Genomic DNA, 57,671 nt, shown 5'->3' on the forward strand with positions numbered 1-57,671 from the left:
GGGCAGAGCCGTCGACCCCGATGCCCCGGCTTCACCCTGCGTGGTGGGCTTGACGTTGGAGCGGGCCTTGTCGTCGCCCTGGAACCGCGGGGTGTAGAAGGCCGCGCTGTCTTTGTCCTTGCCCAGGGTGTACAACCACTGGAAGGCGTCGCCCCCGTCCCATTTGACCCATGAGGAGATGGTCGTCGAGGTCAGTCCCTGGAAGAGTCCCGCGGGCACCGTGATGTAGGGCGAGGTGGTCGAACCGGCCGCGCCGCCCGAGAGGTGGAGGGCTTTTCCGCCCGATGGGCCGGCGACCAGTTGCGCCGACCCCGGGTTGGTCAGCAGACCATCGCGTCCCTTGCCCGACTCGTCCTTCACCGTCGCGGTGACGGATGCCGCGCCGTCGAAGTCGTAGTCGAGGATCAGGTGGCTGCCGGCGTCGGCGCCTGCTGCCGCCTCGGCCTGCGGGGGGTGTGCGGGGGAGCCGATGGCGAGGGCGGCGACGGCCAGCCCTGCGGTGACGGTGGCGATGGGCGCGCGTGCGGCACGCCGTCGTGTCGACCTCATGGAACTCTTCTCTCATCGTCGAGGGGGGAAGCCGGTTCGATTCATCGAACCGGTTCGACACACAATAGACGGGTGAACCGCGGAAGGTCAACGGGTGATTTCGGGGACGCAGGGTTGGGCGCAGGTCGTCCCGTCTCTCATCCGCGATGCACCCATCCCGCGTCCGTTCCACGGGAGAGGGGCCCGGATGCCATGGCATCCGGGCCCCTCTCTTCACCTTCTGCCGGCTACGACACCGCGCGACGCGGTCGACGCGTCGCCCAGACCGCCGCTCCCGCGACCAACAGGAACGCCGCGAGCAGCGCTCCCCCGAGGGGACCCTGGGCGCCGGTCGCGGCGAGTTGCCCCTTCGGCACGACCGTGATCGGCACGCGCTGGACGATCGAGCCGTCCGCCGCGAAGACGACGATCGTGTGCGCGCCCGCTTCGAGGTCCGCCGGGATGCGGACGTCGAAGACGACCCGACCTGCCGCATCGGCGACGGGGATGCCGGCGATGCGGATCGGCGTGCTGCGCAGTTCGGCGGTGACCTGCTCACCGGCCTTCAGGCCGGTCACGGTCACCCGTACCGTGCCACCGCGCTCGACGGTCGTCGTCGACACCGAGGCCGAGGGGGCCACCGGAGACGCCGTCGGCTGCACCGTGGGCTGACCCGTCGGGGCGACGGTCGGCGTCGGGCTCGCGCTGGGCGAGTCGCTCGGCGAAGGCGACGGGCTCCCGGTCGGGGAACCGCTGGGTGACGGCGACGGGCTCGGCTCCGGGTTCGTCCCGGTGGGGACCTCGCGCGGGGCGACGCTGGTGAGCGTCGGAGTCACGGTTTGGAAGAGGCCGTCGGCCCCGATCCGGACCCGATCGATCGTCGTCTCCCGGTTGGTCCCGCCGCCGCCGGGGATGGCGAAGCGATGGTAGGCGATGTACCACTCGTCGGTTCCGGGCACGTTGACGATCGAGCTGTGCGCCGGTCCGAGGATGCCCTGCGAAGGATCCTTCTGCAGCAGGATGCCGCGGTAGGTCCACGGTCCGTCGATGCTCGTCGACGTGGCATAACCGACGCGGTAGTCGGGAGATCCGGTGTCGTCGATCGAATACGTCAGATGGTACGTCCCGTCTCGGAAGTTCATGAAGAGCCCCTCACGGAAGTCCGGCAGACCGGTGATCGGTTTGATCGTGCCCGCCGTGATGCTCTTCATGTCGTCGGACAGCTCGCCGTAGACCGGCTTGCCGTTCCCCCAGAACAGGTAGTACTTGCCGGTCTGGGGATCCCGGAACGCGGCCGGATCGATCGCCTGCCCGCTGTTGACGCTCTCACCGTTGGTGATCATCGGCTGCGCCTCGGCGGTGAACGGACCTTCGGGGCTGCTTGCGACGGCCACACCGATCATCTTGCGGTTGGCGTTCGGCTCGTGCCCGCTGAAGTAGAAGTAGTACTTCCCGCCCTTCTCGATGATCGTCGGAGCCCAGGCGTTGCCGGTGGCCCAGGGGACGTTGCCTTTCGCACCGTCGAGCGTGAGGAACGGCTTGTCCGACCGCGTCCAGTCCACGAGGTTCTTGGACTTCCAGACGTAGAAGGTGTTGCCGCCCCAGCCGGGGGTGCCGTCGGTGGTGGCGTAGATGTAGTACGTGTCGCCGAACACCGCGATGTTCGGGTCGGCGTACAGCCCCGGCAGGACCGGACTCTTCATCTCCACGGCCCGGAGCGTCCACACCGTGTCATTTTGGCCCGGCGTCTTCAGCGTGACGGTCACCGGAGCGCTGAGGTCGCGCAGTGTGCCCGACGGCGGGGTGGCCGTCGTGCCCGTTGCGGTGGTGAAGGTCGGCCGCAGCTTCGTCAGGTCGGTACCCGGCCTGACCGGGAAGGTCACCGTGCGAGAGGCGGCGTCGACCATGGGGGCGACTTTCAAAGCACTCGCATCCTGCAGGCTCACCGATCCGAGGATCGACCCGTTGCCCGATTGCGCGACGATCTCGGCGCTCGAGAGCGCGCGGTTGTAGAGGGCGAACTCGCGCACCTGGCCACGGAGCAGATTGTCGGCGTTGTAGACCGACTTGCCGATGTAATTCGCGAGCGTTCGCCCGCCGCCGATATCGCCCGGGCGCACCGTGACGTTCGTGTTCTCGGCGACCTGTTGGCCGTCGAGGTACAGCCGTGCCGTGGATCCGCTGAGGGTGTATGTGACGTTCACCCAGCGATCGCGCGGCAACGCCGACGCGGACTGCGCGTTCTGCTCCCCCGACCAGTTGCCCGTCGTGAGCGCTCCGCGCAGCTGATTGTTCCCCGTCGCGAAGAGGTAGCCGTTGCCGGTGCCGTCCTGCGCGGTGTTTCCGAACGCGTACAGGAAGTACGGGTTCTTCTGAGCCGCGTCGACGCGCATCTCGGCCTGGACCGTGATGTCGGTCGTCCCCGCCAGCACGTTGTCGGGCAGATCGACGTAGTCGTCGGTGCCATCGAAGGTCAGGGCGTTGTCACCCCAGGCGGCGTTTCCCTTGATCTGCGCGTCACGCCCCGCACCGGAGCGGTCGTGCAGGGTCGACCCGGACCCATCGGTGAAGTCGTACCGCAGGAGCTCGCCCTTCTCGTTCGCGGCGAGCGGCTGCGGGAGGTTCGCGCGCAGCGCCGTGAGCTCCGCCTGCGTGACGGGCATGACCGTTCCATGACGGGGGCTGCCGGGCAGACGGTACGAGGCCGGGACCTTCCAGTCCGGGTTGGCGATGTCGGTGGTCGCGAGCGGGATGTAGCCGCGTCCGCCGTACTCGTCGACGAACAGGTAGTACTTGTCGCCGTTGACGTCACCCGGGTTGGACTTGAAGATACTCGGCCCCTCGACCGCCTGCGTCCCGGCGTTCTTGCCGATGCACGAGGTGACGAGCTTCCACTGGTCGAGCGGGGCGGTCAGCACGGGCGAGCTCTCCTGGATGATGTCACTGCACCCGGTGGTGCCGGCGCCCTCGTCCTTGGTGAAGCGCTGATAGACGCCGTTCGCCTTGATCACGGTGGAGTCGATGCGCGACATGCCGCCCTGCCAGACCTTGGTGTCGCTGAAGGTGACGAAGTCGCGCGTGGTGGCGTACAGCATGCTGTTGGCGACGTTCGAGGTGTGGTTCGGGTCGTTCTCGGGGTAGATCTTCGACGCCCAGAACACGACGTACTCGCCCAGCGACTCGTCCCAGTACGCCTCCGGGGCCCAGGTGTTGCCCGCCGTGTCGGGCGAGACCTTCACATGGCGCTGCGCGCTCCAGGTGACGAGGTCGTGCGACTCCCACACCTCGAGGTACTTCGAACCGGTGCGCTGCGAGCGGTCCCAGTTGCCGTCGCGTCCGATCGAGAGGTCGGTGGCGATCAGGTAGAACGTGTCACCCTCGGGGGAACGGATGAGGAAAGGGTCTCGCAGCCCCTTCTCGCCGAACGTCGAGGTGAGCGTGGGCTGTCCGTTGTTCAGCTCCGTCCACGACAGGGCGTTGTTGCCGTTGCTCGCGGCGAAGTAGATGTTCTCGCCCGCGACGGAGTTACCGGTGAAGTAGGCGAAGGTGTAGCCCTCGAAGGGGCCGATCTGCGCCGCCTTGCGGACCGTCGCGGAGAAGTCGCGCGTCTGCGTGACGGCGTTCTTGGTGACGGATGCCGTGAGGGTCACGGTCGCGTCGGCCGACGGCCGCGTGACGACTCCGTCGGCGGTCACGATCTTCGCGTCCGAGGTCGTCCAGGTGACCGGGAGCCCCTGCGACGAACCGGGGAGGGTCAGGTTGCCGCGGACGTCGTCGACGTTCGTCACCGTCAACGCGCCGAGAGCCGACTGCACGGCTGCACCGTCTTCGGGCGTCTTCACGAGGGCTTTGACCTCGGTGGCCGAGAGGGCGCGGTCGTAGATGCGGAAGTCGCGCAGGCTTCCGGCCAGGCGCTTGTCGGGGGTGTAGTTGGAGCGACCGAGGTAGTTCGCGGTCGTGGTCCCGCCGCCGATCATGCGGGGGAGCGTGGTGGTGTCTGTGTTCTCGGCGATCTGGACGCCGTCGATGTACATGCGCGACGTCTTCGACCCGGCGTCGAGCGTGTAGGTCAGCTTCTTCCACACCCCGCGCTCGAGGGCGGCAGTGCCCTCGGCCTTCTGCTCGGTGCTCCAGTTACCGAGGGCGATGCCGGTGCGCGCCGGGTTGCCCGTCGCGAAGAGGTAGCCGTTGCCGTACCAATCCGTGGTGTTGCCCAGACCCCAGATGAAGTAGTTGCCGCTCTGCTCGGGGCGCACGATCACGTCGGTACTGACCGTGATGGAATCGAGCCCCTTCAAGATGTCGTTCGGCAGCTTGATGTCGTCGTCGACGCCGTCGAGACGGACGCCGTCCGCGCCCGCGAGCGTCGGCCCGCCCTCGAGCGTCGCGTTACGACCGTTGCCGGAGGTGTCGCGCGCGACGGTTCCGGAGGTCTCGTCGAGCGGGTAGGCGGCGACGAGACCCGCGTCCGCGGCGACGGCGCCGGCGATCACGGGCGCGGTGAGGGGCGCCGCGACGAGGGCGGCGATGACAGGGACGGCGAGCGTCCAGCGGGAACGGCGGCGCGGGGGCGCCGATCGGTCGTCAGGGGTCACGGGGGTGGGGTCCTCTCGTGGGTGCGTCATTGCAGGAACCGTCGTCATCGACGGTCCCCTGCATGTTAGCGCTCACACACCACGATGACCAGGATGGTTACGTCAACAGCTCCTCCGCCGACCGTGGGAGCGGTGTCATCACATCGCGTTTCGCGGCCGGGCGCCGCCCCCGACCGACAGGAAGGCGAGACGACCGTACCGGTGGCCTCAGCGGGAGCGCCGCGAACCGGTGGGCCGCTCGGCGGGCGCCGAGTCACGAACGACGAGACGCGTCGGGAGAGGGGTGCTCTCGCTCACCGTGTCGGGCTCCTCGACCGCGAGCAGCACCTTCTGCATGAGGATCTCCCCGAGCGCCGCGAAGTCCTGACGGACGGTCGTCAGCGACGGGTAGAGGAAAGCCGCCTCCGGGACGTCGTCGATCCCGACGACCCCGACGTCTTCGGGGACCCGCAGTCCGCGCTCGCGCAGGGCCGAGAGCACACCGATCGCCATGTGATCGTTGGCGACGAAGATGCCCTCCCCCGGGGCGATGTCCGCCTCGCTCGCGATGCGGTACCCGCTTTCCGCCGACCAGTCCCCGTGCACGAGCGCGGTCGACTCGCTGCGCGAGGAAGCGAGCTCCTCGCGCCATCCGCGGATGCGCTCGACGGCGTCGGGATTGCGGGCGGGGCCGGCGATGTGACGGATCGGACCGTACCCGGCCTCGCGCAGGTGCCGCACGGCGCTGCGGGCCGCGCGGTACTGGTCGATCGCCACGAGCCGCGGGTGGGGACGGCTCGTCGTCGCCGACGCGACGATGGGGATGTCGAGATCGAGCGCCTGGACGGATGCCAGCACCTCGGTGTCGACGACGATGAGCACGATGGCATCCACTCGCTGCTTCAACAGCCCGTCGATGGCCGCGCGCACCGCCACGGCGTCGCCCTGCGGAGAGCTGATGGCGTCGACGTTGTACCGGGCCGCGCGGGCGGCGAAGTTGAAGTTCATCGCGATCGACGAGGGGCCGTAGTCGACGCTGCCCGGGGTGACGAGGCCGATGGTGCGGGTACGGCGCGTGACGAGGGCCCGGGCGGCCGGCGACGGGCTGTACCGCAGCTGTGCGATCGCCTGCTCCACCCGTGCGCGGGTGGCCGGGCGCACGTTGGGCATGTTGTTGAGCACGCGCGAGACCGTCTGATGCGAGACGCCGGCCAGGCGGGCCACATCGAAGATGTTCGCCGTACGCGCCGCTTTGTCGTCAGCCATGGGCCGCCTCACCGGGACTCTCGGGCTTGGCCACGAGAGCCAGGAGGGCGTCGGGGGTGAGGTCGACGGCGGGGACGATCTGTGCGAGGACTCCATCGCGCATCACCGCCACCAGGTGCGCCACGCGCAGTACTTCGTCGAGCTCGGCCGAGATGTAGATGATCGAGAGCCCGTTGTCGGACAGTTCGCCGACGAGGCGCTGGATCTCGGCCTTGGCACCGACGTCGATCCCCCGCGTCGGTTCGTCGAGGACGATCACGCGGGGGGAGAGGGCGAGCAGGCGCGCGAGGAGCACCTTCTGCTGGTTGCCGCCCGACAGCGTCGAGACGGGGCGGTCGATGTCGGCGGGTCGGATGTGCAGAGCCTCCACCCAGCTGGTCGCGAGCTCGCGGCGCCGCGCCGTACTCATGCGACGCAGGACGCCGCGCTGGGCCTGCAGAGCGAGGCTGATGTTGTCGAGCACGCTGAGGTCGCCGATGACGCCCTCTGTCCGTCGGTTCTCGGACGAATAGGCGATACGGCGGCTCATGGCCTCGCGCGGCGAACCGAACCGCACGGGGTCACCGTCGACGAACACCTCCCCCGAGCCCGGCCGGTCGACGCCGGTCAAGGCCCGGGCGAGCTCGCTGCGTCCGGAGCCGAGGAGGCCGGCGACCCCGATCACCTCACCCTCGGCGAGGTCGAGATCGGCGTCGCGCAGACGCGGACCGGCGGTCAGGCCACGCGCGCTGACGACGGCGGGGCCCTCGCTCTCATCGACGGTCCGCTGGCCGAGAGGGGCGAGAACGCCCGCAGCGGCGCCGAGCATCTTCTCGACGAGATCGATGCGCAGCAGTTCCTGGGTCGCGTACTCGCCGACGAGGAAGCCACCGCGCAGGACCGTGACGCGATCGCAGATCTCGTAGACCTGGTCGAGGAAGTGCGACACGAACACCACCGCGATACCGGTCTCCTTCAGCTCGCGGATCACCCGGAAGAGTTCCGCGACCTCGTCGGCGTCGAGGCTCGAGGTCGGCTCGTCGAGGACGAGCACCTTGACGTCGACCGAGACCGCGCGAGCGATCGCGACGAGTTGCTGGATCGCCAGCGGATGCGACGACAGGATCGAGGCCGGATCCACCTCGACACCCAGAGACGCCAGGGCGGAGGTGGCCCGACGACGCATCTCGGCGTGGTCGATCATGCCCCACTTGCGGGGCTCGCGGCCGAGGGAGATGTTCTCGGCCACCGTGAGGTTGGGGAGGAGATCGATCTCCTGGTACACCGTCGAGATGCCGGCCGCCTGCGCCTCGGCGGGGGACGACAGCCGGACGGGCGTGCCCTCGACGAGGATCTCGCCGCTGTCGAGACGGAGGGCTCCGGTGATCGCCTTGATCAGCGTGGACTTGCCGGCACCGTTCTCGCCCATGAGCGAGTGGACCTCGCCGGCCTGCAGCCGGAAGTCGACGCCCGAGAGCGCCGACTCGACGCCGAAACGCACCGACGCCCCGCGCACCTCGAGGAGGGGCGGGGCGACGGCGGCGGGCATGGGGTCCATCATGCCCGCGTCGGAGCGAGAGCGCTAACACCGCGCGGCAGTGTGTTTCCGCGCAGCCCGCGGCCGAATGTCAGCGACTGAGCGCGGAGCGCGACACGATGACCCGCTGCACGACCACGAACAGCAGCAGCAGGGCACCGACGGTGATGCGCGTCCAGGACTGCTCGGCTCCCGAGAAGGAGATGATCGTGCGGATGAGGCCGTAGACGAAGACGCCGATCATCGAGCCAATGACGAAGCCGCTGCCTCCGGTCAGGAGGGTGCCGCCGATGACGACCGCGGCGATGGTGTCGAGCTCGGTACCCACACCGTTCAGCGGGTAGCCGGCGCCGGAATACGCGGTCAGGACGATACCGGCGAGACCCGCGCACACTCCGCTGATGACGTAGACCGACAGCTTCGCGCGGACGACGGGCAGGCCCATCAGGCGAGCCGACTGCTCGTTGCCGCCGACCGCGTAGACCGTGCGGCCGAAGCGCGTGTAACGGAGGACGAAGGCGGCCAGCGCCACCGTCAGGAGCGCGATGATGCCCGTCGGGGTGATGTACCAGCCGGCGAACGAGAATCGCGTCGACTGCAGCCACAGCAACCCCTCGTTGTCGACCTTGATCGACTCGAGGCTGACGACGAAGGCCAGGCCGCGGGCGAGGAACATGCCGATGAGCGAGGCGATGAACGGCTGCACGTCGAAGAACTGCACCAGCACACCGATCAGCAGTCCGATCGCCGCACCGATGAGCACCATCGCGGGGATGGCCACGGCCACCGGGACCCCGTCGCCGAGCATCTTCGCGCACAGGATGCCGGTGAACGCCATCACGGCCCCGACCGAGAGGTCGATCCCCCCGGTGAGGATGACGAAGGTCATTCCCACCGCGAGCACGAGCAGGTACGCGTTGTCGAGCAGGATCGACGACATGATGCGGTTCAGCTGGAAGTTCGGGAAGTACCACATGGCCCCGGCGATCATCACGACCAGGATGATGACCGCGGCGAAGACGGGCACCCACGAGATGTGACGGCTGAGGAAACGGCGGTACGAGACCGCGGACGACGACGTCGAGCGTCGTTCTTCGGTGAGAGTGGCCATCAGGACAGCACCTTTGCGTCAGGACGTCGGGTGATCGGACGAAGCGCACTGCGCCCCGCCGTGTGGAAGTACGCGCGGAAGCGTCGCGACTGCAGGAGCACCACGATCAGCACGGCCGCGGCCATGAACACGGGGCTGACCGCGGGCGGAACACCCAGGAAGGTGATGGTGCTCTTCAGCGTCTGGATGGTGAAGACACCCACGACGGTTCCGGCGAGGCTGAACTTTCCCCCCGCGAGCGAGGTACCGCCCAGAACGACCGCGAGGATGGCATCCAGCTCGATGTAGAGACCGGCGGCGTTGGCGTCGGCGGCCATGATGTTCGAGCTGTAGAGGATGCCGGCGATACCCGCGAGGGCGCCGCTGGCGATGTAGGCGCCCCAGATGATGCCGCGCGAGCGGACACCCGCCAGGCGGCTGGCCTCGGGGTTGATACCCACGGCCTCGGTGAGCATGCCGAGGGCCGTTCGACGCTCGAGGATACCGACGACGATCACCGCGAAGATCGCGACGAAGAACGCGAAGGGGAGCCCCAGGACGTACCCGCCGGCGATGAACTTGTAGGGATCGCTGTTGATCGTGGTGATGAAGCCGCCCGTGATCAGCAGCGCCACACCGCGGCCGGCGAGCATGAGCACCAGCGTGGCGATGATCGGTTGGATGCCGAGGACAGAGACGAGGAACCCGTTCCAGACCCCGAGGAGCAGGGCGACGCCGACGGCCGCGGCGATCGCGGTGAAGACCACCCCGAGGTTGCCGGGGTCGGGCGACGCCTCGATGACGGTGAGGGCGACAGCCCCCGAGACGGCCATGATCGCGCCGACCGAGAGGTCGATCCCTCGGGTGGCGATGACCAGGGTCATGCCGAGGGCGACGAGCATGAGCGGCGCGCTGTTGCGCAGGATGTCGATCAGCGACCCGTAGAACTGACCGTTCTGCATCGTGATGCTGAGGAAGGACGGTCGCGAGATCGTGTTGATGGCGATGAGCGCGAGCAGCGCCGCGATCGGCCACACGAGGCGGTGGGTGAGGAATTTCTTCATGCGATCTTCTCCCGATCGGACGACAGTGTCTCGGGTGCGGTGTGCGGCGGTGCGGCGGATGCCGACTCGGATTGCCCCTCGGCGATGTAGGCCACGAGAGCGTCGAGGTCGACGTCGCGGGTGGCCAGTTCGCCGATCTTACGACGGTCGCGCAGGACCGCCACGCGCTGGGCGAGGCGCAGCACCTCTTCGAGTTCGGACGAGATGAAGATGACCGCGAGGCCCTTCTCGGCGAGCTCGGCGACCTTGCGCTGGATATCGGCCTTGGCACCGACGTCGATGCCACGGGTGGGCTCGTCGAGGATGAGCAGCTCGGGCGCGGTGGCCAGCCACCGTGCCAGCAGGACCTTCTGCTGGTTCCCGCCCGACAGGTTGCGGATCAGGGCGTTCGGATCGGCGGGGCGCACACCGAGCGCCGTGATGTACTCCTCGACGACGGCCTGCTTCTCTGCGGCGCTGATCTTGCGCAGGGCGCCGCGGCGGGCCTGGATGCCCAGCACGATGTTCTCGGCGACGGTCAGGTCGCCGACGATGCCCTCGGCGCGGCGGTCCTCCGACGAGAACGCGATGCCCCGGTCGAGAGCGTGGCGGGGCGACCCGGTGCGAGCGCCCGAGCCGGACACGTGCACGGTGCCGTCGTCGGGCCGATCGGCGCCGGCGATCAGGCGAGCGAGTTCGGTGCGGCCGGAACCGAGGAGTCCGGCCAGTCCCACGACCTCGCCCGGGTAGACGTCGAGGTCGACCGGCTCGAGGGCGTTCTTGCGCCCCAGCGAGAGCGCGCGCAGCACCGGGGTGCCGCTGCGGTCGATCGGGCGCTCGGCGCTGGCGGAGATGGCATCCAGCTCGCCCAGCTCGCGTCCGATCATCTTCGCCACCAGCTGCTCACGGCCGAGCTCGGTGACGGGGTACTCCCCCACGAGGGTGCCGTTGCGAAGCACCGTGAGTCGGTCGGAGATCTCGTAGATCTGGTCGAGGAAGTGCGAGACGAAGAGGATCGCCACGCCGCGGTCGCGGAGATCGCGGACGACGCCGAAGAGCTGCTCGACCTCGCCGCGGTCGAGGCTCGAGGTGGGCTCGTCGAGCACGAGCACCTTGGTGTCGACGACCATCGCGCGGCTGATGGCGACAAGCTGCTGAAGGGCGATCGAGTGGCTGGCGAGGATCGATCGCGTGTCGATGTGCACGCCCAGCTCTGCGAGGTAGGTGGCGGCCGCGGCGTGCGTGGCCTTCCAATCGACCATGCCGGCTCGACGGATCTCGTTGCCGAGCATGACGTTCTCACCGACGGTGAGGTTCTGGCAGAGGTTGACCTCTTGATAGACGGTGGCGATGCCCGCGGCCTGGGCGTCGGCGGTGGCACGGAACTGACGCTCGGCCCCCTCGACGCGGATGACGCCTTCGTCGATGCCGTAGACGCCGGTCAGGGCCTTGATCAGGGTGGACTTGCCGGCGCCGTTCTCTCCCATGAGGGAGTGCACCTCACCGGCGTAGAGGGTGAAGTCCACGCCGTCGAGCGCCTTCACCCCGGGGAACTGGATGCTGATGCCGCGCATCTCCACCACGGCTGACCGTTCGGATGGCTTCACGGCGACCCGTTCAGATGTCATTGTCGATCGCTTTCTCGGATCGGGAGCGTGCGGGGCCGGTGGGTACCGACCCCGCACGCCGGGGAGGATGGTCCGTCGATGCCGGGGCGATCGGACGGGGTGCCGTCGAGGGGAGTCGACGACGGATCCGTGCGGATCAGTAGGGACGGCTGTCCAGGACCTTCTTGGCCTGCTCCTGGTCGAACGCCTGGTCCTCGACGATGTAGCTCTTGTCGACGGACTCGCCGGCCACGACCTTCTTGACGACCTCGGCGGTCTTCTCACCGAGGAGCGGGTTGCACTCGACGATGTAGTTGAACTCGCCGTTCGAGAGGGCGGTCATGCCGTCCTTCACCGCGTCGATCGTGACGATCTTGATGTCGGTGCCGGGCTTGAGGCCCGCCGCCTTGATCGCCTCGAGAGCGCCGAGGCCCATGTCGTCGTTGTGGGCGAAGAGCAGGTTGATCTGCGAGCCGTACTTCTGCAGGAAGCCCTCCATGACGGTCTTGCCGTCGGCGCGGGTGAAGTTACCGGTCTGCGAGTCGAGGACCTTGATGTCGGTGCCCTTGATCGCGTCGTTGAAGCCGGTGGCGCGGTCGGTCGCGGCGGACGAACCCGTGGTGCCCTCGAGAACGACGAGGTTGGTGGGCGTCTTGCCGAAGTTGTCGGCGACCCATGTGCCCGCGGTCTCGCCCTCCTTCTTGAAGTCGAGGCCGATCCAGCTGGCGTAGAGGTCCTTGGATGCCGAGACCGTGCGGTCTTCGAGGATGACGGGGATGTTGGCGTCCTTGGCTTCCTTGAGGACGTCGTCCCAGCCGTCGCTCACGATGGGGGCGAGCACGATGGCGTCGACACCCTGGTTGATGAAGCTGCGGACCGCGGCGATCTGCGCCTCGGGCTTGTTGTCGGCCGCGTTGAAGACGAGGTTGAAGCCGTTGGCCTCGCTGAACGCCTCTTTCATCGACTCGGTGTTGGCGCTGCGCCATCCGCTCTCGGAGCCGGTCTGGGCGAAGCCGACCGTGATCTTGTCGCCGCTGCCGCCACCGGCGTTTCCGCCGCCGCCCGCACCGGCGCAGCCGGTGGCCGTGAACGCGATCGCTCCGACGAGCGCGATGCCCGCGATGATCTTGTTCGCCTTCATGATGAAACCTCCTCGTTTCGCCGGCTCCGATGCCGGTCATGTGATGCAGCCCCTCGGGTGAGCCGTGTGTGAATGTTAGCGCTCACAGAACGTCTTGTGTCAAGGAATTCGGCGTTACGGATGATCACGGATTGATAAATGTGAAGCCTCACACGGCAGCCGGGGTCGATCGCGTGATCGCCGGGAGCGTTTCGCCGTGTTGCGTCCGGAGGGCCTATCCCCCGCGGGAGCGCCTACGGTCGTAGTCATGACTTCGCTTCCGCACAGCGCCCCCGAGGGCACTCCCGCCATCGGCACCTCGGTCTCGGCGGACGACTTCAAGAGAGCCTTCCGCGGCCACCCCGGCGGCATCGCCGTCATCACCGCGTACGGAGAGAACGGCCCCGTCGCGCTCACCGCCTCGTCGGTGTCGTCGGTGAGCGCCGACCCGCCTCTGCTGATCTTCTCGGTGTCGGCCCTGTCGTCGGCGACGCCGACGATCATCGCCGCCGATACGATCGTGGTGCACCTGCTCGACGCCGAAGACATCTCGCTCGCCCGCGCCGGAGCCACCAGCGGACTCGACCGCTTCGCCGACACCACCACCTGGTCGCGCCTGTCCACCGGGGAGCCCGTCTACCACGGCGTGCGCGCGTGGCTGCGGTGCAAGGTCGTCAGCCGCATGGATGCCGGCGGCTCCACCGTCATCGCCGCTCAGGCCCTGCAGGTCGACGTCGAGCGCGACCTCGAACCCGGGGAATCCGGCGCCGCGCTGGTGTACCACAACCGTGCGTGGCACCGCCTCGGCGAGCACTCGCGCCTCGACGACTGACGCCCGCCGGCGCGTACGGCGCCGGGAAGGGAACTCAAGGCCGAACCGGGCGAGAGCTGCTCCACCGCCCGTGGGTGAGCGTCAGTGCGCGGCTGCGCCGCGTCGCGTCAGTCGCGAAATACCGGTCACGACGCCCACGATGAGGAGCCCCAGGATCAGCCCGAAGACGGCCGACATCGCGGTCTCGACGATCCAGACCACCACCGGGCCTGCGGCCTCGATCGCGTGCGTGACGAGATGGACCACGTCGTAGGGCCCCGACCACAGCGTCTCGGCGAGGTTCTGCAGCACGAGGTGCCCACCGACCCACAACATCGCGACGGTGCCGATCACGCTGATCACGCGGAAGACCGCGGGCATGGATGCCACGACCCGGGCGCCGAAGCGGCGGACGCCTCGCGACTCGCTCTTCATGAACCGCAGGCCGATGTCGTCGATCTTCACCAGCAGCGCGACCGCACCGTAGACGACCACCGTCATGGCCAGGCCGATGACGAGCAGGGCCCCCAGCGTCATCCAGATGCCGAAGTCGGGGTCGAGGCTCGACAGGGCGATGAGCATGATCTCGGTGCTGAGGATGAGGTCGGTGCGGACGGCCCCGAGGACGAGCTTCTTCTCGTCGCGCGGCTCGTCGGCGTCGTGCTCGCCGTGACTCACGCCGAACCACTCGAGCACCTTCTCGGCGCCCTCGAAGCAGAGGAACCCGCCGCCGATGATGAGCAGATACGGCAGCACCCACGGCGCGAAAGCCGTGAGCAGGAGCGCGATCGGGATGATGATCACGTACTTGTTGATGATGCTGCCGAGCGCGATCTTCCAGACCACGGGCAGCTCTCGCGCGGGGGTGAGCCCCTGCACGTACTGCGGAGTCACGGCGGCGTCGTCGATCACGACGCCGGCCGTCTTCGCGCTCGCGCGCATGGCGGCGCTGAGGATGTCATCGACGACGGCGAGCAGACCGACCGACATGCGCTTCTCCCGAGGGTGCGAGGGGCACGGCGCATGCGCACCGCAGGCACGACCCTATCGGGCCGGGGCGCCGCCTCGACGGGGGTGGCATGGCGGCGCGCACGGTCACTTCGCGCGCGGAGGAGAACGTGCGCTCGGAGGACATTCCACGGCGCCAGGTCCTCCCCTCGCCGATTCTCCTCCCGTCCAGGCGCTGTGTTCCGCGCACGCCCGAAGTTAGGGTGAGGCCAACACGAGCAGCAGGGGGTCGTATGTCGTTCATCACGCGAGGGTTCTCGGGCCGGCGACGGGAGCGCGATCCGCGGCTCCCGCCCGGGCAGACGCTCGTCGGCGACTGGCCTGTGCTCTCGGCCGGCCCGACCCCCGTCGTCGCCGACGAGACGTGGGAGTTCGCAATCGGCACCGAGAACGGCGTGCATCGCTGGACACGAGCCGAACTCGAGGCGCTCGGGGTAGAGGACGTCACCGTCGACATCCACTGCGTCACGCACTGGACCAAGCTCGACATGCCGTGGCGTGGGGTCTCGCTCGACCGTCTCTTCGCCGAGGTCGAGACCTCGCACCGCTACGCGATGGTGCATTCCTTCGGCGGCTACACGACGAACATCGCGCTCGACGACCTGCGCGGCGGCAAGAGCTGGATCGCCTTCGAAGCCGACGGGGCACCCCTCACCCCCGAGCACGGGGGACCCGCGCGGTTGCTCGTGCCCCACCTGTATTTCTGGAAGAGCGCGAAGTGGGTGCAGGGGCTCGTCACCATGCCGAGCGACAAACCCGGATTCTGGGAGCAGAACGGGTATCACCCGCACGGCGACCCGTGGCGGGAAGAGCGTTACGGGTGACCCGCCGCTCCCCCGCCTGGCACGTCGCAACCGTCGTCGAGTCGCGCCCCGAGACCACGACGGCGCGCCGCATCGAGCTCGAGGTGCCCACCTGGCCCGGCAATGACGCGGGCGCTCACGTCGATGTCCGCCTCACGGCGCCAGACGGCTATCAGGCGTCGCGGTCGTACTCGCTCGCCTCGTCGGGCGCGGGCACGCGGCTCGTGCTCGCCGTCGACGAGGTGCCCGAGGGAGAAGTGTCGCCCTTCCTCGTGCACGACCTCCGCGCGGGAGACCAGATCGAGGTTCACGGACCCCTCGGAGCGTTCTTCATCTGGCATCCCTCCGACGATCCCTCGCCCGTGCAACTGATCGCCGGAGGCTCGGGCGTCGTGCCCCTCTTCGCCATGGCGTCGGCTCACGCCGCGAGCGATGACCCCGCGCCGTTCCGCCTGCTGTACTCGGTTCGCTCTCCGCAGGATGTCTTCTTCGCCGACGAGGTGTCCGCCCTCGCCGACGATCGCTTCCGTCTCGACACCGTCTACACCCGCCGCACCCCGCCCGCGTGGCCAGAGCCGCCCGGTCGCTTGACCCCTGAACGCCTGCGGAACGCCGTGTTCTCGCCGCTCGAGCGCCCGCGCATCTACGTGTGCGGCCCCACCCCCTTCGTCGAGGCCGTTGCGGGATGGCTCGTCGACGCCGGGCACGACCCCGTCCGTGTGAGGACTGAGCGGTTCGGCGGCGCTTGACGACTCCGCGCGACGGCGATGCCCCGAGCGGTCCGTTCGTCGAGCTTTCTTGGGGTGGGATGCCACGGCATCCCACGTCTCATGCTCCCGACGCGGGCCCGCGGAAGGCGTGGCCGCGGTCGTCGTGTTCGCGAGCCCGAGGAGACCGGCAGCAGCCCGGGCATCAGAAAAGCCCCGGCGAACCGGGGCTTTTTCTGCGGAGACGGAGGGATTTGAACCCTCGGTCCCCTTACGGGGACTCCACCTTAGCAGGGTGGTGCACTAGGCCTGACTATGCGACGTCTCCAGGTGATCGACGCCCTGCGGCGCGAACACACCGGTCCATACTAACCGGATGCCGCCCGGCATTCGAACCACGTTCGGTATGCCGGGCGGCGAAGCTCAGCCGCGGACGTTTCCATTCGAGCAGGTCGCTTGCGCGGCGGTCTGCCCGGCGATGCCGCTCGGCAGCTGGATCGCGTCCGACGTGGGCGCGGGCGAGGCCTGAGCGGTCTCGGTCGGCGCCGGGCTGGCGGTGTTGACCGGGGCGGGCGTCTGGGTGGGAGCGGGCGTCGCGTTCGCATCGACGACCACACCGTTCCCGTCGCTGAGGTTGCCCGACAGCTCGAGGGGCTGGTTCGCCGCGAGGGCGGCCCACAGCGTGTCGGCGTCAGTGCGGTCGGGCACGACGCGGTTGGGGTTGGAGGGGTCGGTGTAGGTCGGGTACTGGATGAAGACGATCTCGTTGAACGGCACGTCCTTGACCGCGGACGCGATCTGCACGAGCGTCAGCGGGTTCGTCAGCGACGTCGAGGGGTCGACGTTGCGCAGCGCCGTCGAGGCGAGCTTGTAGAGCGTCGCCGGGTTCGACAGCACGTCCTGGCTCTTCAGCTTGTTCGCCAGTCGCGACATGTACTGCTGCTGGTTGGAGATGCGACCCAGGTCGCCGCCGTCGCCGACACCGTGACGGGTTCGGAGGAACTGCAGGGCGTCCAGACCCTGTACCGTGCGCATGCCGGCGGGCCAGTCGATGCCGGTGTAGCGATCCTTGATTCCGTTGGCGATGCAGACGTCGACGCCGCCGATCGCGTCGGTGATGTTGATGACGCCGCCGAAGCTGACCTTCGCGGCGAAGGGGATCTCGAGGCCGCTCAGCTCCGAGATGGTCTGCACGACGCACGAGAGGCCGCCGTACGAGAATGACGAGTTGATCTGCTGCTTGCTCATCGCGGAGGTCTCGTTGCCGTCCTTGTCGGTGCACGACGGGATCGGCACCATGAGGTCGCGCGGGAACGAGATGACGGTGACCCGGCGAGGAGCGTCGGAGATGTGCACCAACATGTTGACGTCGTTGAGGCTGCCCTCGGAGTCGGCGCCCGTGCAGCGATCGCCGAAGAGCTGGGCGAAGCTCGGCTCGCACTCGTCGGTGCCGACGAGGAGCATGTTCACGCCGCCCTTGAGCTCACCGAGGTCGGGCGGGACGGCCGGCTGACCCTTCAGCTCGACGGCGTCGGCGGTGAAGCTCTGGGTGAGATCGACCGCCGCGTAGGCCAGGACAGCACCGCCCGAGACCAGGAGGACGGCGAGAGTGATCGCAACGCCGCGGAACAACTGCGCGAGGGGGCCCGGCGAGGTGAGTCGCCCGTGGCGCGCGACGGTTCGCTGACCGCGCGGGGTGGAGGTCTTGCTCACTCGTGTCCTTTCGAGACGGATGCTACCGGCCCGGCAGCACGTCGACCTCGACGAATCGGCGAGAGGTCGGGGTAATACTAGGGACCGCGATCTGTGAATGCCGTGAGGATCGGGCGTTTCGCGGGCGTTCGTCGGCGGGGCGGGCACAGCGACGGGGCACGGATGCTCCGCTCGCATCCTCGGATGTCCCCCAAAGTGCCGACAGAAATGACGCACAGCTCGTCGATAGGTTCATGAATGCAGCTGCGCTTTCACGCCTTCCGCTTGCGGGGTCATGTCCGTGGGGGGAGGGCCTACTCGTCAATGAGAAAAGGTGAAGACGCATGCGTCGAACAGTCCGAGGGAGAGCCGCCGCATTTGCGATGGCAATAATGGTGGCTGCGGCCGGGGTGGTGACGCACGTCGCAAGCGCTCCGCCCGCACATGCCGAGTACGGTGCGATGATCTACCCCGTTTCGGGAACCGTGACAGGGCTCGTCGGGGACAGGTGCGAGGGGACACCGTCTAGCCATCAGGGCGTCGACATTGCGGGGAACGGCGGCACTCCTATTGTCGCGGCGTACGACGGCACGGTGACCACCCGGGTCGTCAACTACGGCAGCACGAGCTATGGAAACTACGTCGTCGTCACTCACGCAAGCGGGTACACCACCCTCTACGCACACATGAGGGACGCCCCTGCGGTGACTCAGGGACAAACGGTTTCTCGGGGGCAGCAGATCGGGGTCGTCGGCAACACCGGAAACTCCTTCGGCGCCCATCTGCATTTCGAACTGAAGCGCAACGGCGCGAACGTCACCAACGATGCCTTCTCGTGCGGCAGGAACGTCTCACGGGGGTCCGCCATGAGCATGGACTTCCCCGGACTGGGGAGCAACTCCACCCCGTCGACACCGCCCCCGCCGGATCGCGATGGAGATGGCGTTCCGGACAGCTTCGACGTCTGCCCCGACTACCCCGGATTCGCGCTCTACGCGGGCTGTGGCCTGCCGAGGTCCGCGAATTCGACGGACTTCGACGGCAACGGAAAGGCGGATGTCTTCTACGGCAACCCCAACGGCCAGTGGTGGGCCTCCGACGGAGGCTCCGCCCCCTGGCGAATCCTGAACACCGCCAACATCGATACGAAGCTGTTCCAGTTCGCCGACTTCAATGGCGACGGCAAAGACGATGTCTTCGCTCCGCAACCGAACGGCAACTGGCTCGTCTCGTATGGCGGCACCAGCGGCTGGGCGGTGGTGAACAGCGCTCCGAGCCTCGGCGGCCAGGAGTTGCAGTTGGGCGATTTCAACGGGGATGGAAAGGCTGACGTGTTCTACGCCAACCCCACCAACTCCGAATGGTGGGTCTCGTATGGCGGGAACACCGGATGGCAGGTTCTGAACACGGGCGTTCCGGCGAACGACGTGCGAATCGCGGACTTCAACGGAGATGGCAAGAGCGACGTGTTCTACGCGCACCCGAACGGCGACTGGTGGGTCTCGTACGGTGGGAACACCGGGTGGCAGGTCCTCAACTCGGCCAATGTGCCCGGCGCGGAACTCAAATTCGGCGACCTCAACGGTGACGGCAAGGACGACGTCTTCTGGGCCAACGGGCGCGACGGACAGTGGTGGGTGTCGTATGGCGGGAACAGCGCATGGACGATCACCAACACCGCGAACGTGCCGCTGCAGGACCTGCAGATCGCAGACCTCACCGGAAACGGCAAGGCGGATGTGTTCTTCCAGAACACGGGGGCGGGAGCGTGGTGGATCAGCGAGTCGGGTACGAGCGCGTGGACATCCATCAGCGGCACAAGCGTCGACCCCCGACTGCTTGTCGTGAGCTGACCCGGCGCATCTCTCGGCCGGGCCGACAGGTTCGGCCGAGAGATGTCTCCCCGGCGGCACAGAACATCACAATCCTGATGCGAGAGGCTCGGAGATGGCCGGCCTCGTGCCAATCGGCCAGTGGAAGAAAGAAGGCGGGCCCCCGCGGGCCCGCCTTCGTCGTTGCGGAGGGTGTGGGATTCGAACCCACGGGACATTGCTGCCCACTGGTTTTCAAGACCAGGTCCATCGGCCGCTCGGACAACCCTCCTGAACGCACCGAGTCTACCGAGCCGCGAACGCGGCGCCGCACGGTGAGGAGAGGCCGCAGCGACGACCCCGGGCGAATCGCACCCGGGGCCGCCGTGCGAGCTCACCCCAGCGGGCCGTACAGGGCGGGCGTCGTGCGGGCGTGGGTGGCCTGCTCGAAGCCGTAGGCAAGGCCCAGGAGCGGGCCCTCCGCGAAGTCGCGGCCGAGGAACTCGAGGTTCACTCCCCCGGTCGAAGCCTCGGTCGACAGCCCCTGGCCCATGGGCACCGTGACGGCCGGCAGACCCGTGTTGGGGCTCAGGCGCATGTTGGTTCCGATGGTGCCGTAGGGGTTGCCGGTCGGGTAGACCACGGCATCCAGCTTCTGGTCGTCCATGAAGGCCGTCATGATCTGCTTGCCCTTGGCGAGCTGCAGGGTGTGCGATCCCTGTGGACCGGCCCAGGCCTGGTAAGCCGACTCGGTGATGGCGGCGCGCTGGCCGTAGGGGTTGTTCGCGCGGCCGGGGACGATGTTCGGCGACTGCGAGATCGCGAGCAGGCTCCGTGCGCTCACCGACGGGTTCAGGTAGGCGTTGATGTAGTTCTGCAGGTCGTGGTTGAACTCCGGCCCGCTGCCGCTGCCCTCGCCCACGATGGCCGAGAAGCCGTCGGGCGGCGTGAGCGCGACGACCGTCGCGCCCTGCGCCTCCATCGCGGCCTTCGCGTCGGCGAAGAGACGCTGCGTGATCGGGTTCGAGCCGAGCATCGTCGTCAGATAGCCGATCCTCTTGCCCTTCAGCGACCCGCTGTCGAGGTACGAAGTGTACGTCTCCGGCACCTTGCCGGCCTGACGCGCGGTGACGGGGTCACCCGCGTCTTCGCCGACGACGGCGTCGAGGGCGATCGCGGCATCCTGAACAGAACGGGCGATCGGACCACCGGCGTCCTGCGAGAGCGCGAGCGGCACGATGCCGTCGCGGCTGGCGAGGCCGACCGTCGGACGCACACCCACGAGCTGGTTGTACGTCGAGGGGATGCGGATCGACCCACCGGTGTCGGTGCCGAATCCGATGCCGGCGAGGTTGGCAGCGATCGCGGCTCCCGTTCCCCCGCTCGAGCCGCCGGAGGTCTGGGTGGTGTCGTAGGGGCTCGACACGGTCAGCGCCGTGCCGTTGGGCTGGAAGGCCGACCACTGCGACGACAGGTTGATGGCGAACTCGTCCATCGATGCCTTGGCGACGATGACCGCTCCGTCGGCGCGCAGACCCTTCACCATCGTGGCGTCGGTCGACGTCTGGTTGCCGGCCCAGCAGCCGCAGCCGGCGGTGGTGGGCATGTCGACGGTGTTGTAGTTGTCCTTGAGCGCAACAGGGATCCCGAGCAGCATGCTCGTCATGCCCTTCTCGGCGCGGATCGCGTCGGCGGCCGCGGCGGCCTTCAGCGCGACCTCGCTCGTCGAGATGATCGAGTTGAGCGGGCGCACACCCGCGGGACGCACGACCTTGTCGTAGGCCGCGATGCGGTCGAGGTACTGCTGCGTCAGCGACACCGAGGTGATGACCCCGGCGTTCATCGCCGCCTGCATCGCCACCGCGTCGGCCTCGACGATCTGGAAGGGGCCGTCGTCGTAGATGATGCGCTCCGACAGCAGGGCCAGATCGGATGCCGTCACGGCACCGTCGTCGTCGAGGTCGAACCGCGCGGCATCCGCCCATCCGGCATCGCTCGCGGTCGTTCCCAGGTACGGGGCCAGGGCCTCGAGGTCGGCCGTGGTCACCTGCGCATCGCCCGTGACGTCGAGCTCGGTGTAGTACGGCGCGAGGAAGGGAGCTGCCGCAGGAGACGGCGCGGGGGCGGCGAGGGCGGCGGCCGGGGCGACAACGGCCCCGGCGACGACGACACCGAGCGAAGCGGACACGGCCAGAACACGGCGGGCCAGGGGGGTCATGACGGATCCTTCGCGAAACGGGACGGACGAGCGGGACGCGGTCATTCGCGCACCGCCTGACGACGGCGAAGCACGAGCAACGTGCCTCCGGCGAGGAGGGCGACACCGAGGGCGCCGGAGACGAACCACGGGGTCGCGTCGACGCCCGTCGTCGCGAGGTCGTTCGGGCCCTGGGCTGCGGGCGCCGGGGTGGCCGTGGCCGACGCGGACACCGAGGGCGACGGCGACGACGGGTCGGACGGCTGCGGCTCGGGAACGGGGACGGCCGCGATGACGACGGTTCCGGATGCCACGTCGTTGGCCGTCACGACCTCTCCGGTCGACGACACCAGACGCACTGACGACAGCTGGACGAGGGCCGACCCTGCCGCGAGCGAACGGAGGGGGATGGATGCCAGGACGACATCGCTCGTGCCCGACAGCCCGGGCGAGGTGCCGAGGCGCGTGTGCGAGACGGTCAGCGTGCCGGGCCCCGTGACGGTCGAGGTGAAGCCGCCCGCGGGACCGGTGGGCGCGTCGGTGGCGGGCTCGACGAGAGCGGGGTCGTAGCTGAGCTCCAGGTCGTAGGAGTAGAGGTCGCTCACCGCCGCACCCGTGACGGTCACGACGAACGGGTCACCCGCGGTGACCTCGGCCGGGTCGATCTCGAGCGAGAGGGTCGCGGTGGGAGGGGCGGCATGCGCCGCGGACGCGGCGGCCAGCGGCCCGAAAAGGGCGAGGGCCGCCACGAGGGCGGCGCCGAGACGGCGTGCCGATCTCGGGCGTGAGGCGGGGCTGTGGGCAGTCATGCGTGGGTCAAGCTCCTCGGGTGATGGAACGAGCACGACCGGGATCCGCGTGGGCCTCTCGGCGTCCGTCGGTCGTGGGGGGCGGCCCGACCCTGCCAGAGCGGCATGTCGGACAAGTTGCGGCACATTTCCATCGCATATCCATAAGCGAATGAGAGGCCGTTTTCAGCCGCCCGAGGTCGTCGTCCAGCCCCGGGCTCCGGCACAGTACGCCGGATAGCGTCGGAGCATGGCCTTGACGACCCGCAGCCCCCTGGCATCCTTCTTCCTCCGACTCGGCAGGCAGGTGTGGGTGCGCGCGGCGCTGTTCACCGTCATCGGGGTGATCGTCGCCCTCGCAGCGGGTCTGCTCGGACCACTGCTGCCGTTCGAGTTCGGTCTGGAGCTGGGCCAGGATGCCGTGGGCTCGCTGCTGCAGATCATCGCGACCGCGATGCTCACCGTGAGCACCTTCTCGGTGACGGCGATGGTCACGGCGTTCTCGTCGGCGACGACCACCGCGACGCCCCGGTCGACACCCCTGCTGATCGCGGACACGACCTCGCAGAACGCCGTGTCGACCTTCGTCGGCGCCTTCACCTTCTCGCTCGTCGGGATCGTCGCCCTGTCGACGGGTTACTACCACCCGCAAGGGCGGGCGATCCTCTTCGTCAGCACACTGGTCATCATCGGATTCGTCGTGTTCACCCTGCTGCGATGGATCTCGCACCTCTCGACCTTCGGCCGGATGGCCGACGTCATCGATCGTGTGGAGAAAGCGGCCACGGCCTCTCTGGAATGGCACGCGGAGCGGCCGACGTTGGGGGCTCGCGCCTCGACCGCGCCGCCCTCGGGGGCCGTCGCCGTGCACGCCGACGAGGTGGGCTACGTCACTCATGTCGACGTCGCGGGACTCGACCGCATCGCCCGCCAGCACGACCTCGAGGTGCACGTGCACGCCACGCCGGGACGCATCGCCGATGCGCGCGTGCCCGTCGCCTTCGTCGTCGGCCGAGTCGACGGCGCCGTCGAGACGGCGGTGCGCCGGGCGTTCCGCATCGAACACCACCGGACGTTCGAGCAGGATCCGCGATTCGGCGTCATCGCCCTCACCGAGATCGGCAGCCGCGCGCTGTCGGCCGCCACGAACGATCCGGGGACGGCGATCGAGGTGATCGCAGCGCTGCAGCGGGTGTTCTCCCGAGCATTCGCCGTCGAGACCGATCCGTCCGTGGACTTCGAGCGGGTGTTCCTCCCCGCACCGCGCCTCGCCGACCTGGTTGACGACGCCTTCCGGCCGTTGGCGCGTGACGGTGCGGCCGACGTCGAGGTGCAGGTGCGGCTGCAGAAGTGCCTCGCCTCGCTCGCGGCATCCGCTCCCGACCGGGCGGAGGTCTTCCGGGATGCCGCCCGCGCGGCCCTCGAGCGCAGTCGGCGCGCCTTGGACCGCACCGACGCGCGCACCCTGCGTGCCGCCACCCGAGGGGCGTGGAGTCCCCGCGGTCTCTGAGTGCGGGATACGCCGCGGCTATGGAGTTGCTGCGTTCGCGGGCGAAAACGTTGAACCGCTCCGGTGACCGGCGTAGACCGAGAACATCACCCCACGACCCGCCGGGCCGTTCGAGTTGAGGAGGTCATCATGCTCGTCACCACGCTGTCAGCGCAGGTCGTTCTCGCCGTCTTCGCGCTCGTCTACGCGGCATCCGTCTTCGCCGCCATCGTCGCCCTGCGCGACCCGCAGGCGTCTGCCGGACTCAAGGCCGCCTGGGCGACCGCCCTGCTGCTGCTGCCGCCGGTCGGTCTCGTCGCGTGGGAGGCGGCGCGCGTCGTCGACCACCGGGCGGCGCACCGACCCGTGACCGTCGTCGACCGCACCGCCTATCTCGCCGACCGCGCCGCACACGTCGCCAGCGGCTCCGCGCGAGTCTGACCCCCACGCCGGGCGTGAGCCCGCGCGGGTCCGGTCACGCCGGGCCCGCGGGCCGCCCGCACGGCGTCAGAGCGCGCGAAGAATCGCGGCGACACCGCCCTCGGTGACCGAGAGGCCGACCTCGCCCGCCGCGGCGTGCACCTCGGGCGGACCCTGGTGCATCGCGACCGCGCGGCCGCCGTTGCGGACCGCCCACTGCATCATCTCGATGTCGTTGCGGCCGTCGCCCATCACCAGTACGTTCTCGGGCGCGATGTCGAGCCAGCCGCGCACGAGCTCGAGGGCGGTCGACTTGTCCACCCCCTGCGGGGCGATGTCGAGCCACGCGGTCCATCCGATCGCGTACGACACCTGATTGAGGCCGATGCGCTCGACCAGCTCGAGGAAGTCCTGGTCGGTCTGCTCGGGCGCCACCACGACCACCCGGCAGACCGGCTGCAGCGAGAGCTCGGCGAACGACACCTTGTTCGCTCCCTGGAGATTCCAGTCGTCGAGGTAATCGGTGAACAGTCGTGAGCCGTCGGGCAGTTCGACGAGGAAGTGCGCATCGGGCAGGTGCTCGCCGAGCAGCGTCAGCACCTCTGTGGGGTCGAACGTCTCGACGTGAGCACGCTCGTACACGGCGGCGTCGGCGTCTCCGACCCGGCGCATGACGATCGCCCCGTTCGAGCAGACCGCGTACTCGGGACGGATGCCGAGGCGATCCATGATCGGGTGGGTGCTGGCCCAGCTGCGACCGGTGGCGAGCATCACCTCGTGACCGGCGTGCTGCGCGCGCACCGCCGCCTCGGCGACGCCCGGGCTGAGCGAGTCGTCCTCGAGCAGAACCGTACCGTCGATGTCGAGCGCGATGAGCATGCGCTCCGCGGGTTTCTCGTCGGCGAGGTCGGCGACCAGATCGGCCGCCTCCTGCTTCGGCGCGCTCTCGACGGCACCGGTCTGGGGAAAGGCGGCCTCGTCGGTCACGCGATCGGCTCCATGACCTCGAGCCCGCCGAGGTACGGACGCAGAACCTCGGGCACCGTCACCGACCCGTCGGCGCGCTGATGCGTCTCGAGCAGGGCCACGATCCACCGGGTCGTGGCGAGAGTGCCGTTGAGGGTGGCGACCGGCTGGGTCTTGCCGCCGTCCGGACGGAAACGGGTATCGAGGCGACGAGCCTGGTACGTGGTGCAGTTCGAGGTGCTGGTGAGCTCGCGGTAGGCGCCCTGCGTGGGCACCCACGCCTCGATGTCGAACTTGCGCGCGGCACTCGAGCCGAGGTCGCCGGCGGCGACGTCGATCAGGCGGTAGGCGAGACCGAGGTCCTGCAGCATGCTCTCCTGCATCGCGACGAGGCGCTCGTGCTCGGCCTCGGCGTCGGCGGGATCGGTGTAGACGAACATCTCCAGCTTGTTGAACTGGTGCACCCGGATGATGCCGCGGGTGTCCTTGCCATACGAGCCCGCCTCGCTGCGGTAACAGGTGGACCACCCGGCGTAGCGCTTCGCACCGCGTTCCAGATCGAGGATCTCGTCCATGTGGTACCCGGCGAGGGGGACCTCGCTCGTTCCCACGAGGTAGAGGTCCTCTTTGTCGAGGTGGTACACCTCGTCGGCGTGCTGGCCGAGGAACCCGGTGCCGCGCATGACCTCGGGACGCACGAGCGTCGGGGGGATCATCGGGGTGAAGCCCGCCTGCAGCGCCCGGTCGAGGGCGAGGGTCATGAGCGCGAGCTCGAGTCGCGCACCGATGCCGGTGAGGAAGTAGAAGCGACTGCCCGAGACCTTCGTGCCGCGCTCCATGTCGATCGCGCCGAGCTTCTCGCCGAGGGCGAGGTGGTCGAGCGGCTCGAAGTCGTAGGACGGGATCTCGCCGTGGGTGCGGAGTGTGACGAAGTTCTCTTCGCCACCCGAGGGCACTCCCTCGAGGACGATGTTCTCGATCTTGCCGAGGGCGGCGTCGGCGGCGGCCTCGGCCTCGGCGACGGCGTGTTGAGCGGTCTTGACGCGCTCGCTGAGCTCTTTCGCCTCGGCCACGAGCGCGGCCTTCTCGTCTTTGGGCGCCTGGGCGACGCGCTTGCCGTGCGCGTTCTGCGCGGCACGCAACTCTTCGAAGGCGGTGATGGCGGCGCGGCGGTCGCGGTCGGCGGCGAGGGCCTCGTCCACCGAAGCCGGCGACTCCCCGCGGGCGATCTGGGAGCGCTTCACGAGCTCGGGATCTTCACGCAGCAGAGTCAGGTCGATCACGCGTCCATCCTATGGTCGCCGCCGGGGCCGATCCTGCGCCGCCACGACCCCGCGTGGTGAGCACCGGACCGCGGAACGACGGGCTCATTCTCGGGGCGCATGGGTCTTCGGCATCCCCCGTCAAGCCCGCCTCTGCCGCGCGTATCGGGATCCACCGCGGTCCTATGGTGGAGCCATGGCCGCCCCTGACGAGCCGCGTGACGACGCGGACGCTCCCGAAACAGTCTCCGCCGATGCCCCCGCCGAGGTGAAGGCGGATGCCGCCGCAGCCGAGGGCTCCGACGACCACTTCCACGCCGCACGCCTGGGCGACGACGTCGGCGACCGCCCGCGCAAGGACGTGCCCGACCCGAAAGACGCGGCCGAGCCCGACGACGTCATCCACCAGCCCGAGGACGTCGCCCCCGACACCTCGGAAGAGACGCCGGGCAAGACCCAGCGCGTCGACGCCGAGGGCGACGAGGCACCCATGGATGCCGAGCCGACCCAGAACAAGCGCGCCGCCCTCGTCTACAACCCCACCAAGGTCGAGCCCGAGACGCTGCGCGCCCGCGTGGCCGAGCTCGCGGCCGCCGCCGAGTGGGCCGAGCCCCTGTTCTACGAGACGACGGTCGACGACCTCGGCGACGACGCGACCCGCGCTGCTCTCGACGAGAAGGTGGACGCCGTGCTCGTGGCCGGCGGCGACGGCACGGTGCGCGCGGTGGCCGAGGCTCTGACCTCGACGGGCGTCCCGCTGACGATCATCCCGAGCGGCACAGGGAACCTGCTCGCCCGCAATCTCAACCTTCCGCTCACCGACACCGACGCGATGATCCGCGCGACGTTCGAGGGCGACATCCTCTCCATCGACACCGGCATCGCCCGCATCCGACGCGTCGACGGCGAGGTCGAAGAGCACGGGTTCTCGGTCATGGCCGGCATCGGCCTGGACGCCGCGATGATCCAGAACACGCGTGACGATCTGAAGAAGCAGGTCGGCTGGGTCGCCTACGTCGACGGAGCGGCACGCTCGCTCGTCTCGGCGAAGCCGTTCCGCGTCATGTACCAGCTGGACGGACACCGCCTGCACTCGGCGAAGGTGCAGAGCGTGCTCTTCGCGAACTGCGGGGCCCTGCAGGGCGGCGTGGCGCTGATCCCCGATGCGTCCGTCGCAGACGGTCGACTCGACGTGGCCGTCCTGCAGCCGAGCGGTGTGCTGGGGTGGCTGGGCGTGTGGCGCAGCATCGTGTGGGACAACTCGGTGCTGCGCAAGTTCCGCGCCGGACGCCGCGTGCTCGAGCGCCGCAAGGACACCTCGGTGCGCTACCTCCGCGGCACCGGCATCGAACTGGCCACGGCCCCCGCGCAGCCGATCGAGCTGGACGGCGACGAGTTCGGTGAGGCGACGCGCATCTACACCCGCATCATCGCCGGCGGGCTCGTGGTCGCGCTGCCGAAGGGCCACGACACCTCGACGCTCTGACCGGGCGGGGTTCGCGCCAGATCACGTGATCTGGCCGAACGCACGCGCCACGGCGCGTGGCATCGGCGAGGTCACGTGATCTCGTTGGTCCAGCCGAGCGGCGGGCGGCGCGACGGCACGGCGGGTGTCAAGCCCGGAGAGCCGGATGCCGCGATCGATAGCGTCGGGGAATGGCTTCGCCCTCGATCGTATGGTTCCGTGACGACCTGCGCCTGACCGACAACCCGGCACTACGAGCCGCCCTCGACCGCGACGAACCGATCATCGCGCTCTACGTGCTGGACGAGGAGTCCGATGGCGTTCGCGCGATCGGCGGGGCGGCGCGGTGGTGGTTGCACGGGTCGCTGACGTCGCTCGGCGAGCGCCTCGAGGAACGCGGGAGCACCCTCGTGCTTCGCCGGGGCGCGGCATCCGAGGTCCTCCCGGCCGTGGTCGAAGAGGTCGGAGCCGGCGCGGTGTTCTGGAACCGGCGCTACGGCGGGGCCGAGCGCGAGATCGACGCGGGCCTCAAAGAGAAGTTGCGCGACGAGGGGGTCGATGTCGCCTCGTTCGCCGCCAACCTGCTGTACGAACCGTGGACGGTGCGTACGCAGTCCGACAAGCCCTATGGCGTCTACAGCCCGTTCGCCCGGGCGGTGCAGAAGCTTGCGGCCCCGCGTCCACCGATGCCCGAGGCACGCAAGGTGCCCGGGGTGTCGGCATCCGTCGACTCCGACGACCTGTCGTCCTGGAGCCTGCTGCCGTCGAAGCCCGACTGGGCCGGAGGTCTGCGCGAGACCTGGGAGCCGGGGGAACCGGCGGCGAAGGCGCGTCTCAAGGAGTTCCTCGACGACGACCTCGGCGACTACTCGACGTATCGCGACGAGTTCGCCGGCGGTGCCACCTCGAACCTGTCCCCGCGCCTGCGCTGGGGCGAGCTCAGCCCGTACCAGGTGTGGCACGAGACCCTCGAACACAAGGGATCGGGTGAGCATGCGAAGAGCGCGGGCGGCTTCCTGTCCGAGCTGGTGTGGCGGGAGTTCGCCTGGCACGTCACGTTCCACTCGCCCGACATCGCGACGGTGAACTGGCGCCGAAACTTCGACGACTTCCCCTGGCCGAAGCTGAACCGCTCCCACCTCGAGACCTGGCAGCAGGGCAAGACGGGGGTGGCCGTGGTCGATGCCGGGATGCGCCAGCTCTGGCACACCGGCGTCATGCACAACCGCGTGCGGATGGTCACGGCATCCTTCCTCATCAAGAACCTGCTGATCGACTGGCGTCACGGCGAGCAATGGTTCTGGGATTGCCTCGTCGACGCGGATGCCGCGAGCAACCCCTTCAACTGGCAGTGGGTCGCGGGAAGCGGCGCAGATGCCGCTCCCTACTTCCGCGTGTTCAATCCCGAGACGCAACGCAAGAAGTTCGACTCCCACGACCAATACGTGCGCGAGTGGGCGCCCGAGTACCTCGGCGACAACCCGCCGGAGCCCATGGTCGACCTCGGCGAGACCCGCAAGCGCGCGCTCGACGCGTACGCGCAGGTGCGGCACGGGGGCTGAGGTTTCGGCCGCCCCACGGGTGATCGGGTCCCGGCATCCGGGCACACGAAAGGGGCGCCACCTCACGGTGACGCCCCTTCACGAGACGGGTGTCAGTTGACGCGCTGCTCGTCGGCGTCGTCCTCGTCGTCACCCGGGATGAAGACGTCGACCACGGTCACGTTGATCTCGGCGACCTTCATGCCCACGAGCTCGGTGATTGCCTGGTGCACGGCCGAACGAACGTCCGAGGCCACGCGCTGCAGCTGCTCGGGGTAGTCGACCTGGATCGCGATGTCGGCGGCGACCTCGGTCTCGCCGACCTCGACGCTCACGCCCTGCGCGTGGTCCTTGGCGCCGACCGCCTGGCGAATGTTGCCGATGACGCGAGCGGCACCGCCGCCGAGGGCGTGGACGCCGGGAACCTCGGCCGCGGCGATGCCGGCGACCTTGGCGACGACGGCGTCGACGATGACAGTCGAGCCGCCGTCCTTCGTGGCGGGGGTGGTCGTGGCGGTGGTGGTGTTCTCGGCCATGTTCGCTTCCTTCCGTCGTTCCGGGACCGTGTGTCCCGCGATGTCATAAGTGAGACGCGACGGGCGGCGCCTTCGTCACGCCCTCTTGCTGAGAGAAGCCTGAGGATGGCGGCGCGAACGACGGAATAGCGGATGCCGCCACGGCGTTCCAGCCGAGGTGAACGACGCTATGCCCTCCCTCTCCGTTCTCGACCTCGTCCCCGTTCGCGGGGGACAGACCAGCGCGCAGGCGGTGAGTTCGGCCCTCGATCTCGTCGAGCGCGCCGACCGCCTCGGATATCGCCGCTACTGGTTCGCCGAGCACCACAACATGCCCTCCGTGGCATCCACCACTCCCCCGGTGCTGATCGCCGCGGCGGCCGCGCGCACCTCGCGCATCCGCGTCGGCTCGGGTGGCGTCATGCTGCCCAACCACTCGCCGCTCATCGTCGCGGAGCAGTTCGCCGCTCTCGAGGCCCTGGCCCCGGGCCGCATCGATCTCGGCATCGGGCGCGCCCCCGGCAGCGACCCCGTCATCACCCAGCTGCTGAACCGTTCGGGCACCACGAGCGACGTCTCGCGCTTTCCCGACCACGTCACCGACATCATGGCGCTCACTTCTGCCGAGGGCGCCACCGTCCGTTTCACCTCGGGCACCGAGTACCAGGTGAAGGCCACGCCCGCGGCATCCGGAATGCCACAGGTCTGGCTCCTCGGATCGAGCGACTACTCCGCGCAGCTCGCGGCGAGCTTCGGCCTGCCCTACGTGTTCGCCAACCACTTCGCCGGCGAGGGCCTCGAGCACGCCCTGCGTCTCTACCGCGACCAGTTCGTGCCGAACGAGTCGGGTGAGGGTCCCCGCACCTTCGTCACCGCGAACGTCGTCGCCGCCCCCACCTCCGAAGAGGCCGAGGAGCGCGCGATCCCGCAGCTGCGCATGATGGCACGACTGCGCAGCAACCGCCCCCTCACGCCGCTCGAGACGATCGAGACCGCCCAGGCCGATCCGTTCGACGCGATGACGGAGTCGATCATGGCCTCGACCCGCCAGAAGTGGTTCGTCGGCACGGGCGACGACGTGCGCGCGCAGCTCAGCGCCTTCGCCGCGCAGCACGGCGTCGACGAGATCATGGTGTCGCCCGTGGCGGGCGCGTACGAGGGCGAGACGTCGGAGGGGCGCGCGCAGACGCTCGAGCTGCTCGCGGCTCCGGCGGCCATCGCGGCCTGACACGCCCTGACCGTCACGGCCTGACGTGTCCGTTTCCGCGTCCCGGGCGCGGGGGCGGGGGCACGACACCGCCTCGCGAGACGGCATCTCGCTGACAAAGAGGCGTCATCTTGCTACCGAATCGTCAGCGAGATGCGGTTTCGCGACGAAGGGGCCCACGCCGCGCACATCACGGGCGACTCCAGAGGCTCTGGGTCAGGCCTCGGGTTCGCCGCTGAGCAGGCCGCGCAGCCAGTCGCGCGCTTCGACGAACACATCGTCGCTGTAGCGCTGCGGGTACCGGACGATGGCGCGGTCGGCGCGGGCGTACGAGCCGAGGAAGATCACCTTGGGGCTGAAGCGGCGGAGGCCGAGCAGGGCGTCGGCCATGCGCTCGTCGAGGACGTGCCCGTCGGCATCGATGACGAAGCGGTAGCGGCCGAGAGCGTCGCCGATGGGGCGGGATGCCAACAGGCTCAGGTTGATCCCGCGCGTGGCGAACTGCTCGAGCAGTTCCAGAAGCGCGCCCGGGTGGTCCTCGGGCAGCTCGACGATGAGCGACGTCTTGTCGGCGCCGGTGGGGGGCGCGGGAGCGACGGTGCGGCTCACGAGCACGAAGCGCGTCACGGCGTTGGGGTTGTCGCCGATGGTCTCGGCGAGCACCGTCAGGTCGTGGTGGGCGACGATTCCGGGCGCGGCGATCGCGGCATCCGCGGCGCTCGTCCCGTCGAGGACGCCGAGGGCACTCGCGACGTTGCTCTCGGCAGGAAGGTGGGCGTGGGCGGGGACGTTCTCGCTCAGCCACTTCAAGCACTGCGCGTAGGCCACGGGGTGCGCGGCGATCAGCGACACGTCGGCGAGGGTCGCACCGGGGCGTGCGACGAGCACGAAGTTCACCGGCACGAGGTACTCGCCCACGATGCGCAGCCCGGGCACGGTGGCCAGGGCGTCTTGCGCGGTGGAGACGCCGCCGTCGACCGAGTTCTCGATCGCGATCATCGCGGCATCCGAACGGCCCTCGACCACATCGGCGAGTGCTTCGCCGACGTTGCGGACGGGCCGCCAGATCTGGTCACGCGCCTCCGGCACCTGAGCGAGGGCGGCCTCGGTGAAGGTTCCGGCCGGCCCCAGGTAGCTGTAGGTACGGCGGGCGGGCGCGGAATCTGTGTCGGGCAGCACCGGCTCAGCCTAGCCGCGTCGCCGAGGCCGCCTGTCGACGGATTCGCTCTGAATGCGTCACGGCGTGTGCGCATGTCGGAGGGAGCAGGCAGACTGGGCGCATGAGCAGTCGCGCAGGGCAGCCCGCAGAGGCATCCGATCTCATCGACGTCGACGAACTGATCGCCGCGTATTACGATCGCAAACCGGATGCCACGGTGCCCGAGCAGCGTGTCGCGTTCGGCACCAGCGGTCACCGCGGATCGTCGCTGAGCACCAGCTTCAACGAGGACCACATCCTCGCCACGACCCAGGCGATCGTCGACTATCGCACCGCTCAGGGGATCACCGGCCCGCTCTTCCTCGGTCGCGACACTCACGGGCTGTCGCTTCCCGCCGAGCGCAGCGCCATCGAGGTGCTGGTCGCCAACGGCGTCGACGTGCGCGTCGACGCGCGCGACGCCTGGGTGCCGACGCCGGCTCTCAGCCACGCGATCCTCACGTACAACCGCGGCCGCGCCGCCGACGACCCGGGCCGTTCCGACGGCATCGTCGTCACCCCCTCGCACAACCCGCCCCGCGACGGCGGCTTCAAGTACAACCCGCCGCACGGCGGCCCCGCCGACACCGACGCCACCGGCTGGATCGCGGACCGCGCCAACGAGCTCATCGCGGCGGGGCTGGAGGGCGTGAAGCGCACGCGTCACGCCGACATCGACCTCGACGGCCTGGGCCAGTACGACTTCCGCGACGCGTATGTGCGAGATCTGGCATCCATCATCGACATCGAGGCCATCAAGAACGCGGGCGTGCGCATCGGCGCGGACCCGCTGGGCGGCGCATCGGTGGAGTATTGGGCGCTCATCGCCGAGATCTACGGACTCGACCTGACCGTGGTCAACCCCGAGGTCGACCCGACCTGGAAGTTCATGACCCTCGACTGGGACGAGAAGATCCGCATGGATCCCTCCTCCCCCTCGGCCATGGCGTCGCTGGTCGCCGCGCGCGACGAGTACGACATCCTCACGGGCAACGATGCCGATGCCGACCGCCACGGCATCGTCACCCCCGACGCGGGGCTCATGAACCCCAACCACTACCTCGCCGTCGCGATCGACTACCTGTTCTCGCACCGCCCGCACTGGCCGGCCGACGCCGCCGTGGGCAAGACGCTCGTGTCGTCGATGATCATCGACCGCGTCGCCGCCTCACTCGGCAAGACGCTGCTCGAGGTCCCCGTGGGCTTCAAGTGGTTCGTGCCCGGTCTGCTCGACGGCTCCGTCGCGTTCGGCGGCGAGGAGTCGGCCGGCGCGTCGTTCCTGCGCAAGGACGGAACCGTCTGGACCACCGACAAGGACGGCATCCTGCTCTGCCTGCTGGCCGCCGAGATCCTCGCCGTCACCGGCAAGACTCCTTCGCAGCGCTACGCGGAGCTCGAGAGCGAGTTCGGCGCCTCGGCGTACCAGCGCGTCGATGCCCCGGCTTCGCCCGCGCAGAAGTCGGCTCTGTCGAAGCTGTCTCCGGATGCCGTGACCGCCACCGAGCTCGCGGGTGAGCCGATCACCGCGAAGCTCTCGCACGCGCCCGGCAACGGCGCGGCGATCGGCGGGCTGAAAGTGCAGACCGAGTCGGCGTGGTTCGCCGCACGCCCCTCCGGCACCGAAGACGTCTACAAGCTGTACGCCGAGTCTCTTCGCGGCGAGGAGCACCTGCGCGCGGTGCAGGAAGAAGCACGGGCGGTCGTCTCGGCCGCGCTCGGCCAGGCCTGAGTCTCCGCAGCCGAAAGCGGCGTCGCCCCGAGGGGTGGCGCCGCTTTCGCGTGGGCGGGCGGCGGGCGACCGGTGCGCGACCCGGCGGTGTCGCGGGGTCGAGGGGCGGGGTCCCGCGGTTTCGGGGCGTGCTGGGGTGGCCGGTGCACGCATAAACGGCATCCGCGCGCATAAACACGAGGAACACGCGTTTATGCGCGCGGATCGCGTTTATGCGTCGGTGGCGCCCGACCACAGATCGCGGGACCGACGCGACGACCGCCGGGAGCCGCCCCGGCGGTCGCGGGAACACCACGGCGGGCGCGGGAACACCACGGCCCCGGCGTTCGGGGAACGTCGGGGCCGTGGCATCCGGGATCGTCCGGACCTCAGCGGGCGAGGATCAGGCGGGAGCGAAGGTCTTCGCGTCGATCACGAAGCGGTAGCGCACGTCGCTCTTCAGCACGCGCTCGTAGGCCTCGTTGATCTGGTCGGCCGAGATGAGCTCGGTCTCGGGCGCGATGCCGTTCTCGGCGCAGAAGTCGAGCATCTCCTGGGTCTCGCGGATGCCGCCGATCGACGAACCCGCGAAGGAACGACGGTTGGTGAACAGCGTGAAGACCTGGATGGGCAGCGGCTCCGGCGGGGCGCCGACGTTGACCATCGTGCCGTTGAGGGCGAGCAGGCCCAGGTACTGCTTGAGGTCGAGCGGGGCGCTGACGGTGTTGATGATGAGGTCGAAGCTCTTCTTGAGCGTCTCGAAGGTCTCTTCGTCCTTCGTCGCGTAGTAGTGGTCGGCGCCCATCTTCAGGCCGTCGTCCTTCTTGCTCAGCGTCTGCGAGAGCACGGTGACCTCGGCGCCCATGGCGTGGGCGATCTTGACGGCCATGTGGCCGAGACCGCCGAGGCCGACGACGGCGACCTTCTTGCCGGGGCCGGCGTTCCAGTGGTTCAGGGGCGAGTAGGTCGTGATGCCGGCGCACAGCAGCGGCGCGGCCTTCTCGTAGGGGATCGACTCGGGAACGCGCAGCACGAAGTGCTCGTCGACGACGATCTTCTCGCTGTAGCCGCCCTGGGTGATCGTTCCGTCGACGTCCTTGGCGCCGTAGGTGCCGATGTTGCCCTTCTCGCAGTACTGCTCCTCCCCGGCGAGGCAGTTCTCGCACTCGCGGCAGGAGTTGACCATGCAGCCCACGCCGACGCGGTCGCCGACCTTGTGGCTGGTGACGTCTGCGCCGACCTCGGCGACCGTGCCGACGATCTCGTGGCCGACGGTCAGGGGGTAGGGCACGTCACCCCATTCGCCGCGGATGGTGTGGATGTCGGAGTGGCAGATGCCGGCGTAGGCAATGTCGATGAGGACGTCCTTCGGGCCGACGTCACGACGCTCGATGGTCGTGGGCTCGAGGGGCGAGGTCGCGGACGACGCCGCGTAGGCGTTGACGTGCATGGTTCTCCTCAGAGGGGGTCGATGCGGATGCATCCATCCTCCCCCGGGTCGGGGCCGCAGGGCTCGGGGTTGCACGGATGTGCGCGAAGGGGAAGGGATGCCGGCGCCCTGGCCCCTCGGCAACGCCGAAGGCCGTGGCGGTCGCGGGGAGGCGACCGACACGGCCTTCGGTTTCAGAGAGTCACACGCGAGAGCGGCGACGTCGCAGCACGACCGCGCCGGCTCCGAGCAGGAGCAGGACGAGCCCGCCGATGCTCAGGACGAGCACGCCTTCGGTGTTCTGACCGGTAGTGGCCAGGTCACGGCCGTTCGCCGCAGAGCCCGCACCGGTGTTCGCGGAGCCCGCCGGCGAGCCGTTGCCTGCCCCGGCACCCGGTCCGGTGGAGCCGGAACCCGCGCCCGGGGTTCCCGATCCGCCGTCCGTTCCGCCGCCCGTCCCCGGGTCGGACACCGCTGCCGTGGGGACGACCGCCGCCGATCGGGCGGTGCCCGTCGCGAAGCCGGCGGCGCTCGCGGTCGCCTCGACCGTGATCTGTCGACCCTCGTCGGCCGCGGTCAGCCCGTAGGTGTCGGCGGTGGCGCCGTCGATGGCGACCCCGTCGCGCATCCACACGTAGGCCGCGGTCGCGTCGGCCGGGTCGGTCACGACCGCTGCCCTCACGGTGGACCCCACGCGAGGCTCGCCCGTCACCGTGACGCTCGTGACGCCGACAGCCCGGTTCACGGTCACCGAGTAGATGCGCGACGTTCCGTCGGGAGCGGTGACCTGCACGGTTCCGACGTTGCCCGCCGTCGCGAGGGCTGCCGCGCGCGCGGTGTCGTTCGCCGCGGACGCACCGGGCTGGGTGATGACGACGCTCGCGTCCTCATCGACGGCCAGGGCGTGCAGGGTCGGCCAAGCCGCCCCCGTGGACGAGGCGGTGTACTCGAGCACGTCGGGCGCGAAGCCCTCGACCGACCGGTCGCCCACGGTGAGACGGGCGAGATCGGCGATCCCCGCGGGAGCCGGAGCCGCCGCGAAGATCTCGACCTCGGACACGATCATGTGCGTCTGCGAACGGGCGTTCATGACCACGCGGACCTCGTCGGCAGCGCCGGTGACCGGCACATCGACCTTCGGCGCACCGCTCGAGGGGGTGGGCACGGTCACCAGATCGCCCTGGATCCACTCCCCGCCGCTCACGCGACGGTCCACACGCATCGTCGCGGGCCAGCTCATCGTGTTGCCGTCGCGGTAGAACTGCACGGCGACGTGCGTGAGGGTCTCGCGCTGCTTCAGCGCGTAGCTCAGCGTGTCCTGCTCGTTCTTCGTGCCCGAGCGCCAGTTCGACCAGCCCTTGTCGGTCGAACTGCCGTTGATGGTGTTCGCGACGCCGTACTGCGAGCTCTCGGTGAAGGTCGCCGACGGCTGGCTCTGCGGGGCGACGTTGCGCTCCGACGCCGCGGTGACGATGACCGTCAGGCGCGCGTCGAGCCTCTCGCCGCTGGGCCCGGTTGCGATGCCCGTCACCTCGACGGTCCCCGTCTGAGCGAAGGATGCGTCGGTGAGCCCGTCCCAGCTCCACTGGACCGGAACCCAGAAGCCGGAGCCCGAGGGGCTGAGCTCGGCCTGCACGCTGCCGTCGGCCTGGCTCCGCACCACGTCGAGCGCACTGCCGGCGGGAACGGTGACGGATGCCGGCCGGGTGGCGGTGTACGGGCCCACCTCGACCGTGGCCGTGGCCTCGAAGGCGTTACCGAACAGGTCGGTGCCGGTCCCGCGCACCTGGACGGTGCCCAGGCGCGAGAAGTCCACGCCGTCGGTCTGCCAGCTCACCGCGGCACTGCGCAGGGTACGTCCGGCGTAGCGCAGGGTGACGGTACCGGGCAGGGTGGGGCTCACGCCCACGCCCGTCGAAACCGACACCGGCTCGGCCCCGATGATCGAGGTCCCGGCGATGCGCCACTGCTGGTTTCCGCCGCCGTTGGAGGTCCACAGTCCCACGGAGGCACCGGGGGTGGTGCTCGCCCCGTTGACGTCGAGCACGCGTTCGCTCGCAACGTTCAACAGGGAGAAGTACGTCCCGTCGGTCGTCGACGCCATCCACTGCAATGCCGGATCGGTCGCGGCCGCAGCCGGGTCGGCATCCACGAGAGCCGTGCCGGTGCCGCTCGAGGCGAGGAACTTCCCCGTCCCGTTCTGCAGCGTGAACCGGTGACGGTTCGTGCCCTCACCATCGATCGTTCGAACCGTCCACGACTGGGCGCGGGCAGCGTCGGGGGTGGTGGCGAGGGTGCGCACGGCGAGCGTCGAGGCGCCGTCGAGGGCGAGGCCGCTCTGCAGACCCGTCAGCTGCACCGTCTGACCGTTGCGGAACGCGGCGGCGTCGGCAGAGACCCCCGAGACGCCGTCGATCTCGAACGTCACGACCGACTTGGCGGGGATGGTGAGCGTGGCGGTCTTGGATGCCGCGTCGACGGCGACCGGCTGACCCTTCTTCAGCGCGTTGACCGACGGCGCATCCGCCGTCGACTGCGTCGTGACGATCGGGGTCACGGTCGCACCGGGGGCGACGGTGCCGAAGTCGCGCAGGTCGATCTGCACGGTGCGCTCGGTCGCCTCGGCGTTGACGTGGACGAGCGTCGCACCCTGGCCGTCGGCGTCGATCGCGGCGGTCGACTGCGCGTTGTCGGTCGCCATGAGGTGGTCACCGGGGGCGATGTAGTGCGTGAAGTTGCGCACGGTGTTGAACTTCTCGTTCGTCAGCACCTGGCACGAGGGGTCGGCGTCGCCGTCCTTCAGACGACGCTCGGATTGCCCCTGCGCGTTGCAGTCGAAGTCGATGAAGACGCTGCCCCAGTTGAGCTTCTCGACCTTCTGCATGTTGTAGAGGTCTTCCACGGGCTGCCAGAACACCCAGGCGTCGGGCTCGAGCTCGCGCAGGTCGCCCACGATGTGCTGGGCCATGCCGAGACCGTTGTCGATGTCGTCGGTGACGAAGCCCTTGTTCTGGGCGGTCCAGTTGCCCTCGACTTCGCTCATCCACAGCGGCTTGTCCGCCGCCTTGGCGATGTCGCGCACGACCTGACGGCCGTCGGTGCCGTAGGTGTGCACGTTCAGCTGATCGACGAGGCTCTTGGACTGCGCCGACCACGCGTTCCAGTTGGTCGCGAAGATGCCGGGGTTGGTCTCGTCCATCGCCGAGATGACGGCGTCGGTCGTCGTGCTCGGCTGCGCGAGCCGGGCAGCGAGCGCCTTGACCATGGCATCCTGCGCCTGGGGTCCGATGTGGGCGCCCTCCTGGCGCCCGCCGGTCGGCCAGGTGGCGCCGTTCGGGATCTGCGTCTGCCAGTAGTTGGTGTTCGGCTCGTTGAACGGATCGATCGTGTCGAACCGGATGCCGTGCTCCTTCTCGAGCTCGTCGACGACGGTCGTGAGATACCCGGCGAATTTGTCCATGTCTTCGGTCGCGAGCTGCTCGCTCGTGGCGTTGTTGATGCCGCCCGAGGCGTAGCCGCTCTGCGTGAGGAAATAGGGCGGGGAGTTGCTGAAGGCCTCCCAGTGGGTGACCTTGTCCTTGAGGGCGTCGAGCCACCAGCGCTGGGCGGAATCCTTCGTGAAGTCGTAGGCGTCGGGGTCATCGGGGTTCCAGGCCGCCTTGTAGCGCGCGCGATCGGCGTAGTTCGAGGTGATCGCCCCGTCCGCGTCGGTCGCGTTCAGCTCCGGATTCCAGAAACCGGGTACCGCGCCACCGGGGCGGAGGTACGACGGGACGTCCGAGGCGTTGCCGCCGCCGATGTTGTAGCGCGCGATGTTGAGATTGAGCCCGTCGTCGCCGAAGACGGCGTCGAACAGCTTCTGGCGCACGTCGGCGGGGTAGTTGCCGGTCGCGTTGGCGAACCACACCAGGCTCGTGCCCCAGCCCTCGAACGGCTTCTCGGAGGCGGTGGCGGGGTTGGGGGTGATGCGCACGGGAGCGGCGGCGGCCGCCTCGGCGGACGGGGGTGCCACGGCGGCCGTGGCGGTGATCGCGCCGGCGGCCAGCGCCACGGCACAGGTCATCGACAACAGTCGAGCTGACTTCATCGTCATTCCGATCCGGCCGCAACGGTGCGACCTCAGGTGGGGGGTGTTGACGTCAACATGTTGACGTCAACACCGAGCCTAAGGGAACGCTATGGATCACCGCAACGGTTGCCCCGAACGGGATGCGCGGCTCGCCGGGAACGGCGCTCCGCCGGTCAGGAACGCCGACTCGAACTGGCGCGCACCACCAGCGAGGTGGGGACGAGGGTGCGGGCGTGCTCGCCGCCGTCGCCCTCGATGTCGGCGATCAGAGCGCTCATCGCCTCTTCGCCGACGCGCTCGAATCGCTGCCGCACCGTCGTCAGCGGCGGCCAGAAGTTCGCCGCCTCGGGCATGTCGTCGAAGCCGACCACGCTGACATCTCGCGGCACGACCCGTCCCGCCTCGTGCAGGGCGCGGATCACGCCGAGCGCCATCTGGTCGTTGGCGGCGAAGACGGCAGTGACGGCGGGGTCCTTCGCGAGCGCCTGTCCGATCCGATGCCCCGAGTCGGCCGTCCAGTCACCGATCTGCACCTCGGGCACACGGCATCCGCGATCCTCGAGGGCCGAACGCCATGCGTCGCGGCGACGTTCCGCGGCGAAGGACTCGGGCGGACCCGAGACGTGCCACACGGTCTCGTGGCCGAGGTCGAGCAGGTGCTCGGTCGCCAGGCGGGCGCCCTGAGCCTGGTCGTTGTCGACGACCGCGTAGGGGTAGTCGGCACTCGAATCGACGACCACGACCGGCAGCCCGGTGGGCAGCGAGAGCTCGTTCTCACCGAGACGGTGGGTCTCGATCAGGATCACGATGCCGTCGACCGCGTGCTCGTGCAGGCGGAGGAAGGCACCCGACACGTCGGACTGCGAGGCGGATTGGACCGTGATGAGGGTGATGGAGTACCCGGATGCCGCGGCCATCGACGCCAACGCGTCGAGCGTGCGCGTGTTGCCGTACGAGCTCAGCGAGAACATGATGACGCCGATGCTGCGGAAGCGTCCCGACCGCAGCGCCCGAGCGGCACTGTTCGGGCGGTACCCCAGCGTGGACATCGCGTCGAGCACTCGCTGTCGAGTGTCGGGGTCGACGTTCGCGCGGCCGTTGGCGACGCGGGAGACGGTCTGTCCCGACACCCCCGCGGCCGCGGCCACGTCGGCCATCGACACCTCGCGTCGACGCTCGCGCGTCGGAATCGCGGTCGACGTCGTCGTCGTCTCGCTCATGCGTGCCCCCTCGGGATGTTGACGTTGACACACTAGCGGGGCCGAGTTATGTTTACGTCAACATCTCGGCCAACCCGACCGAGATGCGCACCAATGAAGAGGCACCGGACGATGACGACCACTGCGGCACCCCCGCCCGCCCTGCGCACCCCCCAGCGCAAGCGGCGTTCCCGAATCGAAGACCGCGGCTGGCTGTTCGTCGCCCCGTTCGCCCTCGTCTTCGCCCTCGTGTTCCTGGCGCCGCTGGCGTACTCGGTCTACCTGAGCCTGTTCCGCGACCAGCTCATCGGCGGCAACGCCTTCGTCGGTCTCGACAACTACATCGCGGCCTTCGGCGACTCGAAGTTCTGGGACGGCTTCGGGCGCGTCCTGCTCTTCCTCGTGGTGCAGGTGCCGATCATGCTGCTGCTCGCCCTCGGCGCCGCCCTCGCGATCGACAGCGCACGGCTTCACGCGGCAGGTTTCTACCGCATGGTGATCTTCTTGCCGTACGCGGTGCCCGCCGTCGTGGCCGTGCTCATGTGGGGCTACATCTACGGCGACCAGTTCGGCCTGACCCGCAACCTCAACGACCTGCTGGGCGGTCAGTTCGTGCAGCCCTTCCTGCCCGAATGGATGCTGCTGTCGATCGGCAACATCGTCACGTGGCAGTTCGTCGGCTACAACATGCTGATCTTCTACTCCTCGCTGAAGACCATCCCGAACGAGCTGTACGAAGCGGCATCCATCGACGGAGCGGGCGCGTGGCGCACGATCTTCTCGATCAAGATCCCGGCCGTCCGCGGCGCGGTCGTCATCGCGACCATCTTCTCGATCATCGGCAGCTTCCAGCTCTTCAACGAGCCGAACATCCTCAAGCCGCTCGCGCCCAACGTGATCTCGACGTTCTTCACGCCGAACATGTACGCGTACAACCTCTCGTTCGCCGGCCAGCAGTACAACTACGCCGCCACGATCGCCATCATCATGGGCGTCATCACCGCCGTCATCGCATACGTCGTGCAGCTGCGCGGCTCCCGTCAGGAGGCGCGATGACCACCGCGACCGCACCCCGTACCGACACCGTCGCCGTGACCACTCCCCGTCAGGGCACGCGCCGCCGCTTCGCACGCAGCTCCCCCACGCACAGCAAGAAGTCCGTGGTGCTGAGCATCGTCATGGCGCTGTACCTGCTGTACACGCTCGTTCCCCTGGCGTGGCTGCTCATCAACTCCACCAAGACCCAGCCCGAGCTCTTCTCGACGTTCGGCCTGTGGTTCGGCAGCGACTTCGCGCTCGGCGACAACATCGTGCAGACCCTGACCTACCGCGACGGGATCTTCCTGCGCTGGCTTGGCAACACGCTGCTCTACGTCGTCGTCGGCGCAGGTGGCGCGACCCTGCTCGCCACCCTCGCGGGCTACGGCCTGGCGAAGTACAACTTCCGCGGCCGCAAGGCGGTCTTCGCCGTCGTCCTGGGCGCGATCGCCGTTCCGGGTACCGCCCTCGCGGTGCCGACGTTCCTGCTGTTCAGCCAGCTGGGCATCACGAACACCCCGTGGGCCATCATCATCCCCTCCCTCATCAGCCCGTTCGGCCTCTACCTGATCTGGGTCTACGCGACGGACGCCATCCCCACCGAGCTGCTCGAAGCCGCCCGGATGGACGGGGCGGGGGAGTTCCGCACCTTCTTCACCATCTCGATCCGCCTGCTCACCCCGGGCATCGTCACCGTGCTGCTGTTCGCGGTGGTGGCGACCTGGAACAACTACTTCCTCCCGCTGATCATGCTGAGCGACCCCGCCTGGTACCCGCTCACGGTCGGCCTCAACCAGTGGAACGCGCAGGCGACCGGCGTCGCCGCGCAGCCCATCTACAACCTCGTGATCACCGGATCGCTGCTCTCGATCATCCCGATCGTCGCGGCCTTCCTCCTGCTGCAGCGCTTCTGGCAGTCGGGCCTGACCGCCGGCAGCGTCAAGGAATGATCCGCCCCAGCTCCCCCTGACCGGGGTATCCCCCCGGATGACCCGCAACACCACACCACCGGAGCGTCCTGCCCCGGAACACACAACACCCCCGGGGCCTCGGCCCCGACTCCACAACAACGAAGTGAAGGAACCGATGACATTCATGCGCAAGAGCACCGCCGCTCGGCGGGCCGTCTTCGCCGTCGCCGCCACCGCCCTGACGGTGGGCGCCCTGACCGCGTGCTCGGGCGGTAACGCCGGCGGCGCCGCCGGCGGATCGGCCGACGACATCGAGAAGGCCCTCGAGGCCGGTGGCGAGATCACGTACTGGTCCTGGACCCCCTCGGCCGAGGCCCAGGTCAAGGCCTTCGAGGCGAAGTACCCCAAGGTCAAAGTCAACTACGTCAACGCCGGCACCAACACCGAGGAGTACACCAAGCTCCAGAACGCCATCAAGGCGGGCTCGGGTGCCCCCGACGTCGTGCAGATCGAGTACTACGCCTTCCCGCAGTTCGCGCTCTCGGACTCGCTGGTCGACCTGTCGTCGTACGGCTTCGCCGACCTCAAGGACGACTACGCGACCGGCCCGTGGGGCTCGGTCAACTTCGACGGCAAGCTGTACGGCCTGCCGCAGGACTCGGGCCCCATGGCCCTCTTCTACAACAAGTCGGTCTTCGACCAGTACGGCATCGCCGTCCCCACCACGTGGGACGAGTACGTCGCGGCGGCCGAGAAGCTGCACGCCGCCGACCCGACGAAGTACATCACCGCCGACAACGGCGACTCGGGCTTCACGACCAGCATGATCTGGCAGGCCGGCGGCACGCCCTTCAAGACCTCGGGCACCGACGTCACCATCGACCTGCAGGACGAGGGCTCGAAGAAGTTCGCCGACAACTGGAACCGTCTCATCGAAGGCGGCCTGATCTCCAACACCCCCAGCTGGAGCGACGAGTGGTTCAAGGGCCTCGGTGACGGTTCGATCGCCTCTCTCGTCATCGGCGCCTGGATGCCCGGCGTCCTGGAGTCCTCGGTGAAGGACGGCTCGGGCAAGTGGGCCGTGGCCCCCATCCCGACCTACGACGGCAAGGCCGTGACGGCCGAGAACGGCGGCGGTGGCCAGGCCGTGACCAAGCAGAGCAAGAACCCCGCGCTCGCGGCCGGTTTCCTCAAGTGGCTCAACAACGACGACGAGAGCCTGAAGATCTTCGCCGAGTCGGGTGGCTTCCCCTCGACCACCGCGCAGCTGAGCGACCCCGCCTTCGTCGACAAGAAGTCGGACTACTTCGGCGGCCAGCAGATCAACCAGGTGCTCACGCAGGCCTCGAGCGAGGTGCGCGAGGGGTGGAGCTACCTGCCCTTCCAGGTGTACGCCAACAGCATCTACGGCGACACCGTGGGCCAGGCCTACTCGAAGAAGAGCGACCTGAACGCGGGCCTCACCGCGTGGCAGGACCAGCTCGTCCAGTACGGCAACGACCAGGGCTTCTCGGTCAACAAGTAAGCAGTTCCCCGGGGGCGGGTCCGCGTGCACGCATGCGGCCCGCCCCTTCCCTTCCCTCGCCAGGAGAGACCCGAATGACCTCCCCCACCCGCATCGTCGTGGACCGCACCGCCGTCGGAGCCGACGTCCCCCGCCGCCTGTTCGGCTCGTTCGTCGAGCACATGGGCCGTTGCGTGTACGACGGCATCCACTCCCCCGGGCACGACACCGCCGACGGCCAGGGCTTCCGCGCCGACGTGCTCGAGCTCGTGCGCGAGCTGGGCGCCACCGTCGTGCGCTACCCCGGCGGCAACTTCGTGTCGGGCTACCGCTGGGAGGACGGCGTGGGCCCGCGCGAGGAGCGTCCGGTTCGGCTGGATGCCGCGTGGCACAGCACCGAGACCAATCAGGTGGGCCTGCACGAGTTCGCCGAGTGGGCGGATGCCGCGGGCCTCGAGGTCATGGAGGCGGTGAACCTGGGTACGCGCGGCGTGGCCGAGGCCGCCGACCTGCTCGAGTACGCCAACCACCCCTCGGGCACCGCCCTGAGCGACCGCCGCCGCGACAACGGCCGCGAAGACCCTTTCGGCATCCGCCTGTGGTGCCTGGGCAACGAGATGGACGGCCCCTGGCAGATCGGCCACAAGACCGCTGACGAGTACGGCCGTCTGTCCGCCGAGACCGCGCGCATGATGCGCTTCATCGACCCGACGGTCGAGCTCGTGGCCGCGGGAAGCTCGAACCACGAGATGCCGACCTTCGGCGAGTGGGAGCGCACCGTGCTGCGTCACACCGCGGGACTGATCGATCACATCTCGGTCCACGCGTACTACGAAGAAGACCCCGCCGACCCCGCCAGCTTCCTCGCCAGCGGCGTCGCCTTCGACCGCTACATCGGCGAAGTCGCGGACATCATCGACGAGGTCGGGGCGACGACTCCCGACGGCCGCCCGATCGGCATCAGCGTCGACGAGTGGAACGTCTGGAACCAGACCCGCTGGAACGAGGTCGACAAGCCGCGCGTGTTCACGGGCGACTGGCCGATCGCGCCGCGCCTCATCGAAGACGACTACACCGTGACCGACGCCGTCGTCGTGGGCTCGCTCCTGATCACGCTCATCCGCCGCTCCGACCGCGTGTCGATGGCGAACCTCGCACAGCTCGTGAACGTCATCGCCCCCATTCGCACCGAGCCCGACGGCGGCACGGCCTGGAGACAGACGATCTTCCACCCCTTCGCCCTTACCGCCACGGCGGCATCCGGTCGTGTGGTCGTCCCGAGCGTCGACGGCGCCACGATCGACACCCCGCGCCACGGACCGGTCGACGCCGTGGACTCGATCGCCACGATCGACGGCGACACGGTCTCGGTGTTCTTCGCGCACCGCGACCTCGAGGCCCCGACCCCGGTCGAGCTCGACCTCGGCCGCGTCGCCGACGTCGAGGCCCTGGTGATCACGATCCCCGAGGGCGGGGACCGCCACACCACCAACTCCGCCGACGGCGAGCCCGTCGCTCCCCTCGACCTGCCCGTGAAGGTGGGCGACGACGGCATCCTGCGTTTCACCCTCCCCGCCCTCGCCTGGGTGCGCCTGACCGCTCGCCTCATCGACTGACCCGAAAGACATCGTGACGACTTTTTCCATCGGCGAGACCGACTTCCTGCTCGACGGGAAGCCCCACCAGGTCATCTCCGGAACGCTGCACTACTTCCGCATCCACCCCGACCATTGGGTCGACCGCATCCGCACCGCCAAGGCCATGGGGCTCAACACCATCGAGACCTACGTGGCGTGGAACGCCCACGAGCCCGTTCGCGGGGAGTGGGATGCCACGGGGTGGAACGACCTCGGACGCTTCCTCGACCTGATCGCCGACGAAGGCCTGCACGCGATCGTGCGCCCGGGCCCGTACATCTGCGCGGAATGGCACAACGGCGGGTTGCCGGTGTGGCTGACCTCGACGCCGGGCATCGGCATCCGGCGTTCGGAACCGCAGTTCATCGACGCGGTGTCGGAGTACCTGCGCCGGGTCTACGAGATCGTGGCACCCCGCCAGATCGATCGTGGCGGCAATGTGGTGCTCGTGCAGATCGAGAACGAGTACGGCGCCTACGGCTCCGACAAGACCTATCTGCGCGAGCTCGTGCGCGTGACCGAGGACGCCGGCATCACGGTACCGCTGACCACCGTCGACCAGCCGATGCCGTGGATGCTCGAGGCCGGAAGCCTGCCGGGGCTGCACCTCACCGGGTCGTTCGGATCGCGGTCCGAGGAGCGCCTCGCTACCCTCCGCGAGCATCAGCCCACCGGCCCGCTCATGTGCAGCGAGTTCTGGGACGGCTGGTTCGACTGGTGGGGCAGCATCCACCACACGACCGACCCCGCGGCATCCGCCCACGACCTCGACGTGCTGCTCGCCGCCGGCGCCTCGGTGAACATCTACATGGTGCACGGCGGCACGAACTTCGGCACGACGAACGGGGCCAACGACAAGGGCCGGTTCGACCCGATCGTCACCTCGTACGACTACGACGCGCCGATCGACGAGTCGGGGCACCCGACGGCGAAGTTCCACGCGTTCCGCGAGGTGATCGCCAAGTACGCCCCCGTTCCCGAGCTCGTGCCCGCGCCCCGCCCGGAGGCGCCCGCCTTCGAGGTGGCGCTGTCGGGCGAGGGCGACTGGATGCCGGCCCCCACCCCCGTCGCGATCGCCGACGATCCGCCGAGTTTCGAGCAGATCGCGCACCTCGGCCCGCTCGTGCGGTACGACGTGGAGCTGCCCGCGTTCGCGGGTCCTGCGGCGCTCGTGTTCGCCGAGGTGCGGGATCTGGCATGGGTGCACGTGGACGACACTCCCGTGGGTCGGCTCTCGCGGACGCTGCACGAGCGCGCCCTCACGATCCCCGCGGGCGCTCGGCTCACGGTCCTCGTCGAGGACCAGGGCCGCGTGAACTACGCCGACCGCCTCGGCGAGGCCAAGGGCCTGTTCGGACCCGTCACCCTGAACGGCGAGCCGCTCACGGGCTGGACGGCGACGCCCGTCGCCCTGGAAGCCGCGGAAGGAACGGGAGCCGGTTCGGTGGGCCGCGTGCTGCTGCGCGGTTCTTTCGACCTGGACGCGTCCGCCGATCTGTTCCTCGACACCACGTCGTGGGGCAAGGGCTTCGCCTTCGTCAACGGTTTCTTCCTCGGCCGGTACTGGAACAACGTGCCGCAGAACACCCTGTACGTCCCGGGTCCCGCGACGCGCGCGGGAGCGAACGAGATCGTCGTCCTCGAACTGGAGCACGCGGTCGAGGCCGTCGCCCGCTTCGTCGCCGAGCCGTCCCTGGGGCAGCTCGAGGAGTAGTCCGTCACGAGCACGGGCGCGTGCGCCGAGAACAGGCCGATTCCGCGCGGATCGGCCTGTTCTCGTGGCATCCCTCCCGCCCGGGTGCCCGCGCGTGAGGCACCCGTCTTTGTCGCTTCCCGAGCGCCGGAAGCGACGATTCTTGGCGCCTCACACGGGCGAGGCGCGTGCCCGGGAGGAGCAGGATGGGGGCATGACGATGGCTCCCTGGCTCCGGTCGCTCCCCTCGCTGACGGGGACTCCCCCCGACCGGGATGCCGAGCCGCTCCCCGACGCACCCGAGGCGCTGTTCGAGCGGTGGCTGCGCCAGGCCGTCGACGCCGGCGTCGTCGAAGCACACGGCGCCACCCTCGCGACGGTCGACGCCGACGGAATCCCGGACGCCCGCACGCTGATCCTCAAGGACCTGGGGCCGGAGGGGTGGGCCTTCGCAGGTCCGCGCGCCTCCGCCAAGGGTGAGCAACTCGCGGCCCGACCCGCCGCGGCGCTGAACTTCTGGTGGCCGGCGGTCCTGCGAGCCGTGCGCGTGCGCGGGCGAGTGGTCGAAGCCTCGGCCGAAGAGAGCGCGGCCGACCTCGCCGCCCGGTCCGCCGCCGCCCGCGACGGGATCGAGCCGGGCGGGTGGGTGCTCTGGCGACTCGTCCCCGACCGGGTCGAGTTCTGGCACGGCTCCCCCGACCGCCGGCACCTGCGCACGATCTACCGGCGCACCGCCGAGGGCTGGCAGCTGACCGAACCCGCGAACGAGAGCGAGAACCGATGAGCGACTACGAGGTCACCGAGATCGGCGGGCTGGACGACTGGCGCGACCACTTCGGGGGGTTCGCCCCGGCGCGCTCCCGCGACGGGCGGCGCGTCGTCGACCACGAGCTGACCATGCAGTTCATCGGGATGACGGCGAACGCCCTGCTGCCCGGAGAAGAGGCCGGCTATTGGCACACGCACACCCGGGTCGAGGAACTGTACGTCTTCCTCGAGGGGCGCGGCCAGATGGGCCTCGACGACGACGTGATCGACGTCGGTCCCGGCAGCGTCGTGCGGGTCGGGCAGAACGTCTGGCGCACCTGGCGCGCGACCCCGGACGGGGAGGGCGAGCTGCGGTGGCTCTGCATCCGCGCGGGCGGCGAGGCTCTTCCGCCCCTGCCCGACGACAGTTCTCGCGATCCCGAACGGCCGATGCCGTGGGGTGACGTGGCCTGACGGCGGTCTCGCCTCAGACGCGCGATCTCGCGTGGTGGCGCTTGACGCGGTTGCGGTTGCCGCAGCCGGCGGCGGTGCACCAGATGCGGTTGTGCCGGGGGGAGGTGTCGAGGTACACCCAGCCGCACGCGTCGTCGCCGCACTGCCGCGCCGCGCGCAGGTCCGAGGTCAGCAGGTCGTGAGCGAGAAGGGCGATCGCCGCGCGCGGACCGGTCAGATCGGCGGGCGGATGCCAGCGCCACCGATCACCGGCCCGTTGCAGGCTCGAACGGCTCAGCGCGTCGATGTGCTCACGGGCGATGAGGGCCACGGCATCCGGTGACTCCTCGAAAACGGCCTCGTAGACGGCCTCGCGGAGCGCGGTGATCGCCGCGTGTTCCGCGGTCGCCGTTGCGGGCGCGGCGGAGGCGAGAGCGCGGAGGGCGTCGGGGTCGGCGATCACGTCGATCTCGGCGCACCAGTCGAGCACCGCCTCGACGTCGGGCAGGGTGTCGATCGCGCGGGTGTCGTCGAGACGCCAGTGCACCGTGTCGACGAGATCGAAGGCCGGGTGGCCCCCGACCCGGGGAAACGTCGTCGCACCCATACCGGACATCCTAATGCGTGAAGAGGTCTTGACGCGTTACCGAAGGGGCCGACATGTTTAACGGGTGAAGATGGAAACACACGTTAGAACGCGATTGGGCGGCGACTTCCACCGGTTCTGGCTGGCGCAGACGACCTCGGCCGTGGGCAGCCAGGTCGGCGACCTGGCCGTGCCGCTGCTGGCCGTGGTGATCCTGCACGCGACGGCGGCGGAGGCCGGACTCGTGGGAGTCGCCCGCTGGCTGCCGTTCCTTCTACTCGCGCTCCCCCTCGGGGTCCTGGTGGATCGGCGGCGGCGCCGGCCCGTCCTCGTCGCGGCCGACATCGCGCGCGCAGCCCTCATCGTCGTTCTCGTCGCCGTGGCCGTGGCGGGATCACTGACCCTCCCGGTGCTGCTGGGGCTCATCTTCGTCATCGGGGCCCTCACCGTCGCGTTCGAGGTGGCGTACCAGTCGTTCCTGCCCACGGTCGCCGCGCGAGACGACCTCGAACGAGCCAACGGGCGATTGCAGGCCACCGCCTCCGCCGCAAAGGTGGGAGGACCGGGCCTGGGCGGCTGGCTCGTGCAGACCCTGACGGCCCCGTGGGCCCTCCTCTCGCAAGCCGTCACCTACGCCGTCTCGGCCGTCGCGCTCCTCGGCATCCGCTCCTCCGAGTCCGATCCTCTGCCTCAGCGCCGCGGCGCCCTCGCCGAGCTGCGCGAGGGACTGGGGTTCGTGCGGCACGATCGCTACCTGGTCTCGCTCGTGGGATTCTCGGCGATCTACAACCTTTTCGCGCAGTGGATCACCGTGCTGCTGCTCGTGCACGCCGTGCGCGAGCTCGGCCTGACGGCGGGGCATCTCGGCCTCGTCTTCAGCCTCGGCGCGGTGGGAGCCGTGGTCGGAGCCGCGGCCGCCCCCGCGAGCGTGCGGCGCTTCGGCGTCGGACCGGTGCTCATCGCCTGCGCCGGAGCCGAGAGCCTCGTTCTCGGCGTCATCCCGTTCGTGGATGCCGCGTGGTCGACGCCCGTGATCGTCGCCGCGCTCGTGGGCGTCTTCGCCGTCAACGGCGCGGGCACCTCACTCTCGAGCGTGGTGGCTCTGACCCTGCGGCAGCTGCGGACGCCCGACCACCTGCTTGGACGGGTCAACGCGACCGTGCGGTGGATCTCGTACGGCGTCGTCGCGATCGGCGCGGGCCTCGGCGGTCTCGCGGGCGAGACCCTGGGCACGCGGGCCGGGATCGCGGTGGGGTGCGTCGGGGTGGCGCTCACCGTCGTGTGGGTGGCGGCCTCGCCGCTTCGCACCGTCCGCACCACCGCGAGCCTCGCCCTGGGGTGACCGACGGCAGCGCCGCACGGCGTCACGATCACGGGCTCCGCGACATTCGGGAGTGCGTCCTCGCCCCGCAACGGACGGAGGGCCAGGCGCCCCGAGCAAGACGGGGGGGGATCTGCGCCGGGTCAGTCGACAGAGAACAAGAGCGACATCTCGTCGGCCACGGCGGCCAGTCGCCTATCGAAGGTGGCGATGGGGACGCGCAGGTGCACCGCCACCGCGAGAACGCACGTGTCGGGCATTTCCAGGGCGTGCGTGGCACGCAATCGCGCCAGCAGCAGGGGCTCATCGGGCCCCATCGCCGCCACCTCTCCCCCGAGGCTGCGCAGGGCGTCCCACAACTCCCCCTCGCGCTCGACACGTGCGGCGACGACGAGGGTCTCCGCGACGGTCAGCGAATGCAGGAGGAAGGGCCCCGCCTGTCGGACGAAGAGAGCCTTGGCCCGGTCGTGGTGGGCATCGTCGGAGCTGAACAGGGCGATGACGACTCCGGCATCGAGAACGACCACTCGGGCCAGTCCCCGCGGAGCTCGTGGAGATACCCGTCGGGATAGATCCCCGCCAGCCGCTGGACCGCCGCGTCCACGGCGGCGCAACGATCGATCGCACGCTGCGACTGCTCATCTTGGATCGCCTGCCCACCCCGCACGACCAGGTGCATGAGCAAGGCGCTGGGCGACTCGTCGGGCCATCGAGAGCGCGCGATCTCCAGGGCCTGTTCGACCGCTCGCGTGTGCGTCACTTGCGTGCGCGGTCGGGTGGTCGGCATGTGGTCAGTGTGCCACCGAGAGAATGGGGTGTACCACCTCTGGTTCGTCACCTGCTCCCGCTGCTCGCACGCACCACGAGGGCCGCGGGCACCGTCTCGACGACGGGGGCTCCCCCCTCGATCGCGGCGACCAGAGCGGCCACCGCGCGGCCGCCGAGGGCGTCGAAGTCCTGGCGCACAGTGCTCAACGGAGGCCGGAACTCCGCGGCATCCACGATGTCGTCGAAGCCCACAACGGCGACGTCGGAGGGGATGCCCCGACCCCCGTCGGCGAAAGCCCGCAGAACGCCGAGCGCCATCTGGTCGTTGGCGACGAAGACGGCGGTGGCGGCGTCGAGCCCCGCGGCCGCACGATGACCGGATGCCGAGGTCCAGTCGCCCCGAACGGGTTCGACGATCGCGGCGCCGGCGCCGGCGAGGGCGTCGCGCCAGCCGCGCTCGCGCTCGGCCGCGGCGAAGGAGCGGGCGGGGCCGGCGACGTGATGAACGGTCGCGTGGCCGAGCGAGAGCAGGTGCGCGGTCGCGGCGCGGGCTCCCCCGGCGTGGTCGGTCTGCACGATCGAGAAGCGTTCGTCGGGCGGAGAGTCCACGACGACGAGATGCAGGTCGGCGGGGGGTTCGGCGTCGCGCGCGAGCTCGGTCGCTTCGTTCAGCACGACGGCACCGTCGACGCCCTGGGAGCGGAGTCGGGCGAAAGCCTCGTGGATGCCGCGTTCTCCGACCGTGACCACGGCCAGGGCGTAGTCGCGAGCGGCGGCGGCCTCGGAGATGGCCTGCAGCATGCGGGAGTTTCCGACCGAGGCGAGGGTCGACACGACGAGTCCGATGGTGGAGGTCTGCCCCGTGCGCAGAGCACGCGCGGCCCGGTGCATGCGGTAGCCGAGATCGGCCATGGCCCTCTCGACCCGGGCTCGGGTGGCGGGATCGACGCGGGGGCTGCCGTTCGCCACGCGCGACACCGTCTGCGCCGAGACCCCGGCCTCAGCGGCCACATCGGCCATGGATACGCGCATCACGCCCCCTCCATGTTGACGATATCACGCGCCAGATGTAGCGTGTTATCGTGAACACGGACAGTCCCACCGCCCAGCCGCTGGGCGCCGGCGTCGTCAAACGCTCGACGCGCCTGGCCGACGGCCGCGAGCTGATGTACTTCGACGACCCCGGCACGACGCTCGGCGCCGACCGCTCGGTCGACGCCCGCACCCTCGACCCCCGCCCCGCCACCGCCACCATGCGGCAGGACGTGCTGACCGGCGACTGGATCACCGTGGCATCCAATCGGCAGAACCGCGCGTTCCTGCCGCCCGCGCACCTCGACCCGCTCTCGCCGCAGACCCCGAGCAACCCGTCCGAGATCCCCTCGCTCTACGACGTCGCCGTCTTCGAGAACAAGTCGCCCTCGTTCGGGCCCGCCCTCGACGCCGCGGTCGGCGCTGCCCCCGCGGCCGTCGACCCGCCCCGCAGCGACGACGACCTCGAACACCTGGGCCTCGGCCGCACCCGCACCTCGGTGGGCCGTTGCGAGGTCGTGTGCTTCAGTCCCCAGCACGAGGGATCGTTCGGCTCGCTCTCGCGGACGCGCGCCCGCACCGTCATCGAAGCGTGGGCCGACCGGACCGCGGCTCTGTCGGTTCTGCCCGGCATCCGTCAGGTGTTCCCCTTCGAGAACCGCGGACAGGAGATCGGGGTCACCCTCCCCCACCCGCACGGGCAGATCTACGCCTACCCGTACGTGACCCCGCGCACCCACCGCCTGCTCGACACGATCTCGCGCACCTCCGACGACCTGTTCGCCCGCATCCTCGCCTTCGAGCAGGCCGGCGAACGCGTCGTGCTGCGCGGAGAGCACTGGACGGCGTACGTGCCCTTCGCCGCCCGCTGGCCCATCGAGGTGCACGTGCTGCCGCACCATCACGTCGCCGACCTCGCTGAGACGACCGACGCCGAGCGCGACGAGCTCGCCCCGTTCTACCTGCGCCTCCTGCGGGGGATCGACGCCCTGTACGACACCCCCACCCCCTACATCGCCGCCTGGCACCAGGCGCCGGTCGGCCGCGGACGCGAGGCCGTGCGCCTCAACCTGCAGATCACGTCTCCGCGTCGCGCCGCCGACAAGCTGAAGTACCTCGCCGGATCCGAGGCCGCCATGGGCGCCTGGATCGGCGACGTGACCCCCGAGTCGCAGGCCGAACGCCTGCGCGCCGCCATCGACACCGTTCCGGAGGTGACGGCATGACCGCCGTCGACGACGCCCGCGCCCTGCTCACCTCGCTGACGGATGCCCCGATCGTGGGGGTGTGGTCGGCCCCCGGTCGCGCCAACCTCATCGGCGAGCACACCGACTACAACGAGGGCTTCGTCTTCCCCTTCGCGATCGCCCAGCGCACCGCGGCCGCCGTCGCCCTGCGCGACGACGACGTGATCCGTGTGCGCTCGACCTTCTCCCCCGACGCCGTGGAGGTCTCGCTCGCCGGGCTCGACGCGGCGATCGCCGCCGGCGGCCTCGACTGGGCGGGCTACCCCCTGGGTGTCGCGTGGGCGTTGCGTCAGGCGGCTCCGGATGCCGAGACCCGGGGCGTCGACATCGCTCTGGCCTCGGATGTGCCGGTGGGCGCGGGACTGTCGTCGTCGGCCGCGATCGAGGGGGCCGTGGCATCCGCCCTCAACGACGTGTGGAACGCCGGTCTCGACAAGGTCGCCCTCGCCCGCGTCGGCCGCGTCGCCGAGAACGACGCCGTGGGCGCCCCGACCGGGATCATGGACCAGATGGCCTCGATGCTGGGCGTCGCGGATGCGGCCACCTTCCTCGACTGCCGATCGCTCGACACGCGTGCGGTGCCCCTCGGCTTCGCCGACGCCGGCCTGTCGATCCTCGTCACCGACACGCTGGTCGAGCACGCGCATTCCACCGGCGGATACCGCGAACGCCGCGACGCATGCGAGCGTGGAGCCGCAGCCTTCGGCGTCTCGTCGCTGCGCGACCTCACCGTCGACGACCTCCCGCGCGCCGAGCAGATCCTCGACGACGTCACCTTCCGCCGCGTGCGCCACGTGATCACCGAGAACCAGCGCGTGCTCGACACGGTCGCCGCCCTCGACGCGGACGGCCCGTCCGCGATCGGCGACCTGCTCGTCGCCTCGCACGCCTCGATGCGCGACGACTTCGAGATCTCGGTCCCCGAGCTCGATCTGGCCGTCGACACGGCGCTGTCGAACGGCGCCCTGGGGGCACGCATGACCGGCGGCGGCTTCGGCGGGGCGGCGATCGCCCTGATTCCCACCGGACTCGTCCCGGCGGCGACGGCAGCCCTTCGCGCCGCGTTCGCGGCATCCGGCTTCCGCGCTCCGAACATCTTCACGGTGACCCCATCGGCGGGCGCGCGCCGCGACGTCTGACCCTCCGGCGGTTTCGGCCGCGACGTCGGCGACCGCGCGCGACCCGCGACGGGCTCGCCCTGCCCGCCCCGCAACGGGCCCACCCCACTTGCTTCCCACGCATAAACGCGATCCACACGTATAAACGCGCTCTGCTCGCGTTTCTGCGCGCCGATCGCGTTTATGCGTGGGTCGAGGTGCCGCCGGCCGCGACTTCGCGCGACGCGTGCCGCACGGGCGGGACATCGCCGCTTCGCGAGAGCAGGATGAGGGCATGGATGCCGCTCCGCTCGCGCACACGTCGAAGGGTGACGTCCGCGGGTTTCGGCGCGGCGCCACCGCCGTCTTCCTCGGCATCCCGTTCGCCCGGCCGCCCATCGGGGCGCTGCGCTTCGCCGCTCCGGTCCCGCTCGAGCCCTGGGGAGGCGAGCGAGACGCCACGGCCTACGGGCCGACCGCGCAACGGGGCGACGCGGGCATCACCCTCATCCCGGAGCCGAGCGTGCCGGGAGACGCGACCCTGAACGTCAACGTCTTCGCTCCCGCGGATGCAGCCCCGGATGCCGACCTCCCGGTGCTCGTGTGGATCCACGGCGGCGGCTTCACCTCGGGCTCCCCCGCCAGTCGCTGGTACGACGGCGATGCGTTCGCGCGGGACGGGATCATCACCGTGGTGATCTCGTACCGGATCGGATTCGACGGCTTCGGCCTCATCGACGGCGCCCCCGCCAACCGGGGCCTGCGCGACCAGATCGCCGCCCTCGAGTGGGTGCGCGACGAGATCCGCGCGTTCGGTGGCGACCCCGCCCGGGTGACCGTGGCCGGGCAGTCGGCGGGCGGCGGGTCGGTGCTCGCGCTGATGACGAGCCCGATGGCATCCGGACTCTTCTCCGCGGCGATGGCCGTCTCGCCGGCGATCGGTGCCGTCTCGCGGCAGGCCGCGGGGGCGTTCGCCGCTCGTGTCGCCGCCCGTGCGGGCGTCCGCGCCGACCGCGCGGGCTTCGCCTCCGTGCCCGAAGAGCGCATCGTCGCGGCGCAGAGGAGCGCCCTCGCGCCGCACCTGGTCCGTGCGCGCTCGTCGCTCGCGACCCTGCTCGACGACGGTCTGCCGCTCGGACCGGTCGTCGACGGAGACGTGCTGCCGCGGCATCCGCTCGACGCTCTTTCGGACGGCGCCTCGTCCGACGTCCCGCTCGTGATCGGATCGACCGACGACGAGTTCACGGCTCTCACCGCCCGTTTCGCCGGGGTCCTTCGCGTCGTCCCCGTGCCGCTCGCCCTGGCGGTGCTCGGCCTTCGGCGCACGCGACGACGGGCCTACCTCGACAGCATCCGCCGGCGCGGAGCGGTAGCCGTGCTGGGCGGGTTCTTCACCGACCGCGTCATCCGCTCGACCGTGCTGAAGACGGCCCGGGTGCGGGGCGCGGCTCCGACCTGGCTGTATCGCTTCGCCTGGGCGTCGCCCGTGCCGTCCATCGGCGTCGCGTGCCACTGCCTCGACGTGCCGTTCTGGTTCGACCACCTCGACGCCGACGGGGTCGCCACGATCGCGGGCACCCCTCCGGCCGACCTGGCCGCGCAGATGCACGGCGCAGCCGTATCGTTCGCGCGAGACCGAGACCCGGGGTGGCCGACCTGGGATGCCACGGCACGGCGCGCGCGAGTGTTCGATGCCCCGGCATCCACCCCCGCCGTGGAGACCGACGCCTACGCCGAGGTCGCGCCGCTGGTCTGAACGCTCCGCGGGGCGCTGGTCTGCGCGGTCCGCGCGCGGGCGCGCGGGGCGCACGGGAATCGGATAAACGCAGCAGAATCGGATGCCACACGCCCGTGGATCCGATTTCGGTGCGGTGATCCGATTCCGGTGCGTCGGCCTGCATCCGTGATGCCGCACGCCCGTGGATCCGGGCACGCTGCGGCAGCCCGATTCCGGTGCGCCGACCCGCATTCGATCGGCCCGCCGGGGCCGCGCGGGACGCCGGAGGGTCAGAGGTGCGGAATGACCTCGCGCTCGAAGAGCGAGATGCCGGAGGTGTCGTAGGCAGCCTCGGGGAAGTAGTGGATCGCGTAGCCGAGGCCGTGATCCGCGCGCTCGCGCAAGCGCTCGACGATCTGCTCGGGCGTGCCGAAAGCGTCGGACGAGCGGTAATCGGCCTCGATGGCATCCGCCCGCTCGTCGCCCACGTGCGGGCGCAGGCGCGCGACGACCGCGGCCAGGCGGTCGGACGCCTCGGACTCGGTCTCGGCGACGATCGTGTTGAAGTTCGTCGAGCGGGTGATCTCCGACGCGTCGCGACCGAGGGTCTCGCAGTGCCCGCGCAGCACCTCGGACTTGTGGTCGAACTCCTCGAGCGAGCCGCCGAAGTTCGTGTACGAGGCGTACTTCGCCGCGATCTTGAGCGTGACCTTCTCGCCGCCGCCGGCGATCCAGAGCGGGATGCCGCCGGGCTGAAGGGGCTTCGGCTGCACGATCGCGCCGTCGACCTCGTAGTACTTCCCCGACAGGGTCGCCTCGCCGGTGGTCCAGGCCTGGTGCATGATCTCGACTCCCTCGCGCAGTCGCCCGAGACGCTCCGCGATGGGCGGG

Annotated in this window: 44 protein-coding genes and 2 tRNA genes (2 of these 46 only partly in view); 21 read left to right on the forward strand and 25 right to left on the reverse strand. The window is 69.6% G+C overall.

The features are described from left to right. The 8 genes from NE358_RS14495 to NE358_RS14530 form a co-directional block, all read right to left on the reverse strand. A protein-coding gene (locus tag NE358_RS14495) for a LamG-like jellyroll fold domain-containing protein (protein WP_289939618.1) crosses the window boundary here: on the reverse strand, positions 1-549 show its beginning. It extends 3,603 nt beyond the left edge of the window; 549 of the gene's 4,152 nt are visible here — the first part of the coding sequence; its start codon is at positions 547-549; the stop codon falls past the left edge of the window. A gap of 227 nt (positions 550-776) precedes the next feature. Next, positions 777-5,153 (reverse strand): family 43 glycosylhydrolase, encoded by a 4,377-nt coding sequence (locus tag NE358_RS14500; protein ID WP_499317997.1) that lies wholly within the window; start codon positions 5,151-5,153, stop codon positions 777-779. Between the two features lie 177 nt (positions 5,154-5,330). Further along, a complete protein-coding gene (locus NE358_RS14505; RefSeq protein ID WP_103208482.1) occupies positions 5,331-6,368 on the reverse strand; it encodes a LacI family DNA-binding transcriptional regulator in 1,038 nt (345 codons plus the stop codon). Beyond that, positions 6,361-7,896 (reverse strand): sugar ABC transporter ATP-binding protein, encoded by a 1,536-nt coding sequence (locus tag NE358_RS14510; protein WP_307723129.1) that lies wholly within the window; start codon positions 7,894-7,896, stop codon positions 6,361-6,363. The genes NE358_RS14505 and NE358_RS14510 overlap by 8 nt, the downstream gene beginning before the upstream one ends. Positions 7,897-7,975: 79 nt before the next feature. Continuing rightward, positions 7,976-8,995, reverse strand: a complete 1,020-nt coding sequence (locus NE358_RS14515) for an ABC transporter permease subunit (protein WP_103208481.1) — start codon at positions 8,993-8,995, stop codon at positions 7,976-7,978. Beyond that, the gene (locus NE358_RS14520) at positions 8,995-10,038 is read right to left on the reverse strand and encodes an ABC transporter permease (RefSeq protein ID WP_103208480.1); all 1,044 of its coding nucleotides are present in this window, start codon (positions 10,036-10,038) and stop codon (positions 8,995-8,997) included. Before NE358_RS14520 ends, NE358_RS14515 begins: the two co-directional genes overlap by 1 nt. Next, positions 10,035-11,591, reverse strand: coding sequence for a sugar ABC transporter ATP-binding protein (locus NE358_RS14525; RefSeq protein ID WP_499318578.1), 1,557 nt, complete (start codon positions 11,589-11,591; stop codon positions 10,035-10,037). The genes NE358_RS14520 and NE358_RS14525 overlap by 4 nt, the downstream gene beginning before the upstream one ends. Positions 11,592-11,781: 190 nt before the next feature. Further along, positions 11,782-12,765, reverse strand: a complete 984-nt coding sequence (locus NE358_RS14530) for an ABC transporter substrate-binding protein (protein ID WP_103208477.1) — start codon at positions 12,763-12,765, stop codon at positions 11,782-11,784. Between the two features lie 247 nt (positions 12,766-13,012). Between NE358_RS14530 and NE358_RS14535 the strand changes: the two genes are divergently transcribed. After that, a complete protein-coding gene (locus NE358_RS14535) occupies positions 13,013-13,576 on the forward strand; it encodes a flavin reductase family protein (RefSeq protein ID WP_103208474.1) in 564 nt (187 codons plus the stop codon). Between the two features lie 81 nt (positions 13,577-13,657). On the opposite strand, the gene NE358_RS14540 is transcribed toward NE358_RS14535, so the two are convergent. After that, positions 13,658-14,545, reverse strand: a complete 888-nt coding sequence (locus tag NE358_RS14540; protein ID WP_289939631.1) for a DUF808 domain-containing protein — start codon at positions 14,543-14,545, stop codon at positions 13,658-13,660. A gap of 251 nt (positions 14,546-14,796) precedes the next feature. Between NE358_RS14540 and NE358_RS14545 the strand changes: the two genes are divergently transcribed. After that, the gene (locus NE358_RS14545; protein WP_116239384.1) at positions 14,797-15,387 is read left to right on the forward strand and encodes a molybdopterin-dependent oxidoreductase; all 591 of its coding nucleotides are present in this window, start codon (positions 14,797-14,799) and stop codon (positions 15,385-15,387) included. Further along, entirely contained in the window at positions 15,384-16,115 is a 732-nt protein-coding gene (locus NE358_RS14550; protein ID WP_141378080.1) for an FAD-binding oxidoreductase, read from the forward strand. The genes NE358_RS14545 and NE358_RS14550 overlap by 4 nt, the downstream gene beginning before the upstream one ends. Before the next feature lie 197 nt (positions 16,116-16,312). Here NE358_RS14550 and NE358_RS14555 read toward each other — a convergent pair. Continuing rightward, positions 16,313-16,401: transfer RNA gene (locus NE358_RS14555), tRNA-Ser, on the reverse strand. A 95-nt stretch (positions 16,402-16,496) separates the two neighbouring features. Then, positions 16,497-17,786, reverse strand: a complete 1,290-nt coding sequence (locus tag NE358_RS14560; RefSeq protein WP_289939635.1) for an LCP family glycopolymer transferase — start codon at positions 17,784-17,786, stop codon at positions 16,497-16,499. Positions 17,787-18,226: 440 nt separating this feature from the next. Between NE358_RS14560 and NE358_RS14565 the strand changes: the two genes are divergently transcribed. Continuing rightward, entirely contained in the window at positions 18,227-19,618 is a 1,392-nt protein-coding gene (locus NE358_RS14565; RefSeq protein WP_289942630.1) for a VCBS repeat domain-containing M23 family metallopeptidase, read from the forward strand. A gap of 165 nt (positions 19,619-19,783) precedes the next feature. Here the strand turns inward: NE358_RS14565 and NE358_RS14570 are convergent. The 3 genes from NE358_RS14570 to NE358_RS14580 all read right to left on the reverse strand — a co-directional run bounded on the left by NE358_RS14570 (position 19,784) and on the right by NE358_RS14580 (position 22,582). Continuing rightward, a tRNA-Ser gene (locus tag NE358_RS14570) sits at positions 19,784-19,868 on the reverse strand. A 102-nt stretch (positions 19,869-19,970) separates the two neighbouring features. Continuing rightward, entirely contained in the window at positions 19,971-21,794 is a 1,824-nt protein-coding gene (locus tag NE358_RS14575) for an amidase family protein (protein ID WP_289939637.1), read from the reverse strand. A gap of 41 nt (positions 21,795-21,835) precedes the next feature. Beyond that, positions 21,836-22,582, reverse strand: a complete 747-nt coding sequence (locus NE358_RS14580; protein ID WP_289939639.1) for a cohesin domain-containing protein — start codon at positions 22,580-22,582, stop codon at positions 21,836-21,838. 229 nt (positions 22,583-22,811) lie between these two features. Here NE358_RS14580 and NE358_RS14585 point away from each other — a divergent pair, with 229 nt between their 5' ends. Further along, positions 22,812-24,071: a DUF2254 domain-containing protein gene (locus tag NE358_RS14585; RefSeq protein WP_289939641.1), complete on the forward strand. Its 1,260-nt coding sequence runs from the start codon at positions 22,812-22,814 to the stop codon at positions 24,069-24,071. Positions 24,072-24,200: 129 nt separating this feature from the next. Next, on the forward strand, positions 24,201-24,491 hold the full coding sequence (locus NE358_RS14590) for a PLDc N-terminal domain-containing protein (protein WP_103208444.1): 291 nt from the start codon (positions 24,201-24,203) through the stop codon (positions 24,489-24,491). A gap of 66 nt (positions 24,492-24,557) precedes the next feature. Here the strand turns inward: NE358_RS14590 and NE358_RS14595 are convergent, their stop codons facing one another. Next, positions 24,558-25,457 (reverse strand): HAD family hydrolase, encoded by a 900-nt coding sequence (locus tag NE358_RS14595; protein WP_174799702.1) that lies wholly within the window; start codon positions 25,455-25,457, stop codon positions 24,558-24,560. After that, positions 25,454-26,719, reverse strand: a complete 1,266-nt coding sequence (gene serS, locus NE358_RS14600) for a serine--tRNA ligase (protein WP_289939645.1) — start codon at positions 26,717-26,719, stop codon at positions 25,454-25,456. Before serS ends, NE358_RS14595 begins: the two co-directional genes overlap by 4 nt. Positions 26,720-26,894: 175 nt before the next feature. Between serS and NE358_RS14605 the strand changes: the two genes are divergently transcribed. Both NE358_RS14605 and NE358_RS14610 read left to right on the forward strand, forming a co-directional pair. After that, the gene (locus NE358_RS14605; protein WP_174799703.1) at positions 26,895-28,184 is read left to right on the forward strand and encodes a diacylglycerol/lipid kinase family protein; all 1,290 of its coding nucleotides are present in this window, start codon (positions 26,895-26,897) and stop codon (positions 28,182-28,184) included. 170 nt (positions 28,185-28,354) lie between these two features. Next, positions 28,355-29,725, forward strand: a complete 1,371-nt coding sequence (locus NE358_RS14610; protein ID WP_289939649.1) for a cryptochrome/photolyase family protein — start codon at positions 28,355-28,357, stop codon at positions 29,723-29,725. A gap of 92 nt (positions 29,726-29,817) precedes the next feature. Here NE358_RS14610 and NE358_RS14615 read toward each other — a convergent pair whose 3' ends face one another. Next, positions 29,818-30,240 carry an Asp23/Gls24 family envelope stress response protein gene (locus NE358_RS14615; RefSeq protein ID WP_103208438.1) on the reverse strand — a complete coding sequence of 141 codons (423 nt, stop codon included), beginning with the start codon at positions 30,238-30,240 and terminating at the stop codon, positions 29,818-29,820. A 169-nt stretch (positions 30,241-30,409) separates the two neighbouring features. On the opposite strand from NE358_RS14615, the gene NE358_RS14620 reads away from it, so the two are divergent. Beyond that, on the forward strand, positions 30,410-31,447 hold the full coding sequence (locus NE358_RS14620) for an LLM class flavin-dependent oxidoreductase (protein WP_289939652.1): 1,038 nt from the start codon (positions 30,410-30,412) through the stop codon (positions 31,445-31,447). Positions 31,448-31,642: 195 nt separating this feature from the next. Here NE358_RS14620 and pheA read toward each other — a convergent pair whose 3' ends face one another. Further along, positions 31,643-32,605 (reverse strand): prephenate dehydratase, encoded by a 963-nt coding sequence (pheA, locus tag NE358_RS14625; RefSeq protein WP_103208432.1) that lies wholly within the window; start codon positions 32,603-32,605, stop codon positions 31,643-31,645. 101 nt (positions 32,606-32,706) lie between these two features. Between pheA and pgm the strand changes: the two genes are divergently transcribed. After that, positions 32,707-34,353, forward strand: a complete 1,647-nt coding sequence (gene pgm / locus NE358_RS14630; RefSeq protein WP_103208430.1) for a phosphoglucomutase (alpha-D-glucose-1,6-bisphosphate-dependent) — start codon at positions 32,707-32,709, stop codon at positions 34,351-34,353. A gap of 382 nt (positions 34,354-34,735) precedes the next feature. Here the strand turns inward: pgm and NE358_RS14635 are convergent, their stop codons facing one another. From NE358_RS14635 to NE358_RS14645, 3 genes are all read right to left on the reverse strand, one after another. Further along, complete coding sequence (locus tag NE358_RS14635) at positions 34,736-35,782, reverse strand: NAD(P)-dependent alcohol dehydrogenase (RefSeq protein WP_141378089.1); 1,047 nt, start codon at positions 35,780-35,782, stop codon at positions 34,736-34,738. Between the two features lie 181 nt (positions 35,783-35,963). Then, complete coding sequence (locus tag NE358_RS14640) at positions 35,964-39,824, reverse strand: glycoside hydrolase (RefSeq protein ID WP_289939655.1); 3,861 nt, start codon at positions 39,822-39,824, stop codon at positions 35,964-35,966. Between the two features lie 179 nt (positions 39,825-40,003). Next, entirely contained in the window at positions 40,004-41,050 is a 1,047-nt protein-coding gene (locus NE358_RS14645; protein WP_289939657.1) for a LacI family DNA-binding transcriptional regulator, read from the reverse strand. Positions 41,051-41,161: 111 nt separating this feature from the next. On the opposite strand from NE358_RS14645, the gene NE358_RS14650 reads away from it, so the two are divergent. The 7 genes from NE358_RS14650 (at position 41,162) to NE358_RS14680 (ending at position 49,033) form a co-directional block, all read left to right on the forward strand. Beyond that, positions 41,162-42,085: a carbohydrate ABC transporter permease gene (locus NE358_RS14650; RefSeq protein ID WP_103208408.1), complete on the forward strand. Its 924-nt coding sequence runs from the start codon at positions 41,162-41,164 to the stop codon at positions 42,083-42,085. Beyond that, positions 42,082-43,017: a carbohydrate ABC transporter permease gene (locus NE358_RS14655; RefSeq protein WP_219728516.1), complete on the forward strand. Its 936-nt coding sequence runs from the start codon at positions 42,082-42,084 to the stop codon at positions 43,015-43,017. The genes NE358_RS14650 and NE358_RS14655 overlap by 4 nt, the downstream gene beginning before the upstream one ends. A 145-nt stretch (positions 43,018-43,162) precedes the next feature. Continuing rightward, entirely contained in the window at positions 43,163-44,503 is a 1,341-nt protein-coding gene (locus NE358_RS14660) for an ABC transporter substrate-binding protein (protein WP_103208619.1), read from the forward strand. A gap of 74 nt (positions 44,504-44,577) precedes the next feature. Next, a complete protein-coding gene (locus tag NE358_RS14665) occupies positions 44,578-46,098 on the forward strand; it encodes an alpha-N-arabinofuranosidase (protein ID WP_289939660.1) in 1,521 nt (506 codons plus the stop codon). Between the two features lie 13 nt (positions 46,099-46,111). Continuing rightward, the gene (locus NE358_RS14670) at positions 46,112-47,833 is read left to right on the forward strand and encodes a glycoside hydrolase family 35 protein (protein ID WP_141378091.1); all 1,722 of its coding nucleotides are present in this window, start codon (positions 46,112-46,114) and stop codon (positions 47,831-47,833) included. A gap of 193 nt (positions 47,834-48,026) precedes the next feature. Then, on the forward strand, positions 48,027-48,596 hold the full coding sequence (locus NE358_RS14675; protein ID WP_141378092.1) for a pyridoxamine 5'-phosphate oxidase family protein: 570 nt from the start codon (positions 48,027-48,029) through the stop codon (positions 48,594-48,596). Beyond that, complete coding sequence (locus tag NE358_RS14680; RefSeq protein ID WP_103208398.1) at positions 48,593-49,033, forward strand: cupin domain-containing protein; 441 nt, start codon at positions 48,593-48,595, stop codon at positions 49,031-49,033. Before NE358_RS14675 ends, NE358_RS14680 begins: the two co-directional genes overlap by 4 nt. A 13-nt stretch (positions 49,034-49,046) precedes the next feature. On the opposite strand, the gene NE358_RS14685 is transcribed toward NE358_RS14680, so the two are convergent. Then, a complete protein-coding gene (locus tag NE358_RS14685; protein ID WP_289939666.1) occupies positions 49,047-49,619 on the reverse strand; it encodes a CGNR zinc finger domain-containing protein in 573 nt (190 codons plus the stop codon). Positions 49,620-49,689: 70 nt separating this feature from the next. Between NE358_RS14685 and NE358_RS14690 the strand changes: the two genes are divergently transcribed. After that, positions 49,690-50,940, forward strand: a complete 1,251-nt coding sequence (locus tag NE358_RS14690; protein WP_289939667.1) for an MFS transporter — start codon at positions 49,690-49,692, stop codon at positions 50,938-50,940. Between the two features lie 122 nt (positions 50,941-51,062). Here NE358_RS14690 and NE358_RS14695 read toward each other — a convergent pair whose 3' ends face one another. Together NE358_RS14695 and NE358_RS14700 are read right to left on the reverse strand one after the other, a co-directional pair. Beyond that, positions 51,063-51,446, reverse strand: coding sequence for a type II toxin-antitoxin system VapC family toxin (locus NE358_RS14695; protein ID WP_289939669.1), 384 nt, complete (start codon positions 51,444-51,446; stop codon positions 51,063-51,065). Between the two features lie 307 nt (positions 51,447-51,753). Next, entirely contained in the window at positions 51,754-52,719 is a 966-nt protein-coding gene (locus NE358_RS14700) for a LacI family DNA-binding transcriptional regulator (protein WP_116239406.1), read from the reverse strand. A 50-nt stretch (positions 52,720-52,769) separates the two neighbouring features. On the opposite strand from NE358_RS14700, the gene galT reads away from it, so the two are divergent. The 3 genes from galT (at position 52,770) to NE358_RS14715 (ending at position 56,819) form a co-directional block, all read left to right on the forward strand. Beyond that, a complete protein-coding gene (gene galT, locus NE358_RS14705; RefSeq protein ID WP_499318006.1) occupies positions 52,770-53,945 on the forward strand; it encodes a galactose-1-phosphate uridylyltransferase in 1,176 nt (391 codons plus the stop codon). Continuing rightward, positions 53,942-55,105, forward strand: a complete 1,164-nt coding sequence (gene galK / locus NE358_RS14710) for a galactokinase (RefSeq protein ID WP_103208384.1) — start codon at positions 53,942-53,944, stop codon at positions 55,103-55,105. The genes galT and galK overlap by 4 nt, the downstream gene beginning before the upstream one ends. Positions 55,106-55,358: 253 nt before the next feature. Next, the gene (locus NE358_RS14715; RefSeq protein ID WP_289939676.1) at positions 55,359-56,819 is read left to right on the forward strand and encodes a carboxylesterase/lipase family protein; all 1,461 of its coding nucleotides are present in this window, start codon (positions 55,359-55,361) and stop codon (positions 56,817-56,819) included. 251 nt (positions 56,820-57,070) lie between these two features. Here the strand turns inward: NE358_RS14715 and NE358_RS14720 are convergent, their stop codons facing one another. After that, on the reverse strand, positions 57,071-57,671 hold the 3' portion of the coding sequence (locus tag NE358_RS14720) for an LLM class F420-dependent oxidoreductase (protein WP_289939678.1). The gene runs 383 nt beyond the window's last position; only the last 601 of its 984 coding nucleotides appear in the window; its start codon lies beyond the right edge, outside the window; the stop codon is at positions 57,071-57,073.

The organism is Sphingomonas sp. G5 (assembly GCF_052660795.1).

Bases quoted from the DNA above. Each gene is read 5' to 3' on its own strand.
- NE358_RS14575 (WP_289939637.1), bottom strand. From the start codon at position 21,794: ATGACCCCCCTGGCCCGCCGTGTTCTGGCCGTGTCCGCTTCGCTCGGT.
- NE358_RS14715 (WP_289939676.1), top strand. From the start codon at position 55,359: ATGGATGCCGCTCCGCTCGCGCACACGTCGAAGGGTGACGTCCGCGGG.
- NE358_RS14590 (WP_103208444.1), top strand. From the start codon at position 24,201: ATGCTCGTCACCACGCTGTCAGCGCAGGTCGTTCTCGCCGTCTTCGCG.
- pgm (WP_103208430.1), top strand. From the start codon at position 32,707: ATGAGCAGTCGCGCAGGGCAGCCCGCAGAGGCATCCGATCTCATCGAC.
- NE358_RS14700 (WP_116239406.1), bottom strand. From the start codon at position 52,719: ATGCGCGTATCCATGGCCGATGTGGCCGCTGAGGCCGGGGTCTCGGCG.
- NE358_RS14655 (WP_219728516.1), top strand. From the start codon at position 42,082: ATGACCACCGCGACCGCACCCCGTACCGACACCGTCGCCGTGACCACT.
- NE358_RS14515 (WP_103208481.1), bottom strand. From the start codon at position 8,995: ATGGCCACTCTCACCGAAGAACGACGCTCGACGTCGTCGTCCGCGGTC.
- NE358_RS14660 (WP_103208619.1), top strand. From the start codon at position 43,163: ATGCGCAAGAGCACCGCCGCTCGGCGGGCCGTCTTCGCCGTCGCCGCC.
- NE358_RS14510 (WP_307723129.1), bottom strand. From the start codon at position 7,896: ATGCCCGCCGCCGTCGCCCCGCCCCTCCTCGAGGTGCGCGGGGCGTCG.
- NE358_RS14685 (WP_289939666.1), bottom strand. From the start codon at position 49,619: ATGGGTGCGACGACGTTTCCCCGGGTCGGGGGCCACCCGGCCTTCGAT.
- NE358_RS14535 (WP_103208474.1), top strand. From the start codon at position 13,013: ATGACTTCGCTTCCGCACAGCGCCCCCGAGGGCACTCCCGCCATCGGC.
- NE358_RS14635 (WP_141378089.1), bottom strand. From the start codon at position 35,782: ATGCACGTCAACGCCTACGCGGCGTCGTCCGCGACCTCGCCCCTCGAG.
- NE358_RS14505 (WP_103208482.1), bottom strand. From the start codon at position 6,368: ATGGCTGACGACAAAGCGGCGCGTACGGCGAACATCTTCGATGTGGCC.
- galK (WP_103208384.1), top strand. From the start codon at position 53,942: ATGACCGCCGTCGACGACGCCCGCGCCCTGCTCACCTCGCTGACGGAT.
- NE358_RS14665 (WP_289939660.1), top strand. From the start codon at position 44,578: ATGACCTCCCCCACCCGCATCGTCGTGGACCGCACCGCCGTCGGAGCC.
- NE358_RS14615 (WP_103208438.1), bottom strand. From the start codon at position 30,240: ATGGCCGAGAACACCACCACCGCCACGACCACCCCCGCCACGAAGGAC.
- NE358_RS14620 (WP_289939652.1), top strand. From the start codon at position 30,410: ATGCCCTCCCTCTCCGTTCTCGACCTCGTCCCCGTTCGCGGGGGACAG.
- NE358_RS14645 (WP_289939657.1), bottom strand. From the start codon at position 41,050: ATGAGCGAGACGACGACGACGTCGACCGCGATTCCGACGCGCGAGCGT.
- NE358_RS14530 (WP_103208477.1), bottom strand. From the start codon at position 12,765: ATGAAGGCGAACAAGATCATCGCGGGCATCGCGCTCGTCGGAGCGATC.
- NE358_RS14585 (WP_289939641.1), top strand. From the start codon at position 22,812: ATGGCCTTGACGACCCGCAGCCCCCTGGCATCCTTCTTCCTCCGACTC.
- NE358_RS14690 (WP_289939667.1), top strand. From the start codon at position 49,690: ATGGAAACACACGTTAGAACGCGATTGGGCGGCGACTTCCACCGGTTC.
- NE358_RS14640 (WP_289939655.1), bottom strand. From the start codon at position 39,824: ATGACCTGTGCCGTGGCGCTGGCCGCCGGCGCGATCACCGCCACGGCC.
- NE358_RS14580 (WP_289939639.1), bottom strand. From the start codon at position 22,582: ATGACTGCCCACAGCCCCGCCTCACGCCCGAGATCGGCACGCCGTCTC.
- NE358_RS14545 (WP_116239384.1), top strand. From the start codon at position 14,797: ATGTCGTTCATCACGCGAGGGTTCTCGGGCCGGCGACGGGAGCGCGAT.
- NE358_RS14680 (WP_103208398.1), top strand. From the start codon at position 48,593: ATGAGCGACTACGAGGTCACCGAGATCGGCGGGCTGGACGACTGGCGC.
- NE358_RS14500 (WP_499317997.1), bottom strand. From the start codon at position 5,153: ATGACGCACCCACGAGAGGACCCCACCCCCGTGACCCCTGACGACCGA.
- NE358_RS14565 (WP_289942630.1), top strand. From the start codon at position 18,227: ATGATCTACCCCGTTTCGGGAACCGTGACAGGGCTCGTCGGGGACAGG.
- NE358_RS14610 (WP_289939649.1), top strand. From the start codon at position 28,355: ATGGCTTCGCCCTCGATCGTATGGTTCCGTGACGACCTGCGCCTGACC.
- NE358_RS14675 (WP_141378092.1), top strand. From the start codon at position 48,027: ATGACGATGGCTCCCTGGCTCCGGTCGCTCCCCTCGCTGACGGGGACT.
- NE358_RS14605 (WP_174799703.1), top strand. From the start codon at position 26,895: ATGGCCGCCCCTGACGAGCCGCGTGACGACGCGGACGCTCCCGAAACA.
- NE358_RS14650 (WP_103208408.1), top strand. From the start codon at position 41,162: ATGACGACCACTGCGGCACCCCCGCCCGCCCTGCGCACCCCCCAGCGC.
- NE358_RS14525 (WP_499318578.1), bottom strand. From the start codon at position 11,591: ATGCGCGGCATCAGCATCCAGTTCCCCGGGGTGAAGGCGCTCGACGGC.
- NE358_RS14520 (WP_103208480.1), bottom strand. From the start codon at position 10,038: ATGAAGAAATTCCTCACCCACCGCCTCGTGTGGCCGATCGCGGCGCTG.
- NE358_RS14540 (WP_289939631.1), bottom strand. From the start codon at position 14,545: ATGTCGGTCGGTCTGCTCGCCGTCGTCGATGACATCCTCAGCGCCGCC.